Origin of the sequence: Blautia sp. AF19-1 (assembly GCF_003479155.1) — a bacterium.
Taxonomy (GTDB): Bacteria; Bacillota; Clostridia; order Lachnospirales; family Lachnospiraceae; genus Fusicatenibacter; species Fusicatenibacter saccharivorans.
The window spans coordinates 57,672-113,502 of the sequence record NZ_QUGQ01000004.1; the positions used below are offsets into that span (position 1 = coordinate 57,672).

Consider the following 55,831-nt stretch of genomic DNA (forward strand, 5'->3'; position numbering starts at 1 on the left):
CTGTCCTTTAATTCTGCCGGCCACTCACTCCAGCTGATTCCGCCGAGTGCATCCTTAATCGCCATATACAGCGCATAATCTTCCAGCCAGTAACCATTTTCCGATACAAATGCATCATATACGTCATCTGCCGCAAATCTTTCAAATGCTTTTCTGAGTACTTTGAAACGGGACTGATAAATCTTTTCGTAATCAATATACTCCGCGTTGTCGCCGAAATCGCACGCATCACACTCTTCTTCTGTCAGAAGTTCCTCTTTTACCAGGGTCTCCAAATCAATAAAATATGGATTTCCGGCAAAAGTAGAGAACGACTGGTACGGCGAATCTCCATATCCCGTCGGTCCAAGTGGAAGAATCTGCCAGTAGCTCTGGCCGGCCTCCTCCAGGCGATCCACAAATTCATACGCTTCTTTCGAAAAACATCCGATTCCATATCGGGACGGCAGCGAAGCTACCGGAAGTAAAATACCACTTGCTCTCATTTTTAAACCCTTTCTCCTTGTCGTTTTTTCTATCCATCCGACCCCACAAATACATAATTCCTGTTCACGGATACGCAGCAAATTGTAACTTATGCAACCCCTATAGCCAGCTCATTTTGTTTCGTAAAAACAGGGCTGTCGGTATCTCGTCTGTATTTCCGGAAACGGTGTCGGTAACGTTTCCGGAACTCGTTATATTTACCATACCATACTCTGCATCAAAAAACAACCCCCAACCCCCTTATCATATTTACCAAATATTGAATACTCTGTTTATTCAAAACAACGAATTTGCATTTTTATAACGATACAAGCCATACATAAAAAGACAGCATGCGGGGACGGAACCGCTTTGGGCACTTAAAAATCATGAATTTTTCAAGCCTCCCATATAGGTTCTGTCCCCGCATGCTGTCTTTTGCGTTATCTGTTTTTCACTTAAAACTCCAGAATTATCTTTGTTCCGGTTCCAAGCGTACTCTCAATTTTAATCTTTGCATCATGAAGAATCGCTCCATGCTTCACAATGGAAAGTCCAAGTCCCGTACCTCCCGTTTCACGGGAATGACTCTTATCTACACGATAGAACCGTTCAAAGATCCGCTCCTGATCTTCCTTTGCAATTCCGATTCCGGTATCTGCCACAGATACCACTGCCCGTCCGTTTCTTCCGCGGGAAACCGTCACTTCGACCTCACCGTCCCTGCGGTTGTACTTGATCGCATTGTCGCAGAGATTGTAGATCATCTCATAGAGAACCTGCCGTGCACCTTTGATCCGGCAGCTCTCTCCTCTCAGTGTCATCTTCACCTGCTGCTCCTTTGCCCGTATGGAAAGATGTCCCTCGACATCACGGCAGATCTGCATCAGATCCACTTCCTCCATCGGGATCGACTGGTCGTTCTCGTCCAGTCTGGACAGCTTGATAATATCCTCGACAAGAGAGCTTAACCTGCTCGCCTCACTGTGGATTCTTCCCGCAAATTTTGGAATATCCTCCGGTTTTACCATGTTATTTTCTATGATCTCCGCATATCCGGAAATTGACATCAGTGGTGTTTTCAGCTCATGTGACACATTGGCAGAAAACTCACGGCGCATCACCTCCGCTTTCTGTTTTTCTGTCACATCCAGCACCAGGATGACCGCACCGGATACAACATTGTCCACACGCACCGGATTAGCAAGAAGCTGATAGACTCTTCCGTTTAATTCCAGCATCCGCTCCTCGGAACTGCCCTCCAGAGCATGATCCAGCGCCTCCTTCAGCTGCTCATTGCGGCTGACTGTCACAATATTGTGATTGATGCACTCCTCTGCCGTCACATCAAACAAATTCTGTGCCGAGCGGTTGATGGAGAGTACAACCGACTGGTTTGTCACGATCAGACCATCCTTCATATATTCCGTGATGGCAAGATACTCCTCCTGATTATGGCGGAGCTCCTCCATCTGCTGCTGGATCTGCTTCTGCTGCTGATGAATTCTGCCAAGCAGCGGACTCAATTCCTCATACGCTTTGTTGTCCAGCGGATGATTCAGATCAATCTCATTGATCGGCTTTACGAGTGCCTTTGTCATATGGCTGACCATCATCAGCTCTACGACAAGAACTGCCGCAATCAGCACAGCCACAAGCCATATATTCCGCAGCATCACACCGAACACACTGTCCGTTGTCAGGGAAACACGGATGATTTTTCCATTGTCCAGGCGCAGTGCCGTATAATATGTTTTGCTCCGCAGCGTTTCGGAATAACGGGAAATATTGCTTTCCCCTGTCTTTTCTGCCTCAATCACCTCCGGCCGCCCGGAATGATTTCCCATCATCTTCGCATCCTCGACCGAATCAAACAGAACGGTTCCGTCCGTGTCAATCAGGGTGACCCGACTTGCTGTAATCTTTCCGGCCGGTTTATCCAGACTGTCATCACCCATCTTGTCCAGAAAATACCTGTAATACTCACATTCATTTCTCACCGAAACACGAAGCTGCTCCGCCGTATTGTTGTACATTGCCCAGCTCATGGTGAAAAAAGTCAGGATAATCGCAGCGATAATCAACGCTCCCGCATGTTGAAAGACTTTTTTACGCATCTTACTTTCTCAGCCTCCTATCCGGTATCCCACGCCGCGGACCGTCTCGATCAGCTCGCCGCATTCGCCCAGCTTCTGGCGGAGTGTACGCACATGAACGTCTACCGTACGGGTTTCTCCGTCAAAATCATAACCCCAGACATGGCCGAGCAGACGGTCTCTCGTAAGGACAATTCCTTTATTTTCCATTAAAAATTTCAGCAGTTCAAACTCTTTTAAGGTCAGGGTAACCTTCTCCCCTTTGGCCAGAACCTGATGCTGCTTTACCTGGATCTGCAGATCCCCGGTCTCCAGCACATCGTTTTCCTTCTCTTCTTTTCCGGCACGGCGCAGCACGGCACGTACCCTTGCGATAAATTCCATCATGCCGAACGGCTTGGTAATATAGTCATCGGCTCCGCAGTCCAGGCCCATGACCTTATCATACTCAGCGCCCTTTGCCGTTACCATAATGACCGGAATTTCTTTTGTTACTTCCGATGCCTTGAGGCGTGAAAGAATTTCAAGACCATCCTCTCCCGGAAGCATGATATCCAGGAGAATCAGATCCGGAAGCTGTTCTGCAATAGCTGCATTCAGCTCTTTTCCGCTTTCCAGGCCTCTTGCGGTAAAACCGCTCGATTCCAGTGTGTATACGATCAGTTCCCGTATATTTCTTTCATCTTCCACGCAGTAAATCATCTGTTATTCCCCTTTATGGTGACCGTTAATGGAATACACAACCCATTCCGCAATGTTTGTTGCATGGTCACCGATTCTTTCATAATATTTTGCAATCATCAGATAGTCCAGAGACTGGACATCTGTGGTAATTCCCTTTCGCATACCCTGCAGAATTTCATCCTTTACCTCGTCAAAAAGATCATCCACGATATCATCGGAATCGATAACCTCCCGTGCAAGCTTCAGATCCTGCTTAACGTATGCATCGATGCATTTTGTTACCATAGAAGCTGTTGCTTTCGCCATATCCTTCAGACGGATGCTTGCATCCGGCACATCAAGACTCGTTACTTTTACGATATCCGCAATATCTGCTGCCTGGTCTCCGATCCGCTCCATATCGGTAATCATTTTTAATGCCGCAGATACCTGACGCAGATCACGTGCTACCGGCTGCTGCTGTAAAATGATGCGGAAGCAGAGATCCTCGATCTCCCGTTCTTTCGCATCGACAACCTGGTCTTTTTTGATAATCTCTTCTGCCGCTCTCTGGTTTCCCTCCAGCAGAACCTCATACGTCCGTCCGATTGCCTGCTCGCAGAGTGCGCCAAGCTCAATCAGCTCCGTGTGCAGAATTTCCATCTGCTGCTCAAATCTTTCCCTCATATCAGCCAAACCTCCCTGTAATGTAATCCTCTGTCCGTTTATCCTTCGGCATGGAGAAGATCTGTTCGGTCTCTCCGTATTCTACTACCTCGCCTAACAGGAAAAATGCGGTTTTGTCGGAAATTCTGGCTGCCTGCTGCATATTGTGGGTTACCATGACAATAGTATAATCTTTTTTCAATTCTACCGCAAGATCTTCGATTTTGGAAGTAGAAATCGGATCCAGTGCTGAGGTTGGTTCGTCCATCAGAAGAACCTCCGGCTGTACGGCAAGAGCACGCGCAATGCAAAGACGCTGCTGTTGTCCGCCGGACATGCCAAGTGCGCTTTTCTTCAAACGGTCCTTCACCTCATCCCAGATTGCCGCCTGTCGAAGAGACTGCTCCACAATATCATCCAGCTTCGCTTTGGAACGGACACCATGGGTTCTGGGGCCATAGGCAATATTGTCGTAAATGCTCATCGGGAACGGATTTGGTTTCTGGAATACCATGCCGACCCGTTTTCGGAGTCCGTTGACATCCATTTTTCCGCCGTAGATGTTTTCTCCGTCCAACAGCATTTCACCGGTGATCCGGCAGCCCGGAACGAGATCATTCATTCTGTTGATGGATTTTAACAGGGTCGATTTACCACAGCCGGAAGGTCCGATAAAAGCCGTCACTTCATTGGCATCAATGCTCAAGTTGATATTTTTTAATGCATGAAAGTCTCCGTAATAAAGATCCATATTGGATACATCTATTTTGCTCATGTTTTTTCCTCGTCTCTCTTTTATTTCTTTGCAATTTTCTTCGCAATCATTCCGGAACAGCCGTTGATCAGAAGGACAATCAGCATCAGGATGACGCCGGTTGCATACATCTGATTCATATAGAGGCCTTCACTGGAAAGTGCATACATATGAACGGCAAGGGTACGGCCGGAATCCATAAGTCCTGCCACCTTTGCAATCGTTCCTGCTGTGAAAAGAAGCGCTGCCGTCTCTCCTACGACACGGCCTGTCGCAAGAATGACACCGGAAAGAATGCCGGGTACGGCAGATGGAAGAACAATTTTAAAAATCGTACGAAGCTTTCCGGCTCCCAGTCCAAAGCTTGCTTCCCGATAGGAATCCGGAACTGATTTTAAGGCTTCTTCTGCTGTTCGCATAATCAGCGGAAGAATCATGATGGCAAGTGTACAGGCACCGGACATCATCGAGTATCCCATTTTCAGGGTTTTCGTAAAAAACAGCATACCGAACAAACCGTAAACGATCGACGGAATACCGGAAAGGGTCTCTGCCGTAATCCGGATCAGGCCAACCAGTTTTCCGCGTTTATTGGCATATTCAACCAGATAAATCGCCGAGAAAATGCCGAGGGGCGCAGCAAGCAGCAGGGAAAGTACTGTCATCGTAACAGTGTTGATGATCGCCGGAAGCATCGTAACATTCTCTGTATTATAGGTCCATGCAAACTGCTCCAGTGTCAGGTTTTTCACACCGTGGTTCAGAATAAATCCAACCAGAAAAACCAGAATAGCAAGTGCAAGAATGGCCGCTCCACAGGTAATTCCGGTCAGTACCGAAGAAAAAACACTTTTGTGATACGTAACCTTTGTTCTTTCTTTTTCTTTTGTATTTATTTTTACAGCTTCCATTGTATTTACAGCTCCATTTCCTTTAATCACCATAATGTACCCTCCGGTTCAGCATAGACACCGATAAATTGATCAGCAGGATAAAGACAAACAGCACAACACCCGTTGCAATCAGCGCTTCCCGGTGAAGTCCGGATGCATATCCCATCTCCAGTACAATATTGGCTGTCATGGTACGAAGGCCTTCTGTGATTCCTTTTGGCATACGAGGCTGGTTTCCGGCAATCATAATCACTGCCATTGTCTCTCCGATGGCACGTCCGATGCCAAGAACGATGCCGGCCAGGATTCCGGATTTTGCCGCCGGGACAACTGCAAAGAAAACGCTCTGGGAATGCGTTGCACCAAGGCCAAGGCTTGCTTCATAGTAGGATTCTGGAACGCTTGTAATGGCGGATTCTGTTACACCGACCACGGTCGGAAGAATCATAACGGCCAGAAGAATAGATGCCGTCAGCATTGTGTTTCCGTTTTTGCCGGTCAGCTGTGCCATCAATGGGACGATCACGACCAGTCCGAAAAATCCATATACGATAGACGGAATACCGGCCATCAGGTTAATACCTGATTTGCAGATGCCGTAAAACTTTTTCGGACAGTAACGGGAAAGAAACACCGAAGTAAGAATGGCAACCGGCACACCCATCAGGATTGCAAGGCCGGTCACGCAGATACTGCCGACAATCATCGGCAGGATACCGAAAATGTTGTTTCCCGGTTTCCACACGGTACCGGTCAAAAATTTCAGCGGTCCGATTTTAAAAATAGCAGGAACGCCATTCATGAACAGGAAAATGCAGATCAGTGCAACAGCCAGTACGGAGCAGCACGCCGCAATCAGGAATACAAGTTTCATGATCGTTTCTCTTAGTTTCATAAGATAAATCCTTTCATTTCATTGTTTCGCGGAGCGTGTTTGAAAAAGACTTTCGTTTTTTTCCTTACGAACTGCTTTTTCAAGCACGTTCCGAAAGACAGCTTCTTTTTCTGAACATTTTCGGATACGGAAGTAAGAGCGATTTTCCATTGTTCGCCCTTACTTCTTTTTCCATTGCTTTATACATTCTTTATTTTACATCTGCCCAGTCGGTTGTGTCGCCAACATAGATGCTCTTTACCTGATCACTGGTCAGCCCATCGGTCGGGTTCTCTTTGTTTACGATGACAGCAATACCGTCGGTTGCGATTACGGTTGCGGTAAGCCCTGAGGATTTCTCCTCATCCTTTAAGTCACGGGATGCCATACCAATGTCACAGAGGCCATCGCTTGCGGAAGTGATACCTGTTGTGGAATCGCTCTGCTGTACTTCGATGTTAGCGTTTGAATTTACTTTTGTATAAGCCTCTTTTAATTTTTCCATCAGTGGTGTTACAGAGGAAGATCCTGCTACCACAACCTTTTCACCGCTGCAGTTTCCTTCGTAGGCTTTGGTATCTTTGATTGCAATATATCCGTCATCTGAAACAACCTGCTGTCCGTCGGTGCTTAAGATGTAGTCCATGAAATCCTGCGCATCTGCGGAAAGACCGTCTTTTGTTACAATGTTGAACGGACGGCTTACTTTATAGGAACCGTTTTCTACGTTCTCTGCGCTTGCCTCTGCTCCGTCGATTTTCAGTGCTTTGACTTCATCATTTAAGGATCCAAGGGAGATATAACCGATTGCGTGCTGGTTACCTGCCACTGTGCTCATCATAACGGAAGTATTGTTGGTGATCTGTGCATCAACGGTGGTATTATCCACTTTCTCACCTGCATCGTTTTTCTCTTCTACACCGAACAGCTCGATGAATGCACCTCTGGTACCGGAACCATCCTCACGGGAGATCACGCTGATCTGTCCGGAAAAATCTCCGCCTGCTGCGGTGCTGTCACCGTCTGTGCTGCCATCTGCCTCTGTTGCAGAAGCCTCTTTTGTAGTGTCTGCTGTGGAAGAACTGCTGCTATCGCTGCTTCCACATCCTGCAAGCATTCCTGCAGCCATCATTGCGGTTAAGGTGATTGCAATTACTTTTCTCTTCATAATATTCTTTTCTCCTCTTTTCACACGGGATTTTTGTGATTTCTATTTTGTAAAATCGCAATCCCGACGTTTTTTACATTTCGTTTTTACAGGTTTCATCATAACAACGGCGTGTAAAATGCAAAATCTCAGAGATGTTAAGTTTATGTAAAACATGAGTTTTTTCTTTTTTACATTCCATTTTTCCGGTCGTAAACCGCTCCGTCACATCTCTCGCAAGTGGCACATTTTTTCCGCGCAGTGCAATCCTGCCCAAAGGATCTTTTTCTCCGCAGGAAATTCCAACAAGATTTCCCATAGAAAAAAAGGCTCCCCGGAATACTCTTTTTTCAGAGTATTCCGGGGAGCCTTTTTCTAAAGCATATGCAAAAGCGGATATTCGCAATCCTCTTATTCCGTCACCGGCACGTCAAGCTTTTCGGACGCTTCTTTTAACAGGTCAATGATCGGCAGATGCTGCGGGCATACACTCTCACACTGACCGCACTGCACGCAGTCTTCTGCTTTTCCCGATGTTTCCAGCAGCTTTTTATAATAATTTTTCGCGCGGTCTTCTTCTCCATACAGGCGGATGGTATTCAATGCCTTGAACACATCCGGAATCGCGATTCCCATCGGACATCCGTCGCAGCAGTAACGACAGGCGGTACATGGAACCGCCGGACTCTTTTTCAGCGCTTCCTGTGCTTTGGCGATCACTGCTTTTTCTTCCTCGTTTAACGGTACAAAATTTCGGAAGGTTTTGATATTATCCTCCATCTGTTCCTCGTTTGACATACCGGAGAGCACGGTTGCAACACCCGGGAGGGAAGCCGCAAAGCGGAGTGCCCAGGACGCAATCGATGCATCCGGATGAACACGTTTCATCTCTGCTTCAATCTCTTTGCCTGCTGATGCAAGGGAACCGCCCTTTACCGGCTCCATAACAAGGAACGGCATATCGTATTTCCGAAGCACCTCATACAGACGTCCGGACTGGATCAGCGGATTGTCCCAGTCAGCATAGTTCATCTGGATCTGGACAATTTCAACCTCCGGATGCTCGGAGAGAATCTTGTCAAGCAGCTCCGGCGTTCCGTGGAAGGAGAAACCAAAGTGTTTGATCAGTCCCTCTTCTTTTTTCTTCTTGGCCCAGTTAAAACAGTCGTATTTCACATAGCCGTCATAGTTTGCGCCGTCCTCGACACTGTGCAGCAGGTAATAATCAAAGTAGCCTGCTCCGGTGCGCGCGAGCTGATCGTTGAAAATGCGGTCACGGCCTTCGATGCCCTCGTCCATCATCCACTGCGGAAGTTTGGTTGTCAGAGTAAAGCTTTCTCTCGGATGACGCTCTACCAGCGCTTTTTTCACGATGCTCTCCGATTTTCCGCCGCAGTACATATAGGCGGTGTCAAAATAGTTCATTCCGGAGGCAAGGTACGCATCGACCATTTTACAGATCTGCTCCAAATCCAGTTCTCCGTCCTTCTCCGGAAGGCGCATCATGCCAAATCCTAATTTCGGCATTTTTGTTACATCTACACTCATGTTAAAATATCCCCTTTCTTTTCCGCAGAAAACCTTCGTTTCCTCAGTATTGTTGAAAAAATTGTAGCATTAAAGTATACTTGAAAGTCAATAGTTTTTTTTATTTTTGTCAAAATTTTTCTTTGACTTTTTCCGTTTCCGGTGGTATTCTGGTAAAAAATTATGATTACAAAAGGAGTAGCACTATGATCTGGAAAAACCAGTTTCTTCACCTCACAAATGGCGATGTTTCAGCTGTTTATGGGGATAGTGCGCTCTTTTTTAAGTAAACTTCACATCTTGTATTCTTAAAATCACACAGAAAATGCACGTATCTCCCCATCAGAATTTTACTATATTTTGACAAGGAGATTTTTTTATGTCTGAGAAAAATACCAGAAAACAAATACGAACTTTATATCTTATGACCACGGTCGGCTATTTTCAGATTGCGGCGGCTTCGTGGGTTGCACTGCTCGCACTCCGTGGATTTTCGCTGCTGCAGATCGGGATGCTCGAAAGTATTTTCCATATCGTGAGCCTCTGCTTTGAACTCCCCTCCGGCGTTGTCGCCGATGTTTTCGGGCGACGGAAAACGCTGATTGCAAGTCAGGTGGCCGCCCTGATTTCCGGTACGCTGATGATTTTTTCCACCGGCTTTGCCACAACGGCGCTTGCGCTTGGATGCAGTGCGCTCAGCTATAACCTTGCATCCGGCACACGGGAGGCACTTGCGTATGACAGTCTGAAGCAGAACGGGGACGAAGGATTTTATGCCCGTTTTTCTTCTACTGAAATGATGCTGTACCGTATCACCAATTCCACCGCAACGCTCTGCGCAGGCCTTGCCCTGTGGCTGGGATACCGGCGCGCGTATGCGATTGATCTCTTCTTCGGGCTGATTGCGCTTGGCATTTCATTCCGCCTTGCGGAAGTAAAAACGGACGCAACACCAGTTCATTATCCTGTTGGACAGGAAATCGTTTCGGTTGTGCAGGAAAGCTGGCAGTTTCTTGTCCGTGAGAAAAAAGCAAGAAATATTATGCTGGTGAACGCACTCATCGGTGCCGTTTCTACGCTGGTTCTCTTCTTTTTACAGGCGAAGCTGCCACTCACCGGCATGAACAGCGCGCTGCTTGGACCTGCCCTCTTCGTGATGGGACTCGGCGCGGCACTGGGATCGCGGATGACGGCATACTTTCACAAATACCGCTACCGCGCGATTCTGCTGTTTGGCACGATCGGTGTACTTTTCGCCTTTCTTATGAGCTTTACCGGACTGCCGGCCCTTATGGTCTTCGGCGGATTTATCGGATCCTTTTCCGATGATTTTCTTGAAGTCCGGACCGATATTCTGCTCAATGACATGATCCCGTCCAGGCAGCGGGCGACGCTGATGTCGGTGAACTCGTTTGTCTTTTCTATGATTATGATCGTCCTTTCCACCGTATTTGGATGGATCATGTGATCGTCAAAAATTTACTTACATTGAAAAAAACGCTCATCAGTTTTTTGCTGATGAGCGTTTTTTTCAAAAAATGATCAAACACCGCCGCTCCCTGCCAGAGCGCCGTCCGGGGTCTGCGGGGGTGTGCTTCCCCCCTCCACATTCCCCACCACTTTTTCTTTCTTCAACCACTTCCAGACATCGCCATACACGCGGTACTTCTCTTTCTCATTCAGTATTTCATGCCGCATTCCCGGATACAGCTTTCCTCTGACATTGCGGTACCCGATCAGCCGCATATGGTCAATGGATTTTTTAAAGCGCCGCACATTCACATAACACGGATCATCCCCGCCGGACAAAAACAGCACCGGCAGCTTCCGGTTTGTGCAATGCCATCCATGGAATCCATACGTCTCCTTCAGCAGGTCATTCAGCGCAAAAAAAGCATCATCCGAAAACGTAAAGCCACAGAGTGGGTTTTCTTCATACTCCCGCACCACCTCCGGGTCCGAACAGCACCAGGCGAACCGGCTCTTCTCATCCGCAAACCGCGCCGCAAACGATCCAAACGACATCGCCTCCAGAAGATTGCTCCGATGCTCATCCCCGAGCACCGCCGCTTCTGCGTGTCCTACAGCCGCACCCAGCGGCCGCAGATAATTCTTGCTCGGTGAACCACACACAATCAACGCATCCAGCTCCCTATCATGCTCCTTCGCATACGTGCGCACAACCAGGGATCCCATACTGTGTCCCATCAGAATAAACGGCAGATCCGGGTACTCTTTTTTTGCCCATACCGTAACCTGAAACAGATCCTCCACAAGCCCTGCGCCGCCTGCGCCGTACATAAATCCGAGATCCTGCTCCGACTTCACACTCTTTCCGTGCCCGCGGTGATCATGAATCACACACACTACACCGTGTTCCGCCATAAACTCCATAAACGGCAGATACCGCTCCTTGTATTCGCTCATTCCATGGCTGAGCTGCAGAAGCGCCGTCCGCTGTACGCCCTCCTCCGGCTCCACCACAAGCCCGTCAAGCATCAGTCCATCCACCTTCGACTGAATCGTAAAACCTCTTTGCATTGCACCTTCCCCTTTCTTCCAGAACGATGCCGAACTGCCCGAAATTCTAAACCTCCGTGTCCTCCGAAATTTCCGGTGGAACCGCAAACGACAATGTAATCCGATCGTAGCACTCCTCGCACAGATCAAACTCATGCTTTTCCAGGTCCTTCCCGGAAAAGTACCCCCACGTCGTGTCGACCGAGCAGATCCCCTCCAGCAGCATTCCATTCTGTATTTTCATGCTTTTTCCGCAGCAGTTACACACCGCCGCTTCCAGCTCATTTGTGTTTTTGTTGTATTTCCGCATTTTTCTTCCTCCCGTGTATCAAAAAACGTTTCTTTCTTCGTTCCTGACACAAAACAGAAATCAGATTCTCCTGTGTCCTGTCGATTGTAACACATCTTTCCCGCCATTCCTACTGGGAATGAAAGGAAAGTCCTGTGCGTTAAATGCGTATACAATAACGATTTCTCTCTACCTCTTCGGAACCGATTCATCCGTCCGGCTCATCAGCACTGCGTCCTCCTTCGGGAGATCGTAGTACCCCTTCCGCATGCCGTCCTGTACAAAGCCGAGGCTCTCGTACAGATTCCGTGCCGGCGTATTGCCGATGCGCACATCCAGATGAATGACGCGCACCTTTCTCTCCTGCATCCGACGGAACAGCTCTTCCATCAGTGCACGGCCGATGCCGCGTCTTCTCGCTTTTTCTGCCACGCAGACATTTGTGATCTCACTTTCATCAAAGGAAATCAGGATTCCGAGATATCCTAAAATTTCACCGTCCTCCTCTGCTACAAGAAACAGTGCGTCGTCACGGATCAGAAATGTAAAAAATCCGGTTTCTGTCCACGGAATCGAAAAGTTGGCCTCCTCAATCGGCATCACCTGCTCCAGATCATCGATCTGCATTTCACGGATTGTGATCATTCGCTTTTTTCTCCGTTCTCCTGTTTTTTCACCACATCGGCATGCTTCACAGATTCCCGCTCCGCTCTTTCACGCTCCGCCTGCGATTTTCTCAGGTATTCCGGCTCGTGCTCTTCTGCCGTCTGAATCTTACCTTCTTTGTAATAAACCTCAGCCAGTGCTCCGACGGCTGCCGCTCTCTGGCGGTTGACGTGTGCCGGTGCAAAGGAAAACGGAATCGTCAGCAGTGCCTCTAATTTTTCCCGGTAAACCGCAACGCCGTCCCCGAGGAAAATCACTTCGTGGTCGAGGCAGTTCAGGCCCTCCGCCAGTGCCTCAATGCTCATCGTATCCTGTTCCCAGACCGTATCGAGACGATGATCCGTGTAGCAGTAAACTCCGGTATAGACCTGGTTTCTTCTCGCATCCATGATCGGGCAGACAAATTTGTCAGTATCCCAGATATTGTACGCGATTGCCGCCGTCGTTGGAATGGAAATCAGTGGTTTTTCAAGTGCCAGACCAAGTCCCTTGGCTGTTGCAGAACCGATGCGAAGACCGGTAAACGAGCCCGGACCTCCGGCAACTGCAATCGCATCGATCGTCGAAAGATCCAGCTCTGTCATGTTCGAGATTTCATCCAGCATCGGAAGCAGAGTCTGGGAATGTGTTTTTTTATAATTTACGGTGTATTCCGCAAGCAGTGTGTCATTTTCAACAACAGCCACCGAAGCCACCAGGCCGGAGCTGTCCAGTGCAAGTATTTTCATAATTTTTTGTTTCCTTTCCGATATTTCCTTCCTGTGCAACTCATTTTGGCAGTCTGCCGGAAACAGGAATCTTTACGATTTCCTTTTGTTTTTCCACCACATTCAGGATTTTTTTCTTTTATTCTACCGTAATTTTCCGGTAATCAAACCCTTTTTCGAGGTCTTTTTCTATCGTAATCGAAATCGCACCCTCCGGGATCAGCTCTTCAATCAGTTCTGCCCATTCGATCAGGCAGACACCCTCACCGAAAAAATAATCATCGTATCCGATTTCTTCCATTTCTTCTATATCACCGATCCGGTAAACATCGAAATGATAAAATGGCAGACGTCCTTCCGTATATTCCTGAATAATGGTAAATGTGGGACTGTTGACTGCCTCTGTGATGCCAAGTCCTTTTGCAAAGCCCTGCGTCAGAACGGTTTTTCCAACACCAAGGTCTCCGTTTAATGTATAAATCTGGCCAGGCTTCGCCGCTTTTCCCAGCTTTTCGCCAAGGGCAAGCGTCTCCGACGCAGAATTTGTTTCTATGATCATATGCTTTCTTCTCCTCTTTTTCTGCCTATCATTTTAACACAAACAAAAAGGTAATACAACCGCAGAACGAAACCGCTTTTCCTTGTGCTTTTCCTTGTGCTTTTCCTTGCTTTTTCTATCTGTTTTCGCTATACTATGTATCAGAGTTTCGCGGCCCCAAAACGTCCCACTCCTGTTTTTTCGGCCCGGAAAACGCGGTAAAACACGCTCTGCGCTTTTGTCCGCGTAAATCAAAAAGGAAAGAGATCAAAACTGTTATGCTGACTGTAATGAAATTTGGCGGAAGCTCCGTCGCAGATCTTGCGCACATCCGCAATGTAGCACAGCGCTGCATCGAAAAACAGCAGGCCGGAAGCCAGGTCGTTGTCGTTCTCTCCGCGATGGGAAAAACGACGGACGGACTGATTGCAACCGCAAAACAGATTACGGAAAAACCGTCCCGCCGCGAGATGGATATGCTTCTTGCCACCGGTGAACAGGTTTCCGTTTCCCTGATGGCCATAACCATGATTCAGATGGGCGTCAGTGCTGTTTCTTTAAATGCCTGGCAGGTACCGATGCACACGACCTCCGATTATCAGAACGCGCGCTTCAAACGGATCGACACCGAGCGCATCCGTAAAGAGCTGGATGACAACAAAATTGTCATTGTCACCGGCTTCCAGGGGATCAACAAATACGATGATATCACAACGCTCGGACGCGGCGGCTCCGATACGACTGCGGTTGCCCTCGCTGCAGAGCTGCACGCGGATGTCTGTGAAATCTACACGGATGTAGACGGCGTCTACACCGCAGATCCGCGGATTGTACCGAATGCGCGCAAGATGGAAGAGGTAACTTACGATGAAATGCTGGAGATGGCTTCGCTCGGCGCAAAAGTCCTTCACAGCAGATGCGTGGAAATCGCAAAAAAATACGGCGTGGAACTTCTGGTCTGCTCCAGTCTGAACCGGAATTCCGGAACGATGGTAAGGGAGAAAACCAAAATGGAAAAAATGTTAATCAGCGGCGTGGCTGCCGACAAAAATGTGGCAAAAATCCGTGTTGCAGGCCTTGGCAACGATCCGGAGAGTACGTTCCGCCTCTTAAATTTACTGGATCGGAACAATCTGAACATCGATGTCATGATCCAGTCACTCGGAAAGGACGGCACAAAGTCCGTTTCCTTTACCGTTGCAAAGCCGGATATGCTGCGCACGATCGATGTGCTGAACGACAATAAGGATTCGCTCGGCATCAAAAAGCTGGATTATGATGAGAACGTGGCAAAGATTTCCGTCATCGGAGCCGGTGTCCGCTCCCATTCGGGCGTGGCTGCCAAAATGTTCGGCGCGCTCGCCAATGCAGGAATCAATACCGAGATGATTACCACCTCAGAAATCCGCATCACTGCCCTGATCGACGAAGCATACGCAGATCAGGCAATGCGTGCGATCCATGAGACATTCCTGGAGTAATGATCTGAAAAAAGGGGTTTGCCCCCTTTGATACCAGATCGCTACGTGCTTTGCACTCCAGTAATCATCAAAAACATTCGTAATCCGCTCATTTTTCTTCGAAAAATGGCTACTTACGTCTTATCAAAAAATCGTAAAAAAATCAGGAGGAAAACAATTATGTCTAACCCAATCGTTACAATTACTATGGAAAACGGCGATGTGATGAAAGCAGAGCTTTACCCGGAAATCGCGCCGAACACCGTAAACAATTTCATCAGTCTGGTAAAAAAAGGCTTCTATGACGGCCTGATCTTCCACCGCGTCATCCCGGGATTCATGATCCAGGGCGGAGATCCTGCTGGCACAGGCGCCGGCGGCCCGGATTACTGCATCAAGGGTGAGTTCTCCCAGAACGGATTTGAGAACAACCTCGCACACACCCCAGGCGTTCTCTCCATGGCACGTACCATGTTCCCGGACAGCGCAGGAAGCCAGTTCTTCATCATGCACAAAGCTGCTCCGCATCTGGACGGCGCATACGCTGCTTTCGGAAAAGTAACAGAAGGCCTGGAAGTCGTAGATAAAATCGCATCTGTCAACACCGACTACAGCGACAAACCGCTGCAGCCGCAGAGAATGGCTACCGTTACCGTTGAGACCTTCGGCGTCGAGTATCCGGAACCGGAGAAATGCTAAGGATGAACGATGAACTGATGTTAGTTGAACCGTCGGAGGAATACTTCGCCGAACTCGCCGCCTACCGGAACGATTTTCTGGAAAACAGCGATTCCATGGACGGCTGCGGACCGCTTCGCCGGTTTGATGATATGAAGGCGTATCTTGAAGATACCATGCGGTATACCAGAGAGGAGACTCTGCCGGAGGGCATGGTTCTCGCAACACAGTTTCTGTGCATCCGCAAATCAGACAACCGCCTTGTCGGCATGATTCAGGTGCGCCACTACCTGAACGATTTTCTGCGCACCTTGGGCGGCCACATCGGCTACTCCGTCCGCCCGTCGGAACGCAGAAAAGGCTATGCCTCCTGGATGCTGAAAAATGTGCAGCCGTACTGCAAAAGCCTCGGCCTTTCCGAAATTCTGGTCTGCTGCCTGGATACCAACGAAGGAAGCCGCAGAACGATCCTGAAAAATGGCGGCCGGTTCGACGGCACCGCTTATCGTGCCGATGAAAACAAAACACTGGAGCGTTACTGGATCACCCTGTGATTTTTCTTCCATTTCGCATGGCTCTGAATAGTTTCACAAATTTTTCTTGACATCCATGTCATTTCACTTTATAATTTGGAACTGCAAGCGAACAATTCTGTTCTTATGCAAAATATATGCCTCTGGTAAAAAACCGACGGACAGGCAGGGGTAGTTGCCGAGCGTGGTTAAGAGCCACATTATTGATTGCGTTAAAAGCGCAAATTTTATGAGTTGATTACTTTATAATCGATGCTCTACGACGAGCACATCATCTTATGAAACGGTCAATAAGAGTACGTGACTATATATTTCTGCATAGGAAAACAGGGGGAAGCCTGGATTTTTGTCCATCCCCTGAAGTTTGCACAATACGATCATGTATAAATTTCGATTTTTAGACAGATGATGCACGTCATCTGTCTTTTTTTCGTGCTTATAGCCAAAGATGAACCCAACACCATTTTCTGAAAAAGGAGAACCAAACAATGTCCAAAGTTATGATCATCGGATGCGGCGGTGTTGCATCCGTAGCCATTCACAAATGCTGCCAGAACAGTGAAGTATTTTCTGAAATTATGATTGCAAGCCGCACCCTTTCCAAGTGCGATGCTTTAAAAGAAAAGCTGGCTCCGACCACAAAAACCATTATCACAACAGCAAAGGTGGATGCCGACTGCACAGAAGAATTAATCGCCTTAATCAAACAGTATCAGCCGGATGCCGTATTAAATCTGGCTCTTCCTTATCAGGATCTTACCATTATGGATGCCTGCCTCGCATGTAAGGTTCCTTACATCGATACTGCAAATTACGAAGCAGAAAATACGGATGATCCGGCATGGCGTGCAATCTACGAAAAGAGATGCGAAGAGCTTGGCTTTTCTGCTTACTTTGATTACTCCTGGCAGTGGGCCTATATGGACCGTTTCAAGGAAGCCGGCATCACCGGTCTTCTCGGAACCGGCTTTGACCCGGGCGTCACCAGTGTCTTTGCAGCCTATGCACAGAAACACTATTTCGATGAAATTCACACGATTGATATTCTGGACTGCAACGGCGGCGACCACGGATATCCGTTTGCAACCAACTTCAATCCGGAAATCAACCTCCGCGAGGTATCCGCTCCCGGCTCTTACTGGGAAAACGGCCACTGGGTAGAAATTCCGCCAATGTCGATCAAACGGGAATATAACTTCGATGAGGTAGGCGAGAAGGATATGTACCTTCTTCACCATGAAGAAATTGAGGCTCTTGCAAAAAATATCCCGGGCGTAAAAAGAATCCGCTTTTTCATGACCTTCGGCCAGAGCTATCTGACCCATATGAAATGTCTGGAAAATGTAGGACTTCTCTCCACCACTCCGATTACCTTCAACGGACAGCAGATCGTACCGATCCAGTTTTTAAAAGAGCTTCTCCCGGATCCTTCCACCCTTGGCCCGCGCACCGTGGGTAAAACCAACATCGGCTGTATTTTTACCGGTATCAAGGACGGAAAAGAAAGAAGCATTTACATTTACAATGTCTGTGACCACCAGGAATGCTACCGGGAAGTAGAGTCTCAGGCGATCTCCTACACCACCGGCGTTCCGGCCATGATCGGAACCATGATGGTCGTGAGCGGTCTCTGGAACAAGCCGGGTGTCTACACCACAGATGAATTCGATCCGGATCCGTATATGGAAGCACTCAACAAGTGGGGTCTTCCGTGGAAGGTCGTAGAAAATCCTGTTTTAGTAGATTAAGCCTATGTATAAGATAAACGAACTGCCAACTCCCTGTTTTGTCATTGATGAAGGCAAACTGGAAGAAAACTTAAAGATCCTGCACCAGGTAGAAGAACGCACCGGTGCAAAAATTCTGCTGGCTCAGAAATGCTTTTCCTGTTTTTCGGAATATCCGCTGATTCGAAAATATATCAGCGGAACGACTGCCAGCGGACTCTATGAGGCGCGGCTTGGCAAGGAAGAAATGGGGCTGGAGAATCATGTGTATTCTCCGGCCTACCGCCCGCAGGATATGGAAGAGCTCGCACAGATCTGCGATCACATTATTTTCAATTCAGAAAAGCAGCTCCGAACGTACCTCCCCGTACTTAAGGCTTCCGGAACCGCAAAAGCCGGACTTCGCATCAACCCGGAATGCTCCACGCAGGAAGGCCATGCGATTTATGATCCCTGTGCGCCCGGCTCCCGCATGGGCATCCGCGCCTGCGATTTTACAGACGAACTGGCCGATCTTGTGGACGGTCTTCATTTTCATACCCTCTGTGAACAGAATTCGGATGATCTGGAAACCACGCTGCGCGCCGTGGAAGAAAAATTCGGCAAGTGGCTTTTTAAAATGAACTGGCTTAACATGGGAGGCGGACATCATATCACCCGTGAGGATTACGATATCGAACGCCTGATTTCCTGTATCAACCATATGAAAGAAACGTATGGTCTTCAGATTTACCTGGAGCCCGGGGAAGCAGTTGCCTTAAACGCAGGCTACAATGTCACGGAAGTTCTCGATATTGTTGAAAATAACGGAAAAATTTTAATTCTTGACACTTCCGCTGCCTGCCATATGCCGGATGTGCTTGAGATGCCGTACCGCCCTCCGCTCAAAGGCAGCGGACTGCCCGGGGAAAAGCCTTATACCTACCGCCTTTCCTGCAATACCTGCCTGGCGGGCGACGTAATCGGCGAATATTCCTTCGATTCCCAAATCCGGATCGGTGACAGACTGTATTTTGAAGATATGGCGATTTATTCGATGGTAAAAACCAATACCTTTAACGGAATCCCACTCCCTTCCATCGCGGTGATGGACAAAGCTGGAAACTGCCGAATGATAAAGGAGTTTGGATATGAAGATTTCAAAAACCGATTGTCTTAGAACCCCAAAAGCCGATGGCTTTTACATGCCGGGCGAATTTGAGCCCCACGAAGGCACGCTGATGATCTGGCCGTGGCGTCCCGGTTCCTGGAATTACGGGGCAAAAGCGGCAAGAGCGGCATTTGCAGAAATTGCAGAAGCAATTGCCGCTTATGAGCAGGTTTATCTCTTCGTCCGGCCACAGGATAAGGCATCTGCACAGGAACTGCTTTCCTCCGACCGGATTCATCTGATCGAAGCCCAAACAGAGGATGCCTGGGCAAGAGATACCGGCGCTACGTTTGTGATTAACGATCAGGGTGGGCGAAGAGGCATTCAATGGGAATTCAACGCCTGGGGCGGCCAGTATGACGGTCTTTACTCCCACTTTGAACATGACCGTGAGGTTCCGGAACGAATCTGCAATTTTCTCGGAGATTCCTTCTATAATGCCCGCCCCTTTGTTCTGGAAGGCGGCTCCATCCATGTCGACGGGGAAGGAACTCTGCTTACGACCGAAGAATGTCTGCTGAGTCCGGGGCGCAATCCTTCTCTTACAAAAGCGGAAATTGAAGAAAAGCTGCGGCAGTATCTTTCGGTCGAGAAAATCATCTGGCTGCCTTTTGGTATTTACAACGATGAAACCAACGGCCATATCGATAATATGTGCTGCTTTGTAAAGCCAGGAGAAGTACTTCTTGCCTGGACAGATGACGAAAACGATCCTCAGTATGCCAGAAGCAGATCCGCTTTTGATCTTCTCTCCCATACCGTTGACGCGAAGGGACGAAGCTTTGTAATTCACAAGCTGCCCATTCCAAAGCATCCCATCTGTATTACAGAAGAAGATCTTCTCGGCTATAATTTTGAAGCTGGCGAAGACCAGCGGGAAGCCGGCGAACGTCTTGCCGCCAGTTATATCAATTTTTACCTTGCCAATCACTGTGTCCTTCTTCCCCGGTTCGGCGATGAAAACGACACCGTGGCTGCAGAAATTCTCGGAAAATGCTTCCCGGATCGACGAATCCTTCCGATCGATGCACGCGTCATTCTGACCGGCGGAGGCAACATTCACTGTATTACCCAGCAGATTCCGGCAAAGAAAAGAGGAAACAGATTATGCGAAATATAAAAATTGCCGCACTGCAGTTTTCGTGCTGCAGTCAGGTACAGGAAAATATAGACAAAGCAGAGACTCTGGTCCGTGAAGCCGCTTCCAACGGAGCCAATCTCATCCTTCTTCCTGAATTGTTTGAAAGACCGTATTTTTGTCAGGAAAAGCGATACGATTATTATGATTATGCCATGCCCTTGACAGAAAATCCCGCCGTCCGGCGCTTTCAGTCCGTTGCCGTAGAACTTGGAGTCGTGATTCCGGTCAGCTTTTATGAAAGGGATGTTCAGCGCCTGTTCAACTCGGTTGCCATGATTGATGCAGACGGATCCATTCTTGGCGTTTACCGCAAGACCCATATCCCGGACGACCATTTTTATCAGGAAAAATTCTATTTCACTCCCGGGGATACGGGATTCAAGGTCTTTGAAACACGTTTCGGAGCCGTCGGCGTCGGCATCTGCTGGGATCAGTGGTTTCCGGAAACAGCACGATGCATGGCCGTTCAGGGTGCTGAAATCCTGCTCTATCCTACCGCTATCGGAAGTGAGCCGATCCTGAATGTAGACAGCAGCGGGCACTGGCGACGCGTCATGCAGGGACATGCGGCTGCAAATCTTGTTCCGGTTGCTGCTGCAAATCGGATTGGTACTGAAACCGTAATGCCCTGTGAAGAAAATGGCGGCCAGTCCTCTTCTCTTACTTTCTACGGTTCTTCCTTTATTGCCGATGCAACCGGTGAACTCGTGGCATCTGCCGGAAGAGATACCGAGGAAATCCTGTATGCTTCCTTTGATCTGGATAACCTGCGCGAAGAACGTTTTTCCTGGGGCCTTTTCCGTGACCGGCGGCCGGAAACCTACCGTATCATGACGAAACAGTAAAGCCCCGTCGCTTCCTACAGCGGTACGCTGCATCACATATTCTAACTACAAAGGAGAACCGCTATGCAATATGGAGTTTTATGTCTGCTGCCGCCTGCAGCGATGCTGATTTTTGCATTAAAAACAAAAAAATCTTTCGAAGCTCTGATTTTCGGAACCCTGGTTGCCTATCTCATCATGTACAAAGCGGCTTTTATCGGACCCTGGTGTGATCTGCTGCTTTCGGAGATCAGCAACGCAGATAACCAGTATATTCTTCTTCTCTGCGGACTGTTCGGAGGCTTCATCTTCCTGCTCCGCGAGGCAAAAGGAACACTTGGTTTTTCCAACCTGTTAAGCCGTTTCTGTAAAAATGAACGGATCACCATGATGATGTCGGTATTTCTCGGAATCATTATTTTTGTCGATGATTATCTTAACATCATGACCGTTGGAACCTGTATGAAGGATGTCTGTGATAAACGAAAAGTCCCACGCCAGGCCCTTGCCTATATCATTGACTCAACCGGTGCACCTGTCTGTGCACTGATTCCCTTTTCCACCTGGGTAGTTTTTTATTCCGGTGTTTTTATTCAGGAACCGGACATTCTCAATATGGGCTTTTCCACCGGTATGAGTGTTTACTTAAAAGTGCTTCCTTATATGTTTTATCCCATGGCTGCACTTCTGGTTGTGGTTCTGTTTGCCTGCAAACTGATGCCAAAGCTCGGAAAAATGAAAGATGCCTATACCGATCTGGAAAAGAAAGAGCAGACACCGGAGCATCCCAAAATGCACAATGCCCCTTCCGTTGACATTGCCATGGCCGGAATGAGCGTTGATTACCCGCCCGAAAATACCAATGCCGGAAATATACTGGATTTTCTGATTCCCATCGGAATTCTGATCGGTGTGACAGTAGCCACACAGGATATGATGCAGGCGATTATTCTTGCTCTTGCTTCCTGTATGATTCTTTATCTTCCGCGGAAAAAAATGACCTTTACGCGGTACGTGGAACTGTTCTTTGCCGGCTTTGCAGATATTCTTCCGGTTCTCGCCATTCTTCTTGCATCCTTTATGATCAAGACTGCCTGCGGCGAAATGGGACTCTCGGAATACGTCATCAACCTGTGTGTTCCGTATATGAATGCCAAAACACTGGCAGCTATTATTTTTGTTGTCATTGCAGTTCTGACCTTTGTCACCAGCTCTTTCTGGGGAATTGAGGCCGTAGCCGTTTCCATCGTTGTTCCGCTTGCCATCGCCCTTGATGCTAATGTACTCCTGGCACTTGGTGCTGTCGTATCCGGCGGTGTTTTCGGAAGCCATGCATGCTTCTATTCCGACGCAACGGTTCTTTCCTCCGCGACCTGCGAGATTGACAATATGTCGCATGCCGTGTCGCAGTTTCCTTACGTCCTGATCAGTGCTGCTCTCGCCGTAGCGGGATTCTTAATCTGCGGAATTTTTGCTCTTTAAAGACACACAGGAAATTTCAACGAAGTTTCCTGTAAATTAAAAAAGCCTCCGACGATAGGATTTTTCTGAATTCGTCGAAGGCTTTTTGTTTTTTATTCTTTTACACTCAGCCGCACCAGCGCACGCTGCAGCTTGGCTTCGGCAATACGGTATTCTTTGTCTGTCAGACCGCCGTTTGCCAGCGCCTGCTCGGCCCTGTGTTTGGCAGCCTCGGCGCGCTCTGCATCAATATCCTCTTCCCACTCCCAGGTTGTTGCCAGGACACGGCAGACCCCGTTCATCATGGAAAGCATTCCGCCGATGCAGGCGGCATTTCTTCTCGTTCCGTCCTCCAGCACAATATGCGCCTCGCCCATACCGAGTGCAGTGCAGTAATTGCAGTGCCCCGGCAGAATTGCCAGGTCGCCGCTGATGGTTCTGCAGACAACGCGCGCTACGTCACCCTCATAGAGAAGTCCGTCCGGCGTGCCGACACGTAAAGGAAATGTACTCATACGTCATTCCTCCTTTACTGATTCAGTGCTTTTGCTTTTTCAAATACCTCGTCGATGGTTCCTGCAAACAGGAAGCAGCTCTCCGGAAGATCATCGCACTCGCCGTCAAGGATCATGCGGAATCCGCGCAGAGTTTCTTTTAACGGCACGTATTTTCCTTCCATACCGGTAAACTGTTCCGCTACCGAGAAGCTCTGAGACAGGAAACGCTGTACCTTACGGGCACGGCTGACCGTCAGCTTATCCTCCTCGGACAGCTCGTCCATACCCATGATGGCGATGATATCCTGCAGCTCTTTGTATCTCTGCAGCACCTGCTGTACGGCACGTGCTACCTCATAGTGCTCATGGCCTACGATTTCCGGTGTCAGGATACGGCTGGTAGAATCGAGCGGATCAACAGCCGGGTAAATACCCTGGCTGGAGATTTCACGGGAAAGTACCGTCGTGGCATCCAGATGGGTAAACGTTGTTGCCGGAGCCGGGTCGGTCAGGTCATCGGCCGGCACGTAAACAGCCTGTACCGATGTGATGGATCCCTTTCTTGTGGAAGTAATACGCTCCTGCAGTGCGCCCATCTCGGTTGCCAGCGTCGGCTGGTATCCTACTGCGGACGGCATACGGCCAAGCAGAGCCGAAACCTCGGAACCTGCCTGCGTAAATCGGAAAATATTATCGATGAACAGCAGCACATCCTGATTTTTCACATCACGGAAATATTCTGCCATGGTAAGGCCGGAAAGTCCGACACGCATACGCGCTCCCGGCGGCTCGTTCATCTGTCCATAGACCAGTGCTGTCTTGTCGATAACACCGCTCTCTTTCATCTCGTTGTAAAGGTCATTTCCTTCACGGGTACGCTCTCCGACACCGGTGAAAACGGAAAGTCCGCCGTGTGCCGTTGCCACGTTGTGGATCAGCTCCATGATAAGGACTGTTTTTCCAACGCCGGCACCGCCGAACAGACCGATTTTTCCGCCCTTGGCATACGGGCAGATCAGGTCAACGACCTTGATTCCGGTTTCGAGGATTTCCGTTGCCGGAACCTGTTCCTCATAGGACGGCGGATCGCGGTGGATCGGCCATTTTTCTGCTGTTTCCGGTGCCGGCTTATTGTCTACGGTCTCACCGAGCAGGTTGAACACGCGGCCTAAGCACTCCTCTCCGACCGGAACGGCGATCGGGCCGCCCGTGTCGACTGCTTTCGTTCCGCGGACAAGTCCGTCTGTGGACTTCATGGCAATGCAGCGAACCATGTTGTCGCCTGTCTGCTGCGCCACTTCCACAACCAGCTTCTCGCCGTGGTTGTCTATCTCGATGGCATTCAGAAGTGCCGGCAGCTCTCCTTCCGGAAAACGGATGTCCAGAACAGGACCCGTTACCTGCACAACCTCGCCAATGTGTTTTTCACTCATTTAACGACTTCTCCTCACTTTTCTTGTTTCCACTCTTACACGCCTTCCGCACCGCCGACAATCTCCGTGATCTCCTGCGTAATGCTTGCCTGACGGGCACGGTTGTAATACAGATTGAGCTGTTCAATCATCTCCTCTGCATTTCCCGTTGCCGCCTCCATTGCGGTACGGCGTGCCGCAAGCTCACTTGCCACACTCTCACAGATACCGCCGTAGATCAGGCCGCCTAAGTATTCCGGCACAATCGCTTCGAATACCTCGACACCGTTTGGCTCATACAGGATCAGATTCCGGATTTTTTTCGCTTCCGGATCCTCTCCGTCCTCTTTTGCAATGTCAATCAGAGGCAGGATCGGCACGGAAACCGGCATCTGCGACAGCATCGACACGAATTTTGTGTAACAAAGCTCCACATGTCCGAAGGTCCCTTTCCGGAACTCACGGCACAGTGCGCGCGCGATCTCAAAGCTGTCTGCCACAGAAAGATTTGCGATCTCGGCAAAGCTGTCCGTCAGAATGTCCAGCTTCCGGGATTTTGCATACTCCACTGCCTTTTTGCCGACCGGAACCACACAGATCTCTTTTCCTTTGGCATCTGCCTCAAAGCATCGGAACAGATTCGCGTTGTATCCGCCCGCAAGGCCGCGGTCTCCGGCAACCAGCACGTAGCAGCATTTCTCGTTTTTTGCCTTTTTTGCATAAATGGAATAAAATTCCGTGTTTCCTTTTGCAATATCCTGCAAAGTGCGGTACAGCTCCTGAAAATACGGACGGCAGGTATCAGCCCGCTCCTTCGCTTTTCGCAGCTTGGAGGACGCTACAAGTTCCATCGCCTTGGTAATCTGCATCGTGCTTTCGACACTTTTGATCCGCAGCTTTACGGCTTTCATATTTGCAGCCATAGGCTCCTCCTTCTTTCCTTATTTTGCAGGTCTTGTATTGATAAAGTTTTCGGTGTACGATTCGAGCGCACTTTTCAGCTTCTCTTCGGTATCTGCCTCGAGTTTTCCGGTTGCGGAAATCTCCTGCATCACGGCAGCACCCTCTGCATCGGTATCAAGCCAGGTATACAGTCCGTCCTCATAGGCGCGGACATCCTCAGCTGCAACCTTTGACAGAATTCCTTTCGTTACCGCATAAAGAATGGCCACCTGTTTTTCTACCGGAACCGGTGCATTCTGGTTCTGTTTTAATACTTCCACGATACGCACACCCTGCTCCAGACGCGCCTTTGTATCGGCATCCAGATCGGATCCGAACTGTGCAAAACTTGCCAGCTCGCGGTACTGGGAATAGATCAGTTTCAGAGTTCCGGCTACCTTCTTCATCGCCTTAATCTGCGCATTTCCACCGACACGGGATACGGATACGCCAGGGTTTACCGCCGGCATAACGCCCGAGTGGAACAGCTCTGTCTCAAGGAAAATCTGTCCGTCTGTGATGGAGATGACATTCGTCGGAATATAGGCGGAAATATCGCCTGCCTGGGTCTCAATGATCGGCAGGGCCGTCATGGATCCGCCGCCGTGTTCATCGTCCAGCTTTGCGGCACGCTCCAGAAGTCTGGAATGGAGATAGAAAACATCTCCCGGATAAGCCTCACGTCCCGGCGGACGGCGGATCAGCAGGGAGAGTGCACGGTATGCAACCGCGTGCTTACTTAAGTCATCATAAATGATCAGCACATCTTTTCCCTGATACATAAAGTACTCGCCCATGGCACAGCCGGAATACGGTACGATATACTGCAGCGGGCTCGCTTCGGATGCCGTCGCTGCCACGACGATGGTGTACGCCATTGCGCCGTTCTTCTCAAGATTTTCTACTAAGGACGCTACTGTCGAACGTTTCTGTCCGATGGCAACGTAGATACAGATCACATCCTTGCCTTTCTGATTCAGAATGGTATCGGTTGCGATCGTTGTCTTTCCGGTCTGACGGTCTCCGATGATCAGCTCTCGCTGACCTCTTCCGATCGGAACCATGGAATCGATCGCTTTAATACCGGTCTGCAGCGGCTGATTAACACCTTTTCTCTCACAGATGCCCGGTGCCGGGCTTTCAATCGGACGGTACTCTGCTGCCGTAATCGGGCCTGCGCCGTCGATTGGCTGGCCGAGCGCGTTGACAACGCGTCCGATCATACCTTCTCCGACCGGAACCGAAACGACCTTTCCCGTTCTTTTTACAAGCTGTCCCTCGCTGATGTTCTCGCCGGAACCGAATAAAACGACAGATACACTGTTTTCCTCGAGGTTCTGTGCCATTCCATAGCTTCCATCCTCAAACTCCAGCAGCTCGCCCGCCATGCAGTTCGAAAGACCGCTGGCTCTTGCGATTCCGTCTCCGACCATCAGAACGGTGCCTGTCTCATCCTGCCGGATCGCATTTTCATAATATTTGATCTGGCTGCGGATGACCTTGGATATTTCTTCTGGTTTCAGTTGCATGTTTTCCTCCTACACCACTGTATCGCTGATTCTTCTGGAAAGCTCGGACAAACGTCCCTTTACGGTTCCGTCAAACAGCTTTCCGTCGAGTTCTACGCGGACACCCGCCAGAACGGACGGATCGGTTTTCAGTTCCATCACGACCGTTTTTCCGCTCATTGTTTCCAGTTTTTTCTTCAGAAGCTCTTCCTGTTCCTTCGACAGGGATGCTGCGCTCGTCACAACTGCCTCAGCAATATTGTGGGCTGCGTAGTATCTGCGCTGGAATGCTTCCTGGCATCCGCCGAATTCACGGAGAAGATTTTTTTCACACAGCAGTTTGATAAAATTGACCAAATACGGTTCCGCCTGGCTGCCAAATGCCGCGTCGATCAGCCCGATCCGCTCTTTTCGCGGAATCGAAGGCTCCGATAAAAGGCGCGGATACTCCGGGTTTTCCCGGAACAGAGCTCGGATCTCCTTCATCTCGGAAAGGATTTCCTCTTCGAGATGCTCCTCTGCGGCCAGCTCATACAGGCTCCCACCGTATACTCTGGCAGTTTCTGTCATGATGCTTCACCTACATTCGATATAAATTCATCTATCAGCTTCTCATGGTCTTTTTCATTAATCTCACGTTCAATGACCTTTCCGGCAATATCCATGGCAATGCCGCCGATCTCGCCTTTGACTTCATTGACCGCTTTCTTTTTCTCCTGGGCAATCTCTTTTTCTGCCTTGTTTTTCAGGGCAGCTGCCTGTTCGGAAGCCTCTTTTACGATTTTCTCGCTCTGCAGCGTCGCTGTCTTTCTGGCGCTTTCGAGAATCTCGTTGGCCTTTGCCTTGGCCTCCTGCATATTCTGCTCATATTCCTCTTTGATGGCGTTGGCTTCTTTTTTTGCCGCCTCTGCGTCTGTGATCTCCGCATCGGCTGCCGCACGCCGTTTTTCCAGCATCTCATTGATCGGTTTGAAAAGGAACCGTTTGATCAGATACATCTGGATGAAGAGGTTGCAGATCTGTGCGATAAAAGTCCAGGGGACAATTCCTACCAGTTCCTGAACCTGCATAGTTTCTTTCCTCCTAGCAATCATTTACTCCTTGCAACTATTTCAGAAAGTTCATGAACATTCCCGGTGCTACGAAGATCAGAAGCAGGCCGGTTACGAAACCGTAAATACCTGTGGTCTCTGCGATCGCACAGCCAAGAAGCATCGTACTTGTTACATCACCTTTGCATTCCGGCTGACGTCCGATTGCCTCAAGTGCCTTTGCTACGGCGTTACCTTCACCGATACCAGGTCCGATACCTGCGATCAGGGAGCATCCTGCGCCGATTGCGCATCCTGCGAGAGCGATACCTTTTGCTAAAATCTGAAAATCCATCTTGTTTTCCTCCTGTATTTTCTTTTTGTAAACCTCATTTTTTAATCTCTTTAGCCTTCTTCTGCTGCATTCGCAATGTACATGACAGTCAGCATACAGAAAATAAAGGCCTGCATCACGCCGGAGAACCAGTCAAAATAGACCGACAGAACAGCCGGGACACCGACGTCCAGAATCGGGATCTGTGAAAGGGTTCTTCCGAGCACGCCGGGAAGCAGTCCCAGCAGCTTTCCGCTTGCCAGTGCCAGCGATCCGTAGATCAGGGCATTGATAACAACGCCGGAAAGGATGTTTCCAAAGTGACGGCACGCCATACTGATCGGCGTTGCGAGCTCCGACAAAACGTTAAACGGTGTCATAACCGCAATCGGAGTCGTGAAGCCCTTCAGATATCCGCCAAAACCGTTGGTTTTGATCTTCTGTGTGGTGATCATGATGAAAACCACAACAGCCCAGGCCGCCTCGGTAGAAAGATCTGCTGTCGGACTTCGAAGTCCGATCAGGCTGATCAGGTTCGAGACAACGCTGGTCGCGAAAAGCGCCGACACAAAAGGAATCAGATACCGGAATTTTTCTCCCATGTTGCCGATGACGAATTTATTTGCGGTCTCCACAATCATTTCTGCCACCGCCTGGCGTTTGGAGATGTTCCGTATCTTCAAATCTCTTGTGAGCCAGATGCAAAGTCCGGTAATGAGTGCCATTACAATCCAGCTTACCACCAGCGTTTCGCTGATCTGAATTTTCCCGAACAGCGGAAAATCGATCGGGATCGTAAAAAAGACTTTTGCACCGGAGATATCAACCTCCATTCTCTTTTCTCACCTCCTCTGTATGAGATAAAATAAAAAATTTGAACCTTTTGTCAAAGCGGATCTTCACAATCCGCTTCGCTGCTTGCTCATAACCGAATCGCTGCTTCGCTGTTTCGGTTTAAAAACGCCGTCCCGTCTTTGCGGCTTTCGCCAAAGATCAGGTTCAGCGCTTTATGCTGTTTTTTATGCCCTTCAGCTTGATGGCCGTTCCCGGAATTAAAAGCGGCAGGATTCCTGCGGCAAACTGGAAGCATGGAAGCACAATCGCCAGAACTGCCCAGAGCATCTGCATCAGGTTTCTCTGCGAATAGCTTGCCTGCATCCGCCGTTTTGCTCCCGCCTCGTCTGTCTCGGACACTGCTTTTTGTACTGCCATGCCCATCAGGAAAAAGTTCAGCACCGCAACGGCACCGCCTCCGATTCCCCCGAGGATCACCCGATAGTCAAATGGGATTTTTTCCGGCCAGATCAGGTGCAGGATCAGAAACCCGACCCACATCACAACCACGCCGACAACAGTATAGATGGCAACATTTTTCGTCTCCTTTTTTACGGCCGGCTGGACCTTGTCTCCGAAATTGCTCATATCGCCTTGTTTCCTTTCTAAGGGATTTTCCCCTTAAAATCAGTCTGAAATCTTTTCTCTGCCACTTAATCTCCGTCAACTGTGAAAATTTTTTCAGACATCCTCTAAATATGACGGTTGAAAGACACCCGCTTTTTCTTCTTTTTCCCGTCCGGCTCCGTCTCGATGCGTTTCTGATGCTGCAGAACGCTCTGCCCGAATTTCCAGGCCGTCATCGCACCACCTCCGATGCCGAAGAAAAATCCGATCAGATAAATCCAGGTTCCAACCGAAAAGCGGTCGCAAAGCCACCAGCAGAGTGCCAGACAAAGAAAAAGAGGCGTCACAAGAGACAGTCCGAATTGTGTCAACATTGTGAGATTGGTAATCATCCCCGTCCACTTCTTCATATCCTGTCCCTTTCTGCCGCCTCTTTTTTGTCAGACTTTCGGGTCTGTGTTCTGTCTTCCCTTTTTGTAACCGCTTAGTCAGATTGTACCATAAACGTTTTCATAAGACAAATGAATTTGTATATTTTCCAAATTATTTGTTTTTATTTACATTTTTTTCATAATAATTGGAACAATTTTCTCATTTTGTCCCATTATAGAATCGCAGCGCGCACCACGCTTCTTATTTTTTGAAAAAAACTGTGGTTTTATTCTACACATACTACTGATTTTTTACCAAAACAGTGATTTCCAAGGCTCCTTTTTCCTGCTTTTTTATTTTGAAAGTTCCTCCAGCGCAGTTCTCACTGCCTCAACTTTTTCTTCTGGAATTCTGTCTCCAAAATTCGCTGCCATTTTCTTCAACGATGCATCTTTATACTGCTCCGGGATATCCATTCCCGGCAAGTTCTGTTCCAGAATGGCCTTGGCTTCTTTATCCTGCAGCAGTACGCGGAGCGGTGTGTCCAGACTGTAATTCTTTCCCATACGCCTGGAAAGCTGATAGCTTACCTCATAGTGTCCCGGCATCAGCAGATATCTGCCGTTTTCTTCTGCTCCGAGTACCTTTGCAATCGCCTCTTTTTCACTCTCTGCCGCCAGCGGAAGTACGGCCTCTGCGGTGCAGTCGAACGGAACATCCATGGTGATGTTCACGTGCTCTTTATCGGAAAGCTCCCAGCGAATGCCGTACATTCCCGATGCAGAATCATATTTTGCCTCTGCATACCGAAGATCCCAGTTCAGCGTCGGTGCAAACTGTACGGTTTTGACACCCGGATGGGAATCCATCGTGTTAATGCCGGCGACGTGGCGGAACATCCATTCCTGAATGGAGCCGTAAGCATAATGGTTCATACTGTTCATGCTGATGCCGGAAATCGTGCCGTCTGCAAGAAGGGAATTCCATCGTTCCCAGACGGTAGTTGCACCAAGCTTAACCTCATAAAGCCAACCCGGAAATTCCTCGTTCAGCAACAGTTCGTAGGCAAGATCATTCATGCCGTTGTCGGTGAGCACATTGTTCAGCAATGGTGTTCCGACAAATCCCGTCTTCAGTTTGTGGTTACTCTGCTCAAACAGCTTCAGAAGCTGCCGTTTTGTCAGCTCTTCGTTCTTTGACAGATGGTATTTCAGCGTCAGCAGCAGCGCCGTCTGTGTTTTGATGCAGCAGCGGCCTGTTGCGCTGTAATATTCTTCCTGTACCACAGCAAACTGCTCCTCGGACAGCTTCTGATACTTCTCCTGCTCCTCGCGGTATCCCAGCACACCGGCCGCTTTTGCCACGATTCCTGCGCTGATCGCATAATACAGGTTTGCAATAAACTCCTCGTCCGTTGCACCCATGACCTGCTCCGCTCCCTGTACCGGATTGTCCAACGCAAGCCAGTCGCCGAAGTGGAAAATATACCGCCAGCCGTGGTTATCCCCATCCACTTTCGTGATGTAATCCACCCACGATTTCATGCTCACAAACTGATCTTCCAGAATACTCTTATCCCCATAAAACAGATACAGATTCCACGGAATGATGCACGCCGCATCGCCCCAGACACATGCCGCGTCTTCCACGCCGCACGACGGCACCACATGCGGAACCTTTCCACCAAGCACGCTCTGCTCTTTTGCCATGTCGTACAGGTATTTTGCATAGAATGCATACGTATCTTCGAGATACATTGCCGTCGGCGAGAACACCTGTGCATCACCCGTCCATCCCATGCGCTCATCACGCTGCGGGCAGTCGGTCGGAACATCCACAAAATTGCACTTTAAGCCCCAGCGCACATTGCTGATGAGCTGATTGACCAAATCACTTCCTGTTTTCATCCAGCCTGTCGCTGTGATGTTGCTGTAATAAGAAAGACCCGTGAAATCCTCTTTTTTCAGATCCGGAATGCCTTCGATCTTCACGTAACGGTAGCCGTAGAACGTAAAATGCGGCACAAGATCCATTTCGGTTCCATCGGAAATATAGATGTATTCGGATTTTGCACTCCGCAGATTGTCATTGTAGAAATTGCCGCGCTGCAGAATTTCTCCTGTCTGAACATGTACTTTTGTTCCTTTTGGCACGTCTACATGGAGTTTAAAGATTCCCGTGAATTCCTGTCCCATATCGAAAACCAGCTCACCTGCCGGAGTATGAATCAATTCTTTTGGCCGGAAAGTTTCATGAACCGTCACCGGAAGACTCATGCGATCGGTCAGTTCCCCTTTCGGTGCATCACAGAGGACTGCCTGCTCTGCAGGAAGATCCGGCAGCGTATCATCCCGATGCTCGCCGTCGTAGAGATTGGAGAACGAAATTTTGCTGCGTCGTATCTGCCATGTCTCATCTGTACCGATGACTTCTTCCGAGCCGTCTGTATACATAAGATGCAGCTCCGCAATCAGCTTCCAGTCATTTCCGTAAAAGCCTTTATCCTCAAACGCACTGAAACCAAACCGCGCCTTATACCAGCCGTTGCCAAGCAGTACACGGAGTGTTCCCTCGCTCGAAAACTCCTCTGTCACATCGTATGTCTGATACTGTACCCACTCATTGTAATCATTGCTGTACGGTGTCAGATATTCATTTCCGACACGCTTCTCATCAACAAACACTTCATACAGTCCAAGTCCGCATATATACAGCCGTGCTTTTGCCACTTCTTTTACCGGAATAATTTTCTTTTCAAAATAAGGATGGCGTTTTTCTTCACTGCTGCAGGAGACCCATTTGGCAGACCATGCTTCCTCCCGCTTTCCAGTTTCAAAAAACTGCACTTCGCTTACTGCTTTTTCTCCGGCATCGCTGCCTGCTTCCACCGTCCAGTAATACCGTGTTCTCGGCTCCAACTCCAGTTTCACCGGATAACAAAGGCTACTCGCTTTCGTATCCTCCCCCGAGTCAAACAGCAGATGTTCCATCGCCTCATCCGATGATACACGGATCCTTGCATAACTCTGCTGCTTTCCTTTCGCTTCTTTTATTTTCCACGAAAAGACCGTCCGTTCCATCCGAAATCCCACCGGATTTTCCAGATGGTTCACTTGTGCGTGATAAATCTTCATATTTAAATTCCTCCTCCATTTTTTTATTTCAAATATCCCCATTTTTTTCATTTTATCATAATGCATGTTTTCAAAAAAGGTTCTGTTTTGCAGGAAAAAGCATCTTTATTTGCACCCATTCCGGACAAAGCCTGTGCTTTTTTCTCCGTATCATACTCCTTTCTCCCGTCCCTGAATATCAAAAATGCCGGATTCTCTACCACAAATCCGACATTTTTGATTTCCATCCCTATCTTATCTTCAGTTCAGCAATTCATCTGCCAGCGTTCTCTTCGGCACATAGTGCACATCGTTCTCATCCCGGTAATAATTCGTATTTCCATCCTCCGGCACATCCACCAGATGAATCTCCTCCGCCGGTTTTCCAAACGCCACAATCAAAAGCGGCCGGATCTCCTCAGGCAGTCCAAGTACCTCCATTACCTCGCCCGCCTGAAAATTCCCGATCATACAGCCGCCAAGACCCTGCTCCACAGCCGCAAGCAGCATCGTCTGCGCCACAATTCCGACATCCTTCTGATACCGGTTCAGATTCTCATCAATCCCCTTATCCTGGCAGATCACAACAAAACCCGTCGGCCGTTTCCCCGGATGCGGCAAAACCATCTCCGGCAGCGCCCGCGCCCACTTCGTCAGCCCCTGCACCTTCTCCACTTCTTCCGGCTCCCACGCCAGAAAATACTTCAACGGCTGCTTATTCACACTTGAAGGACAAAGCCGCGCGCAATCCACAAACCCTTCCAACGTCTCCCGCGAAATCCTCACCGACTCATCAAAACCACGATAACTCCTGTTTTTTAATACCAGATCCTTTAACATCATTCTTCATCCTCCTGTCTTAACTTTTCTTTCTATCTCCCACTCTATCACACCTCCCACCCCCTATCAATCACCTTTTTCTCATTTTCCCTCTTGACATACTTTGATATTCAAAGTATTATATATCTAGTTTTCAAAACCACATAGTAAGGTTTTTACATTACATTTTTACCAATACCAGATCCCGTGCCCGCCGCCGTGTCGGGGATGTTCCTCCAGGATGGCGCATTTGCAGGAGGCCTGCAAACTCTTAGGCTATGGAATTTTGCGTTGCTTGAAAAAACGGCACTGTCTGAGTGCAGCGAGTTCGCCGTTTTTTCAAGCGCCCTTAGCAAAATCCCAAAGCCTTAGAGTTTCCTGGCCTCCGAAACCGCGCCATCCTGGAGGAACATCCCCGGCGCGGCGGCGGGCACGGGATCGTCCATTTATCAAAAAGGAGAATTCATATGTTACCAAATTTAAAAATAGGAAATCTCACCGCCAAATACCCCATCATCCAAGGCGGAATGGGCGTCGGCATCAGCCTCTCATCCCTCGCCGGCGCCGTCGCCAAATCCGGCGGAATCGGCGTCATCTCCGCTGCCCAGCCCGGCTGGCGCGATCCGGAATTCGCGCGTGATCCCTTAAGCGCCAATCTTCGCGCCCTCGCCTTCCACATCCGCCGCGCCAAAGAAATTTCAAACGGCGGCATCATCGGCGTCAATATCATGTGCGCCCTGACCCACTACGAGGAATACGTCCGCTGCTGTATCGAAAACGGAGCCGATCTCATCATTTCCGGGGCCGGTCTCCCGACTGATCTGCCAAAATACACAGCGGGAAGCTCCATCAAGCTCGCCCCTATCGTTTCCCCGCCCCGGACCGCCAAGGTTCTTCTGAAGCTTTGGGACAATCACTATCACCGCGTTCCTGATCTCGTTGTCATCGAAGGTCCTGCAGCCGGAGGCCATCTCGGCTACTCCGCCGAAACCGTGGAAGAAACAGCACGGCGCGGCTACGATGACGAAATCCGGGAAATTCTGCAGATTGTACATGGCTACGAAGAAAAATATGCCTGTACCATCCCCGTCGTCTTTGCCGGAGGCGTCTACACCCATGAGGATATCCTTCACTATCTGTCGCTTGGCTGCGCAGGCGTCCAGATGGCTACCCGTTTCGTTGTCACGGAAGAATGCGATGCCGATCCCCGCTACAAACAGGCATACCTGAATGCAAAAAAAGAAGATATCACGATCATGCACAGTCCGGTCGGCATGCCGGGCCGCGCAATCCGCAATCCGTTTCTGACGGAACGCGAACAGGAACGGGAAAAAATCTCACACTGCTACCAGTGCCTCAAAAAATGCGACAAAGCCTCCATTCCCTACTGTATTACCACTGCCCTGACCCGCGCTGCCGATGGCGATACCGACAACGCTCTCCTTTTCTGCGGAGAAAATGCATGGCGTCTCGATCACATGACCACCGTGCCGGAGCTGATGGCGGAACTGGCCGGGGAATACCTGCCGGACAGCAAAAAATAAAAAATTTAGTAGTGACTTTCCTTCCCAATAATGTTACAATCTTCTTTATGGTGTCAGCATAAAAAATCTTCAAGAACTGACCATAAACCCAAAATTTTTGTAACACACAAAAGGAAGGAACTCTATGAACAAACACAACAAATCCCGCAGCTCGTTTTCCGGCAAAATCGGTTACGTGCTGGCTGCAGCAGGCGCTTCCGTCGGACTTGGAAATATCTGGCGTTTTCCCTACCTCGCAGCAAAATACGGCGGAGGAATTTTCCTCCTCATTTATATCCTGCTGGCGCTCACCTTCGGCTACTCCATGATCGTTGCCGAGTCCGCCATCGGACGCATGACACGAAAAAGCCCGGTCGGCGCTTTCCAGTCGTTCGGCAAATCGAAATGGCTTTCCGCCGGGGGCTGGATCAACGCCATTATCCCGATTCTGATCGTTCCATACTACTCTGTCATCGGAGGATGGGTCATCAAATATCTGATCGAATACGTGAAGGGCAACAGTACCCTGCTCGCAGAGGACGGCTATTTTTCCGGCTTCATCTCAAACGGAGTTTCCACAGAGCTCTGTTTTGCCGTTTTCTGCCTTATTACGGTCGCCATCATCTACGCCGGTGTGCGAAACGGCATTGAACGCGTTTCCAAGGTGATGATGCCGATTCTGATCGTCCTTTCCGTTATCATTGCCGTTTATTCCGTAACAAGACCGGGCGCACTGGCAGGCGTGAAGTATTTCCTTGTTCCGAACCTCAAAAACTTTTCATGGATGTCCGTTGTTGCCGCCATGGGACAGATGTTCTACTCCCTCTCGATTGCGATGGGTATTCTGATCACCTTTGGCTCCTACATGAAAAAAGACACCTCGATTGAGGATTCCACACGCAACGTCGAAATCTTTGACACTGCCATTGCGATCATGGCAGGCCTGATGATCATTCCTGCCGTCTTTGCCTTCTCCGGCGGAAATCCGGATACCCTGCAGGCAGGACCTTCCCTGATGTTTATCACCATCCCGAAGGTATTCGCCAATATGGGCTTTGGCACTGTGATCGGTATTCTGTTTTTCCTTCTGGTGCTGTTTGCCGCACTGACCAGCTCCATTGCATTGACAGAAAGCGCCGTTTCCACCTTTGAGGATGAACTCGGCTGGGGCCGTAAAAAATCGACCGTTCTGATCGGCGTTATCATGATTACGCTCGGAACGCTCTCCTGCCTTGGCTACGGACCGTTTTCCTCCGTCACCATTCTTGGCATGCAGTTCCTGGATTTCTTCGACTTCCTGACAAACTCCGTAATGATGCCAATTGCTGCCATTGCCACCTGTCTTCTCGTTTCGAGAGTCATCGGTGTGGCAAAAATCGAGGAAGAAATCATCCATGGCGAGAGCCGCTTCCGCAGAAAGAAAATCTTTCTTGTCATGATCCAGTATCTCTGCCCGGTGTTTGCACTGATCATTCTGTTCAGTTCCGTGGCAAATGCATTCGGCTGGATCACCATGTAATGAATCTGTAAACGATGAAAAAAGATTGTTTTCGAAACACGATCACGATTTCGAAAACAATCTTTTTTTATCCAAATCTGTCACACCAGCATCAGGAATCCGTCAGCAGCAGAATATCTTCCTCCTTCAGATACAGCTCCTTTGGAATCCCCATTTCCGGGCTCCAGTCTGTTTTTGCGATCTTCCACTGCAGCCAGCTGCATTCGGCATTCTTCCGGAACGAAATGTTCCATTCAAACGGATCTTCCCAGATTTCGGATTCGTTGACCGGAAATACATTTTCCTCACCCGGCCTTTCTACTGTGGCCAGAAAATGTGCCCGGATGCCGACTGCGCGGATATCGTCTGCAATTTCCCGCTCCTTTACGCGCAGCGTTACGCCCCAGTCCACGGCCCGCAGCGTGTGCGCATCCACCCGCTCGGCCGCCGAAATGTTCTTGCAGCCCGACAAAATTGCCGCTGTGCGCGTCTTCGGATTCTGGAAAAATTCCTTCAGCGGTTCCATGACTTCCATCTTTCCCCGGTTCATACAGCTGACCGTATCGCAGAGGCGGTACACCTCATCGCGGTTGTGTGATACGAAGATGACCGGTTTTCCGGCCTCCTTCAGATGTTTGTACATCTCCTGCTCCAACTGCCATTTCAGATAGGTATCGAGCGCTGAAAACGGCTCGTCGAGCAGAATCAGCTCCGGCTCTGCTGCGAGCATCCGTGCCATCGCGACGCGCTGTTTCTGTCCGCCGGAAAGCTGTCCCGGGATCTTTTTCTCCAGCCCTTCCAGCTGAAACTGGCGGATTAACGATTCCGTCCGGCTCCGGTCCGGCCGTTTTCCCATGCCTGCCTCAATATTCTGCACAACATTCATATGCGGAAACAGGGCGTAATCCTGGAACATATAACCGACTTTCCGCTTCTGCGGCGGCAGATTGATTTTTTTCTCCGAATCAAACAGCACCTTGCCGTCAAGGACAATCCGCCCCTCATCCGGCTTTTCGATTCCGGCGATGCACTTTAAGGTCATGCTTTTTCCACAGCCCGACGCGCCGAGAATCGCAAAAATCTCCCGCTCCGCCCGGAACTGCATATGCATAAAAAATCCGTCCAGCTTTTTCGTAATATCTACTTCAAGCGCCATTCTTTATCCTCTACCACTGTTTCTGATTTTTCTTTCTCCGGTTACCCAGAAGGTTCATTGCCGTCATCGCAAGGAATCCGACGAGCAGTACGACAACAGACCAAAAACCCGCCGTTTTATAATCCCCGTCCTGAATCACCATTGCGATTTTCTGGGAAACGGTACCCGTCTTTCCCGGAATATTTCCGGCCAGCATCGACGTCGCACCGTACTCACCGAGCGCCCTTGCAAATGCCAGTACCGTACCGGAGAGCACGCCGGGACCTGCCGATGGGATGACCACTTTCCAGAAAATCTTCCACTCCGACATACCAAGCGTCCGCGCCGCATAGATCAGGTTCGTATCCACCTGCTCAAATGCCGCTCTCGTATTGCGGTACATCAGCGGAAACGCGATAATCGTTGCCGCCAGAATACAGCCAAGCCATGTCTGTACTGCCTTGATACTGAAATTCTCATACAGTGCAGCACCAAACGGACGGCGGAGGCTGAAAATCAGAAGCAGGAAAAAGCCTGCAACGGTCGGCGGCAGAATCATCGGAAGTGTCAGAAAGCCGTCAATTACGGCACGCGCGCCGGGACGCAGCTTCATCACCGCACGCGCGGCAAAAATACCAAAGAAAAAGGACAGAATCGTCGCCACAATACCGGTCTTGATCGAAATGACAAGCGGGCTCCAGTCCAGTGACTGTAAAAAATCCAGTATTTCCTGCATAACATTTCCTTTCTATCCACGGCAGCCCTGCATATCTGCATCACGCATCCTGCCCGGATTTTCTCTGATGCAAAACCACCGTCCGTAGAAACGAAATCTTTCTTTTTCGGACAGTGATTCCAAATCCCTGCTGTTTTTTGTGGGATCTTCTTTTTATTCTGCCTCTGTATCAAGGTAATAATTCCGGAAGATGGCGGCTGCCTCATCGGAAGTCAGAAACTCTACAAAGTCTTTCGCTGCTGCCTGCTCGGTCTCATCTGCCTCTTTGTTGACAACCTGTGCTGCCGGGTAGATGACATTTCCGGTCAGATCGTACGGAACGACCTGCAGAACCTTCAGACGGTCCTCCAGACCGTAGGTATCGGAATAATAAACGGTACCAACCTCGTTGGATCCCTCTGCAACTGCGGAAGTAACGGCTCCTACGTTTGCACACTCATTGATTTCCACGCCGCCGAGCGCTTCGGAAACCTGCTGGGTTGTGATGGCTGATACGTCGTCTGCTTTCTCCAGAATGCCTGCATTGACCAGTGCTTCTCTTGTGTATTTTCCAACCGGAACGGAACCGTCTGCCAGTGCGATGCTGGATGCCTTGTTCAGATCCTCCAGGCCCGTAACTTCTGTATTGCTTCCCTCATAGGTTACAACGCAGACCTGATTGTTTACGATATTGTGGCGGGTTCCCTCAACCAGAAGATTCTCTTCCTCAAGCTGATCCATCTGTTTTGCTGCTGCGGAGAAGAATACGTCGCAGGATGCACCCTCTTCGATTTGTGTCATCAGGGTTCCTGAGCTGTCATAGCTTCCAACCAGTTTGACATTCGGCTGGGTCTTATTGTACTCGCTGATCAGCGTCTCCATTACGGAGTTCAGGCTCTTTGCGGCAAATACGGTGACAGTGGTATCGTCAAATACTTCGCCGTCTGCTGTGCTCTTGGCGCTGGATGCGCTCTCTGCTTCCGAAGAAGCGCTGGATGCAGATGTGCTCTCTGCCTTGGAGCTGCTCTTACTGGAAGAATCTGTGGAATTGGAAAATCCGCATGCGGCAAGAGAAAGTGCCATAGCTGCCATCAGAAGAATGGATACGGTTTTCGTTTTCATGATAATTGACTCCTCATTTTGTATATTTACGTATGAAGCGCCGGATGTGCACCTTTTCGTTTTCCGGTTTTTGCTGACCGGATCTGAATGAGCTGTGCGGCAATGCTGATTGCAATCTCCGCCGGCGTCTCGCTTCCGATCTCAATTCCGATCGGGGCATAGACACTGTCGAGCTGTTCTCCGGTAAAACCCTGCGCTTCCAGTTTTTCGCGCACATACTTTGTCTTTCTGCGGCTTCCCACCACACCGATGTACGATGCGCCGGTGCGAAGCGCAAACGCCTCGGCATCCGCATCGCACCGGTGGCCGCGTGTCACAATCACGAGATAATCATTTTTCCGGATCGAAAGAATCTCGTCCAGTTTCGTAAAATCCACCAGCATGGTCTGCCCGGCGTCCGGGAACAATGCTTTGTCCACATATTCCTCCCGGTCATCGAGTACGATACAGCAGAAATCCAGATGATGCAGCACCGGAACGAGTTCCTGGGCCAGATGGCCGCCGCCGAACAGATAAACCTTTCCGTCGTAGCAGAATTCCTCGGCGTAATACGTTTTCCCGTCCAGTTCCAGAATCCGGCAGTGGCCCGCTTTTTCCTGTGCCGCCGGAAGCATTTCCCACGCTTCTTTTTCCAGCACGCGGATGCCGGTTCCGTCCAGCGCAAAAAAAATCCAGTAACTGCGGTACTGCTCCTGCGCCGCAAGCGCCTGCGCCAGACTTTCTGCTTCGCCGTGCGCTCCATTCATAAAATAGAAGCACACCTTCACTCTGCCGCCGCAGACCATGCCAAGCCCCTTCCCCTCTCCGGTTCCGAGATCGTATTCTCTGTATTCACTTTTCTTCTCCTGCACCAGCTCCTGCGCATGCAGAACCGCCTGATATTCCAGGTTTCCGCCGCCGATAGTTCCGAAAATCCGTCCTTCCCGGCCGACCAGCATATAGGCGCCCGTCGTGCGCGGAATGGAGCCGTCCCCTTCGGTGATAAAGGCAAGAACCGTGTCCTGTCCCTCTTCCAGCTGTGCAAGCAGTTTCCGGTAAAGTTCGTCCATGTTTCCTCTCCTTGTGTCTGATCTCTGGTCTACTTTTCCGTCACCAGTTCGATGGTGTCACCCTTTTGAATCGTGCCGCCGCGCAGCACCACCGCGAAAACGCCCTCCCGCGGCATGATGCATTCACCCATGCGTTTGAAAATCTCGCAGTGGCTGTGGCACTCCTTTCCGATCTGCGTCATCTCAAGCAGCGCATCCCCGCAGGAAAACCGCGTGCCGACCGGCAGATTCCGGAAATCATATCCTTCCACGATCAGGTTTTCCCCGAAGGCGCCGAGCGGAATATCCGCCCCCTTTGCACGGAAGGCTTCTATTTTTTCATACGACAAAAGGCTCACCTGGCGGTGCCAGTGCCCGGCGTGTGCATCGCCCTCGATGCCCCAGTCTTCCACCAGCTTCGCCGTTTCCACCTCGTGCTTTGCCGTTCCCCGTTTTTCACTGATACAGATTCCTATGATTTTTCCCATTTCTTTTGTTTCCTCTTCTTTTCGAACCGCCGTCATTTCATCCGCCGATACCGGACATCAGGTGATGCTCTGTCATATCCTTCGGCCGCTCAAAGCAGTGTTCCATCGGCTTTTTTAAGATTGCCTGTGCCATCACATCCCGCAGATCCGCCGCCGTTCCGTTCTGCAGAACCTCCCGCAGATCCACGCCGTTCTCATAGCAGAGACAGAGCTTTAAAAAGCCGCGGCTTGTCAGCCGTACGCGGTTGCAGCTTCCGCAGAACTTTCCGTGGATCGCGCTGATAAAGCCGACGGGCATCGACAGCTTTTCGTACCGCACATAAGCCGCAGGACCGTTTCCTTCTTTTTCCTGGTCCGGCGTACATGCCCCATACCACTGTTCCAGCTCTGTTTTCAGCGCCTCATTCGACGGACCCACGTACGATTTTCCGGCGCCCACCGGCATCACCTCGATGAACCGCACCGGGACTTTTTCCTGCTCTGCAAATTCAATCAGTTCCTGCGCATGCAGTTCTTTTCGATGCACCGCATTCAGCTTCACTAAAAGACCCGCCTCTTTGGCCGCGCAGATACCCTGCTTTACCTGCTCCAGCGCATCGCGTCCGGTAAGCGCCGCAAACTCTGCCGCATCCACGGTATCCAGGCTCACATTCACACTGTCACAGCCGGCCGCCTTCAGATCCCTCGCACACGATGCCAGGCGTACGCCATTCGTCGTGATCCCAACGGATGCGGTGCCCGGCACTGCTTTTATTTTCTGCACCAGCTCCACGCACTCTTTTCTTACCAGCGGTTCCCCTCCGGTAATCCGGTAATGCGTGATGCCAAGCCCAGCCGCGGCGTGCACAATCTTCAGCATCTCTTCGACGGTAAGCGGTGGATTCTGTTCCGCCTGCTCCAGTGCACAGCCCGCCGCACTCTCCGGCATACAGTACCGGCATCTCAAATTGCACGCGTCCGTGATGGAAATCCGCAGGTAATCTATCGTTCTGCCATACTGATCCTTCATCGTTTATCTGCCTTTTCCAAAACCGCAGTTCGGGAAGGTGCAGACCTTGCAGTTCAGGCAGAGACCGCCCTCGCCAAGACCGGCCAGCTCCTCCGCTGTCACCTCATCATCTGCAATGAGGCGCGGCAGGACAAGATCGAAAATCGTCCGTTTCGAATACATGACGCATCCCGGCAGGCCGACGATCGGTGTTCCGTTTTCGGCATACGCCAGAAGGAACATGGCTCCCGGCAGCACCGGCGCGCCGTAGGAAACGATGCGTGCTCCGGTATTTTTGATCGCCAGCGGCGTCTTGTCGTCCGGATCCACACTCATTCCTCCGGTGCAGAAGACAAGATCGGCACCCGCTTCCATCGCGCGGCGGCATCCGTCTGTGATCTTCGATGCATCATCATCGTAAACCTCATGAAAGATCATCTCCGCGCCGAATTCTGCCAGCTTTTCCTGGATAACCGGTGTGAAGGTGTCCTCGATCCGATGGTAATACACTTCATTTCCCGTTGTCAGAACCGCAAATTTTTTCTTGTGGAACGGCTTTAAGGTCAGGATCGGCCCGTAGGAACAGACTGCCTGTGCCGTCTCCATCTTCTCTTTTTTGATGACGAGCGGAATAATTCTCGTTCCCGCCAGTTTGTCGCCTTTTTTCACGTATGTATCACCGTGGCGCGTCGCAATCATCATCTCGCCGAGGCTGTTTACTTTTTTCAGCTTCTCGCGGTCCACTTTCAAAAGGCCGTCGCAGTCCGCGATCAGTTCAATTTTTCCTTCTTTGACATCGGACGGATGCATGTGATCGTTTTTACACATATCGTAAAGAATCTGTGCCGCCTCATTTTCATGCAGCATTGTATCGTCCTTTTCCCAGATGTAAATGTTGTCCTTTCCGACACTTAACAGCACCGGAATATCTTCTTCTGTAATGATGTGGCCTTTGCGGAATACCGCATCTTTTGTCACACCTTTGATAATCTGTGTAATATCGTGGCAGAGCACCTGGCCTACCGCGTCTTCTGTTTTCATCAGTTTCATCTGAAACGCCTCACTTTTTCTATTTGAATCTATTCCAGTTCCCCGCAGATCACTTCCAGCACGCTTCCGGCGATGCACCGCGCCTTATCAGAAATCGTGAAGCAGTTCTGCAGTTCTTCTTTCCGCGGATCGATGTCCGCAATCTTAAATCCCTTCGTCACCGGATAGCCGTCGCGGATCAGCCCGCGCAGCAGACCGGAAAGAGATGCTTCCACAGGTACCGTCCCGTTTTCTGTCTCAATCTCTGCAATCACAGCCCTGGCTTCCACAATGTCTCCGATCGAAGCCGCATTCCGCAGAATACCTTCCGCCTGTGCATGCATCACACGCTCTTTTCCGTACCCGCCGATGATGCCCGGAATGCCAGTGTTCGGAACCGCGCTTCCGCTTCGGATCACGCGTCCAAGATTATGACCGCGCTTCGTCTCAATTACAACATCCACATCTTCTCCTGCCGTAAAGCCCGGTCCGAGGGCAATCACAAGCGGCGCCATCTCTTTTGTCGTCCCGAGATTTTTCTTCGCCAGAATCGCATCGACCACGACGGCCGGGCGAAGTGCTGCAATGCTTAGTCCCGCCGGATCCACGAGCACCGGAACACCATCTTTCTTCCAGATCCGTTCCATTTCCTGTTCCAGAAGTTCTTTCCGGTTCTTTTTCTCTGCGAGATCCACGTCCATGCGCACGGCTTCCACGTCCTCTACCCTGGCGCTGCCGGCATATACCGCTTCGCTCAAAGCCACCTGCCGCCGGATCGCCGCCGGGTGCTCTGCTTCCAGAACCAACAGACGAAAGCCCGCTTTTTTCAGACGATGGATCGTACCGGTTGCAAGATCTCCTGCTCCCCGTACCACGATCAGATCTTTCTTTTTCATCTTCGCTGTCTTCCTTCTTTCGTTTCAGCAGCCGCCGTTTTCTTCCGTCTTCCGCGGCCTGCTTCGTTATTCTTGTTCGAGAATAACGCTTTTTCCATTAATAAAAATACAGGAAAGGACCCGTTTTGTCAACGTGTCCCCGTAAAAAATGTTATTTTTCTTCTGTTCCAAACCACTTCTGAAACGACGCATCGGCGCCTGCGCGGACTTCTTGTTCAAACTTCCGGTACCGCTTCAGGAATTCTTTTCCCTCCGGGGTCAGTACCGTCTGGCCGCCGTTGCTGCCGCCCCGGTTGCCCTGTACCAGCGGGATGCCGAGATCCTCCTCGGCGCGCTTTAAGATTTTCCATCCCTTCGAGTACGCCATCTGCATGCATTTGCAGCCCTTCAAAAGGGAGCCGGTTGCTTCCACATGCTCCATCAGCTCCGCCACACCGGGACCGAAGGCATGATCCGTCCGGCTGACGCGCAGCCGCATGTCGTACCGCAGCTTCTGTCGTAATGTTTCTTCTTTTTCTTCCATTTCCACCTCACACCTCTACAACAGCACACGGTACTCCGCCTCATAGGCAAGTCCCGCCGTCTGAAGTGCCGCAAGGATTTCTTTTCCCTCTTCCGGCGCTGCTTTCCAGGAAAGACCGCAGCCCGCCGTAATTTCCCGCGGAACGGGGATCATCCTTCCCGGCAGGCCGTGCGCTCTCGCATACTGCTCCATCTGCATCGCCTGCGTTGTCCCCGCAAACGTCAGAATCCAGGTTTCTTTTCGCTGTCTCATATCGTTTCTTCCTTTTTCCAGCTTCTTTTGTATCCCGGATGCCGGCTGCCGCCTCTCTCACTGCTGCATTTCTTCTTCGGCAAACTCCCGCAGAGCCTGCGCGGCAATCCGGACTTCTTCTTCCGTCAGTACATGGGAAAAGCTGAACCTCACGGCTCCCTGCTCCCGTGTCCCGAGTGCTTCGTGCATCAGCGGCGCGCAGTGTGCCCCGCTTCGGACTGCAATACCATAGTTCTCATACAGCCAGTCGCTGACATATCCCGAATCACAGGAGCCGATGTTTAATGCCGCCGTTGGTACCCGCTGCTGCAGATCGTCTGTTCCATATAAAGTAAGTCCCGGGATTCCCTGAATTTCCTCCAGAAAGAGGTGCATCAGCTCCCTCTCTCTTTTGTAAATCATTTCAATCCCCGTCTTCTCCAGATATTCCAGCGATCCCAAAAGTCCCGCAATTCCGTGGACATTTAAAGTTCCCGCTTCCAGGTGCTCCGGCATCGCCGCAGGCTGTTCTTTTTCATAGCTTCGGATTCCGCTTCCGCCCATTTTGAGCGGCCGGATCGAAAGTTCGGGACGGACGTAGATTCCGCCGGTTCCCTGCGGCCCTAATAGTCCCTTGTGGCCGGAAAAGCAGAGCACGTCGATCCCGCTTTTCTGTACATTGATCGGCAGAATCCCCGCTGTCTGCGCCGCATCGACGATCAGAAGCAGGGAATGGTGTTCCGCAATTTCGCACACCCGCGCAAGATCCGTGATATTTCCGGTCAGGTTGGAGGCATGCGTAACGACAAACGCTTTCGTGTTTTTCCGCACTGCCGCTTCCATCTGATCGTAATCGATCCTTCCAGATACATCCGCCGGAATCACGGAAAGCTCCAGTCCCTGTTTTTCCAGTGCATACAGCGGGCGCAGAACGGAATTATGCTCGCAGACTGTCGTGATCACATGATCCCCCGGCCCGAAGAGTCCGAAAATTGCCGTGTTCAGTGCCTCCGTATCGTTGCACGTAAACGCAATCCGCTCTGGACTCTCCGCATGAAACAACTCTGCCAGCCGCATTCTTGTCTCAAAGACGATGCGGCCCGCATCCAGTGTCGCATCGTGTGCACCGCGGCCTGCATTTCCACAGCCGCGCAGTGCCTGGATCATACGCTCCTCTGCTTCTTTTGGATGCCACAGCGACGTTGCCGCCGAATCGAGGTAAATCATGGCTTAATCACGCGGTCTGCGCTGCTCATGCGCTCCACGATGTCATACATGTTGGTCACACTGCCGACCTGCAGCTTTTCAGTGATGCCGTAGAAGTTCAGGCATGTTCCACAGGTCAGAATTTCAACGCCGCGCGCTGCCAGATCTTTCAGATCCTCCAGGGACTCGGAACCCTCGCAGGTCAGCTTTGCACCGCCGTTGTAGCACAGAATCGTATCCGGCAGCTCATCCTGCTGGGTCAGTGCATAAAGGAAGCTCTTCATCAGAATTTTACCCAGCTCCTCGGCTCCTTCGCCCATATGGTCTGCAGAAAGAACGACAAGTTTTGTTTTCTTTGCCGCCGGTACGAGGCATACGGTTTTCTCTTCTGTTTCAGCCGGCTCTGTTTCCGATACGGTGAACTCCACATGATACTCTTTTTCTTTCTTCTCTTTTACCAGAAAGCCATATCCTTTCTGCTGCGCCATTTTTTCCAGGTTCTGCACGGCGATTTCATTATCCACCAGAACCTCCACTTTTCCGCTTCCCGCAAGTTCTGCAATCGCATTTTTTGCCTTTACCAGCGGTACCGGGCACACATCACCCATTGCGTTTACTGTCTTTTTCTCCATCTCTGCCATTTTTCATCCTCCCTGCCTTACCATTTCCTGCTCTGTGTCACATAAATTTCGGTTCCTGCCGGCTCTGTGATTTTTCCAACGATTGCTGCCGGAATCCCCTGCTCCAGCAGTTTTCTCTGCATTTTTTCTGCATCCACGGCATCCACGGCCATCAGAAGCCCTCCCGATGTCTGCGGGTCAAACAGCACCTCCTGCATGCCGAACGGTATATCCTTAAAGGTCACATGCTGCTCCAGATGATTCCGGTTCCGCTGGCCTGCCGCAGTGATCAGAAACTCCTCCGCCGCTTCCACAGCCCCCGGGAACACCGGAATCTGATCCGCCCAGATATGGCAGGACACGCCCGACTCCATCATCTCATGCAGATGTCCTAGGAAACTAAAGCCCGTTACATCGGTACAGGCATGAATGTTATACTTCCGTGCCGTCTCCGAGGCGTACTTATTCAGCGTCATCATCGATTCCACTGCCTTTTGAAATCCACCCGGGTTTTCCTCCCCGACGCGGTGCGCCGCACAGAGAATGCCGGTTCCGAGCGGTTTCGTCAGAATGAGCAGATCACCCACGCGGCCCGTATTGTTCTGCCAGATCCGATCCGGATGCACGGTTCCCGTGACAGAAAGGCCGTATTTTACACTGTCATCCGCAATCGAATGACCGCCGGAGAGCGATCCGCCCGCCTCCTGCACCTTTTCCGCGCCGCCGCGCATGATTTCTCCGAGGACATTCAGATCCATCTGTTCCGGAAAGCAGACGATATTCAGGGCTGTCCGCACCTCTCCGCCCATCGCATAGATGTCGCTTAAGGCATTCGCCGCCGCAATTTTTCCAAACGTGTACGGATCCTCCACCACCGGCGGAAAGAAATCCAGCGTCTGGACCATCGCAAGGTCGTCCGTCAGCCGGTAGACGGATGCATCGTCTTTGCTGTCATAGCCCACCAGCAGATTCTGATCCTTTTCCCCTTTCGGCAGCTTCTCCAGAATATGTTCGAGCACGCCTGCCCCGAGCTTTGCCGTACAGCCGCCGCTCTTACAGAAAATAATTTTTTCTTCTTCCATCGTTACCTGTTCCCTCTTTTTTCAGCTTCTTCCGCACTCTCCGTCCGTTCCGCGCAGAAGTCCCAACGCATGCGGCAGGGTATCAAGTACAAATCCAAGACTCTCTTCCACCGCCTTCGGGCTTCCCGGCAGATTGATAATCAGCGTCCGATGACGGATTGCACTCACTGCCCGGCTCAGCATCGCCCGTTTTGTGATCGCCATGCTGCCCGCGCGGATCGCCTCCGCGATGCCAGGTGCCACACGGCCGGATACCGCCAGAGTTGCCTCCGGTGTCACATCCCGCATGGAAAATCCCGTGCCGCCTGTCGTGAGGACAAGATCGCACTGCTCCAGATCGGCAAGCCGGATCAGTTCCTCCTCGATCATCGCCCGCTCATCCGGCAGAAGGCGCATCGAAACGACCTCATACTGCTCCGCCGGAAGCAGCTCTTTGATCTTTGGGCCGCTCTTATCCTCGCGCTCGCCCTGATAGCCTTTGTCACTTAACGTTACAATTCCCACCCGGAAAACCGGGAAATCTTTCTTTTCTGCCATGCTTTATTTTTCCTCTTTCTGATAGATATAATGACCGCTCTTTCCGCCGTCCTTTTCCAGAATGTGGATATCACGAATCACCATGCCGCGGTCCATCGCCTTGCACATATCGTAGATCGTGAGCAGCGCTGTGGAAACACCAGTCAGCGCCTCCATCTCCACGCCGGTCTTTCCGACACATGATGTGGTGCACACGGCCGTAATAGAATTTGTATTCTCGTCCGTGGTAAATGTCACTTCGCAGTTCGTCAGCGGCACAATGTGGCACAGCGGAATCAACTCCGCATTCTTCTTCGCCCCCATGATGCCTGCCAGCCGTGCAACGCCGAGCACATCGCCTTTTTTCGCCGTATGGTCCCGCACGGCTGCAAATACCTCCGGGCTTACCTGTATAGTTCCCGTCGCCGATGCTGCCCGGTACGTGTCCGGCTTCTCATGGACATCGACCATGACGGCGCTGCCGTCTTTCTTAAAATGGGTAAATTCCGCCATCTGTCTCCTCCGTTCTATTTCCGTTTTATTCTCCAGGTTCCCACTCTTCTTCCGCTTCACGCACGGGAAACTCTGCTCTCCCATACCAGGGATTCGTGTTCTCACCGCTTTGTCTTCTGTTTCCTGTCGCGCACGTAACCAGAACATGCTCGATCCCCTGCCTGCGCAGCAGCTCCACAAGTTTCTCTGCGGCCGCCCGGTGTTCTTTTTTCTCATACTGGTGCAGTACCGCATAAAACGTTCTGCCTTTCAAATCCTTCTGCTGTCCCTGTTCCGATGCGATCAGCCGTGCCAGATCTTCTTCCGTGATATGGTGTTCCATCGTACAGCCAAGCAGTTCCGCCGCCCGTTCTGCCCGAAAGCAGCCCTTGCCAAGCGGCTGTCCCAGTGCCGAAAGACCTGTCACACCAATCACAAGATCTGAAGAGGAAAGCAGCGCCGGTTCATGTTCCGCCGGTGCCTTGCACGGCAGGTGTCTCGCGCCGTCCGCCTCGATCAGCGTCAGATCGGCCTTTTTGCGTGCCGCTTCAAATAGTTCCGTTTCCGGCATGGAAAGCTTTTCCGGATCCCGGCAGGCACTCCCGATAATCGCTGCGCGGCCTGTGCGAAATTTTCTTTCGACCGCTTCCAGACTCTGGTCATGCCATTCCTTCGGCGGACGGTAAATGTGCGTCGAAGTTGTCACCAGTACCTTCTGATCGTTTTTTACGCAAAAGCCTGCCATCTCGTACAGCAGCGTCGTTTTTCCGCCGCCGCCGATGATAGAAACTACATGGTTCTTTTCCTTTAAAAAGGGGAACGCCGTTCCCATTCCTACCGGCTCCAGCTTCTGTTTTTCTGTTTTCTGCCAGATTCGAAGCATCTCCTCTGCCCCCTTCTGCCGTCTTTCTTTCTCACTCTACCATACTCATTTTGGGCTGTCAAATTTTACTCGCGCCGTAAAAACTTGAAAAAAGAACTGCCCCGATCGGGCATCCCCATCAGAGCAGTTCTTCTATTCTTATTGAACGTGTACGGTAAGCACCGCTGCATTTGATCTGTTTCCATCGCTGTCCGTCACATGATACGTCAGCGTGTAATCTCCCGGCACTGCAGTATCCACATCGCCGTCGATCTCAATCTGGTTAAAGAGTGACTCCTGGCTGTCTGCATCATCGGTCATCTCTTTGATATAGCTGGTTTTGTCCAGATCGTTTCCGGCTTCCACTGTTACTTCATACGTATTCAGGTACAGTTTTGGGCTTTCCGCCGGCAGTGCTTCGATTTCCATCTGCGCATCTGTCTCATTTTTTGTGCCCTCTGTGTCATTCTGCTGCGGCTCCTCTGCTGCCGGTGCAGACTCATCTGCCGCCCCACTGTTATCCGTTTCCTGCGTAGCCTCATTTTCCGCCGGGGTATCTTCCGCTGCAGCTTTATAATTCACGCGGCGTGTTGCTTTTGATACATTATTGTGACTGTCCTTTGCCGCATAGACAACCGATGCACTGGTATGATCATCGTTCGGGAAAATGTTTTCAATCATCAGCGAATCTGTCACATCTCCGTCTTTCTCATCCGTTGCAGTAACGCCTTCCAGCAAAGACGCTGTATCACTGCCTTCCTCATACGTTACATCCCCATCAGCTGGAAGCTCGATTTCCGGGCCTTTTCGGTCGTCCGTCACTACGACAGCTGCTGTACCGGCTCCTAGCGCCACGCACAGGACAATCAAACCTGCAACAATCCCTTTTTTCATGGCAGTTAATCGTCCTCCTCCTGGCCGTAATCTCCATATTTGTACTGACCGTATTTTCCGTATTTACCATACGCCTGTTTCTGCATATCCACCTTGTTCAGGACAACGCCAAGCAGCGGGCAGTTACTTCTCTCGAGCTGGCTCTTTACTTCCTGTGCAAAACGATAGCTGATCACACCGGACTCAATGACCATGATTGAACCATCACAGATTTCTGCAACGATTGCACTGTCGATAACGCTTCCAAGCGGAGGAGTATCCACAATCACATAATCGTAAACTTTACGAAGTGCATTTAAAAGACTTCGGAAGTTCTTTCCCCCCAGAAGCTCTGCCGGATTCGGCGGAAACGGGCCGGAATAAATCATGTAAAAGTTCTTTACATTGGTAGAACAGATGACATCCTCCAGAGTTGCCTGACCGGACAGGAAGTGTGCCAGTCCGCGAACAGATTTCTGTGTTTTCGTTCTTCCAAGAAGAACCGATTTCCGAAGATCGGCATCGATCAAAATCACTCTTTTTCCGCTCTCTGCAAGAGAAATGCCGAGCTGCATAGAAACACTGCTCTTTCCCTCATTTGGTGTACAGCTTGTAACCGCGATTACTTTCTTATCTTCTCCGCAGAACTGAAGGTTGGTCCGAAGAGATTTGTAGGCTTCCACAATCTGATAGCCTGATTTTTCCTGTTTTACTACTACCTGATTCACGTTCCGTATCCTCCCTTATTTCTTTCTTCCACGGCCGTTTTTGTTTTTCTTCTTGCTCTTTTTCTGTCCTTCTGCAAGAGGAATTATGCCGAGTGTACTGACACCCAGATAACGTTCTACATCTTCGGAGGTCTGGATGGTGTCATTTGTCAGATAAACAATAATGATGATGACAATCGCGATAAATGCACCTGCTATTGCACCGATCAGCCCGTTTTTCTTAATACTTGGGCTTACCGGCTCATCTGGAATATTCGCCTCATCTACCACATTTACAGCTTCTGTGTTCATAACGTTCTGAATATGATCTGATGCTGCTACACGGATTGCATCCGCCATCTGGCTTGCTACATACGGATCTTCGTCTTTTACTGTAATCGAAAGGATACGCGTATCGTTCTGTGTAGTAACAGTAATTTTGTTCAAAAACTCCTCATAGGTAAGATCCAGATTTAACTGTGCAATAACGGTTTCAACAACCTGACGGCTCTGAATCAGCTCCGCATAGTCTTTGGTTAAAAGAGAACTTGCCTGCAGATCTCCACTTGTTACAGTACTGCTGCTGTCCTGTTTTGACAGTACATACATTTTTGTCGTCGATTCATACTGCGGCTTCATAAATACTTTGCTGACCAGTACCATCAGAAGGCCAAGTGCCAATGCAGCTAAAATCACATAGCCAATTTTGCTCCAGAGCACACGAAGCAGTTCCAGTAAATCGATTTCAATTTCATCCTGATTCTGTTGATTCGTTTCCATCTTCTTCTCCTGACTTTTTTTAGATTTCTCCGGCATCCCTTAAGATTTCCATCGGATTATCGTGGAAAATCCTTTCGGCATATGCCTCTCCCATTTTTTTTGAAACATAGGCAGCGCCTGCTCCTATGTTGGGAATACGTGTTTTTGTGTTGTGGGAATCGCTGCCGACAAAACCGAGCAGATCTTCCTTCATCAGTTTTCTGCAGTAGCGTTTTGCCCCCCACGTATACTTTCCAAGTATACTTTCCACATTCACCTGCAGTCTTGCGCCCATATCCACCAGATCGCTGGAAAATCCGACGCTCTTTACCGTTGCCTGATAGCGCTCCACATGCGCGATAATCGGTTCGTAACCGCAGGACAGTACATTGTAGACTCTCTCACGGATATGCTGTGCGGAATCTCCCTCGGAAAATTCCAACAGAACATAGGATGAACCGGCCATGGTCACATATTTCCGTTTTTCCAGGATATCCTGAAGATCCATGTTCGAGTGAAGTTCACACCCGAGATAAAGCGACATATCCGGATATTCCTTTTTTGCCGCTTCCTGCAGTTTCAGAAACTGCTCATGTACCTTTTTTGCCGGTGTTTCAAACATCCGCCGCCGATAATGCGGTGTGATGATAATCTTCCTGACCCCGTCCTCGTGCTGCATTTTCAGCATCGCCAGCGACTCTTCCAGGTCAGCTGCACCGTCGTCTACCCCCGGGACCATATGGCAGTGTACATCAAATAATTCCTTCATACCTTATCCCTCTTTTTGTGTTCTTTCTTCAAGTCACGCATACTTAGACATTCTACTTTAGTATACATCCTTTTGTGATCTCTGGCAATACAAAAAACATACTCTGTATTTATTTTTTAACATTTTTGTCAAACTTGCCTAAAATGAGGGATAAAAAAGAGACCTCCATTTTCATGTCGGCCTCTCCCGTTATTTTCTGCAGATGAAAACCCCTGCCTCTTTTGTGATCGCAATTCCGCCGTGTTTCTGAATTTTCTTTTCCAGAAATTCTTTGAATTCCCGCTGTCTCGGATACAGATACTCATTCTGATTTCCATGGCAGGAAAGGATATAGTCCAGAAGCGGCTCCGGCCGGTCGACCCAGAGACTGTCCTCGTAGATTCTTTTCTCTACGCTGCCAAAATAAGGCTTTAACTGCTTTTCTCCGTGATCCAGACCAAAAATAGTATACAGCGCCACCTCCGAAAGATTGATCTGCGGATCAAACTCCTGTACCAGATCGGTAATCTCTTTCATATGGCCTTTTCCATACGTACTGCAGTAGAACACGCCGTCATCTGAAAGCACACGGCTGATTTCCTGCAGACCGCGGGACAGATTCTGGACATAGAACAAAACATGATTTGCAATAATCCGGTCGTATTCCGCATCCGGAAACGGAAGCTTCTGGCAGTCCAGTGTCCGGAAATCAAAACAGGATGCCTTTTCTTCTCCCAGATTTTCCGCCGCATCCCGGATCATGCCGTCTGACAGGTCAGACAGACAGATATACTTTCCTTTCAGCACGGATGGCTCCGCTTTTTTCCAGAGCTGTCCGTTTCCGCAGCCAATCTCCAGAATCCGGCGCGCACCGTCAAAATCCATCTGTTCCAGAAGCCACGGGAACCATCCCTTTTTATTTTGGGAATACTGCTCGTGCAGCGAAATACGGATATTCAGGTTTTCCCCGTTTTTGTACTGCTCCACCAGCATCTTTTCCATATCGGTCAGATGAATCAGGTTCAGAATGCCGGTCCAGTCGATCTGGTTCGTCTCCTCCAGAATCTGTGTCGTATTCTGCAGCGCCTTTTCCATCTGCTCCAGATTTTCCATCTTCTTGTGCACAAGTCCGATCTGCATTTTCAATGATTTCAGAATATCCGCACTCGTATCGTGAATCGTCATATTTCCGATCTCATTCAGGGAAAATCCGAGATATTTCAGCGATAAAATTTTCTGCAGCTTCAGAAAATCCTCATCCGAATACATCCGATAACCGGACTCGTTGATAAAGCTTGGCTTCAGCAGCCCTTTTTTGTCGTAATAGCGAATTGTCCGAATGGTCACATGGGCCATCCGGGCAAATTCACCAGTGGTATAATATTGATCCATATCCACCACTCCTTCGCAAAAGCCGCTTTTTTGCGGCCTTTGCATTTCACTTTTCTCTCTTACAGACGGTCTTTGTACATCTCAGCAAAGTAGTTCTGATACTCACCGCTGATGATGTGTTTCCACCAGTCTTCATTGTCCAGATACCACTGGATTGTCTGTGCAATTCCGGTATCGAAATTGTATTTTGGTTTCCATCCAAGTTCAGTCTCGATCTTGGTCGGATCGATTGCATATCTTCTGTCATGGCCCGGGCGGTCTTTTACGTATTTGATCAGAGATTCCGGTTTGTCCAGAGCTTTCAGGATGGTCTGTACTACCTGAAGGTTTGTTCTCTCGTTGTGTCCGCCAATGTTGTAAACCTCGCCTACTTTACCTTTATGGATAATCAGGTCGATTGCTTCACAATGGTCGGATACGTGCAGCCAGTCTCTGACATTCTCACCGTTTCCGTATACCGGAAGCTCTTCGTCTGCCAGTGCGCGGCTGATCATAAGCGGAATCAGCTTTTCCGGGAAGTGATACGGGCCGTAGTTGTTGGAGCATCTGGAAACGGTAACCGGGGTACCGAAGGTTCTGTGGTAAGCCAGTACAAACAGGTCTGCGCTTGCTTTGGATGCAGAGTACGGGCTGGAGGTGTGGATCGGGGTATTCTCTGTAAAGAACAGGTCCGGGCGATCCAGCGGAAGGTCTCCGTAAACTTCATCGGTAGATACCTGATGATATCTCTTTACGCCGAATTTTCTGGAAGCATCCAGCAGTACACGGGTTCCCATTACGTTGGTCTGAACAAAGATGCCAGGATCCTCGATGGAACGGTCTACATGGCTCTCTGCTGCGAAGTTGACAACAACGTCAAATTTCTCTTTTTCAAACAGATCCATGATGAAAGCTTCGTCTGCGATATCACCTTTTACAAATTTGTAGTTCGGTTTGTCCTCAACCGGTTTCAGAGTCTCCAGGTTTCCCGCATAGGTCAGCAGGTCCAGGTTTACGATCTGATAATCCGGGTATTTGTTTACCATGTGATGTACGAAGTTTCCGCCGATAAATCCGGCTCCGCCTGTTACTAATACTTTCATGCTTTTTCTCCTTTTTGGTGTGTTTATCGTCTCAGTTTTATGTCAATTCAACTTGTTGTACCCTCACTATAATGGGTGACGTTGCGTCATGGTCAAGAGGAGAATGAA

The 55,831-nt window shown here is 49.9% G+C and carries 61 protein-coding genes (1 of these 61 running past the window's edge); 11 read left to right on the forward strand and 50 right to left on the reverse strand.

Translation table 11 applies throughout. The features are described 5' to 3' along the window. The 10 genes from malQ to DWX26_RS03470 form a co-directional block, all read right to left on the reverse strand. Positions 1 to 485: the 5' end (the start) of a 4-alpha-glucanotransferase gene (gene malQ / locus DWX26_RS03425; RefSeq protein ID WP_118600865.1), read on the reverse strand. It extends 997 nt beyond the left edge of the window; only the first 485 of its 1,482 coding nucleotides appear in the window; its start codon is at positions 483 to 485; the stop codon falls past the left edge of the window. A gap of 438 nt (positions 486 to 923) precedes the next feature. Next, positions 924 to 2,582, reverse strand: a complete 1,659-nt coding sequence (locus DWX26_RS03430) for an ATP-binding protein (RefSeq protein WP_117802079.1) — start codon at positions 2,580 to 2,582, stop codon at positions 924 to 926. A gap of 9 nt (positions 2,583 to 2,591) precedes the next feature. After that, entirely contained in the window at positions 2,592 to 3,263 is a 672-nt protein-coding gene (locus tag DWX26_RS03435) for a winged helix-turn-helix domain-containing protein (protein WP_022462258.1), read from the reverse strand. Positions 3,264 to 3,266: 3 nt separating this feature from the next. After that, positions 3,267 to 3,911, reverse strand: coding sequence for a phosphate signaling complex protein PhoU (gene phoU, locus DWX26_RS03440; protein WP_117804708.1), 645 nt, complete (start codon positions 3,909 to 3,911; stop codon positions 3,267 to 3,269). Between the two features lies 1 nt (position 3,912). After that, complete coding sequence (gene pstB / locus DWX26_RS03445) at positions 3,913 to 4,665, reverse strand: phosphate ABC transporter ATP-binding protein PstB (RefSeq protein ID WP_022462256.1); 753 nt, start codon at positions 4,663 to 4,665, stop codon at positions 3,913 to 3,915. A gap of 20 nt (positions 4,666 to 4,685) precedes the next feature. Then, positions 4,686 to 5,588 (reverse strand): phosphate ABC transporter permease PstA, encoded by a 903-nt coding sequence (gene pstA / locus DWX26_RS03450; protein WP_330422978.1) that lies wholly within the window; start codon positions 5,586 to 5,588, stop codon positions 4,686 to 4,688. Then, entirely contained in the window at positions 5,578 to 6,432 is an 855-nt protein-coding gene (gene pstC / locus DWX26_RS03455) for a phosphate ABC transporter permease subunit PstC (protein WP_022462254.1), read from the reverse strand. The genes pstA and pstC overlap by 11 nt, the downstream gene beginning before the upstream one ends. A gap of 190 nt (positions 6,433 to 6,622) precedes the next feature. Continuing rightward, positions 6,623 to 7,579 (reverse strand): substrate-binding domain-containing protein, encoded by a 957-nt coding sequence (locus DWX26_RS03460; RefSeq protein ID WP_118600866.1) that lies wholly within the window; start codon positions 7,577 to 7,579, stop codon positions 6,623 to 6,625. A 73-nt stretch (positions 7,580 to 7,652) separates the two neighbouring features. Further along, positions 7,653 to 7,877: a hypothetical protein gene (locus DWX26_RS16835; RefSeq protein WP_118666584.1), complete on the reverse strand. Its 225-nt coding sequence runs from the start codon at positions 7,875 to 7,877 to the stop codon at positions 7,653 to 7,655. Between the two features lie 92 nt (positions 7,878 to 7,969). Next, positions 7,970 to 9,106: an aldo/keto reductase gene (locus tag DWX26_RS03470; RefSeq protein ID WP_238061242.1), complete on the reverse strand. Its 1,137-nt coding sequence runs from the start codon at positions 9,104 to 9,106 to the stop codon at positions 7,970 to 7,972. A gap of 358 nt (positions 9,107 to 9,464) precedes the next feature. On the opposite strand from DWX26_RS03470, the gene DWX26_RS03475 reads away from it, so the two are divergent. Further along, positions 9,465 to 10,553, forward strand: a complete 1,089-nt coding sequence (locus tag DWX26_RS03475; RefSeq protein ID WP_117509346.1) for an MFS transporter — start codon at positions 9,465 to 9,467, stop codon at positions 10,551 to 10,553. 74 nt (positions 10,554 to 10,627) lie between these two features. Here DWX26_RS03475 and DWX26_RS03480 read toward each other — a convergent pair whose 3' ends face one another. From DWX26_RS03480 to tsaE, 5 genes are all read right to left on the reverse strand, one after another. Further along, entirely contained in the window at positions 10,628 to 11,626 is a 999-nt protein-coding gene (locus DWX26_RS03480) for an alpha/beta fold hydrolase (protein ID WP_118595005.1), read from the reverse strand. 46 nt (positions 11,627 to 11,672) lie between these two features. Beyond that, positions 11,673 to 11,915 carry a hypothetical protein gene (locus DWX26_RS03485; protein WP_022462249.1) on the reverse strand — a complete coding sequence of 81 codons (243 nt, stop codon included), beginning with the start codon at positions 11,913 to 11,915 and terminating at the stop codon, positions 11,673 to 11,675. 168 nt (positions 11,916 to 12,083) lie between these two features. Next, positions 12,084 to 12,539: a ribosomal protein S18-alanine N-acetyltransferase gene (rimI, locus tag DWX26_RS03490; protein WP_179973062.1), complete on the reverse strand. Its 456-nt coding sequence runs from the start codon at positions 12,537 to 12,539 to the stop codon at positions 12,084 to 12,086. Next, positions 12,536 to 13,288 (reverse strand): tRNA (adenosine(37)-N6)-threonylcarbamoyltransferase complex dimerization subunit type 1 TsaB, encoded by a 753-nt coding sequence (gene tsaB, locus DWX26_RS03495; protein ID WP_117509348.1) that lies wholly within the window; start codon positions 13,286 to 13,288, stop codon positions 12,536 to 12,538. Before tsaB ends, rimI begins: the two co-directional genes overlap by 4 nt. 118 nt (positions 13,289 to 13,406) lie before the next feature. Continuing rightward, positions 13,407 to 13,826, reverse strand: a complete 420-nt coding sequence (gene tsaE / locus DWX26_RS03500) for a tRNA (adenosine(37)-N6)-threonylcarbamoyltransferase complex ATPase subunit type 1 TsaE (RefSeq protein WP_022462246.1) — start codon at positions 13,824 to 13,826, stop codon at positions 13,407 to 13,409. A gap of 257 nt (positions 13,827 to 14,083) precedes the next feature. Between tsaE and DWX26_RS03505 the strand changes: the two genes are divergently transcribed. The 8 genes from DWX26_RS03505 (at position 14,084) to DWX26_RS03540 (ending at position 22,800) form a co-directional block, all read left to right on the forward strand. Further along, complete coding sequence (locus DWX26_RS03505) at positions 14,084 to 15,286, forward strand: aspartate kinase (protein WP_117813770.1); 1,203 nt, start codon at positions 14,084 to 14,086, stop codon at positions 15,284 to 15,286. A 159-nt stretch (positions 15,287 to 15,445) separates the two neighbouring features. After that, complete coding sequence (locus tag DWX26_RS03510; protein WP_055227969.1) at positions 15,446 to 15,964, forward strand: peptidylprolyl isomerase; 519 nt, start codon at positions 15,446 to 15,448, stop codon at positions 15,962 to 15,964. A gap of 2 nt (positions 15,965 to 15,966) precedes the next feature. Next, the gene (locus DWX26_RS03515) at positions 15,967 to 16,497 is read left to right on the forward strand and encodes a GNAT family N-acetyltransferase (RefSeq protein ID WP_070103697.1); all 531 of its coding nucleotides are present in this window, start codon (positions 15,967 to 15,969) and stop codon (positions 16,495 to 16,497) included. 467 nt (positions 16,498 to 16,964) lie between these two features. Next, positions 16,965 to 18,224 carry a saccharopine dehydrogenase family protein gene (locus DWX26_RS03520; protein ID WP_055266396.1) on the forward strand — a complete coding sequence of 420 codons (1,260 nt, stop codon included), beginning with the start codon at positions 16,965 to 16,967 and terminating at the stop codon, positions 18,222 to 18,224. Between the two features lie 4 nt (positions 18,225 to 18,228). Beyond that, positions 18,229 to 19,362: a carboxynorspermidine decarboxylase gene (gene nspC, locus DWX26_RS03525; RefSeq protein WP_055266398.1), complete on the forward strand. Its 1,134-nt coding sequence runs from the start codon at positions 18,229 to 18,231 to the stop codon at positions 19,360 to 19,362. Next, positions 19,334 to 20,473: an agmatine deiminase gene (gene aguA, locus DWX26_RS03530; RefSeq protein ID WP_118600867.1), complete on the forward strand. Its 1,140-nt coding sequence runs from the start codon at positions 19,334 to 19,336 to the stop codon at positions 20,471 to 20,473. Before nspC ends, aguA begins: the two co-directional genes overlap by 29 nt. Next, on the forward strand, positions 20,461 to 21,339 hold the full coding sequence (gene aguB, locus DWX26_RS03535; protein WP_118600868.1) for an N-carbamoylputrescine amidase: 879 nt from the start codon (positions 20,461 to 20,463) through the stop codon (positions 21,337 to 21,339). The genes aguA and aguB overlap by 13 nt, the downstream gene beginning before the upstream one ends. Before the next feature lie 63 nt (positions 21,340 to 21,402). Beyond that, positions 21,403 to 22,800: a Na+/H+ antiporter NhaC family protein gene (locus tag DWX26_RS03540; RefSeq protein WP_118600869.1), complete on the forward strand. Its 1,398-nt coding sequence runs from the start codon at positions 21,403 to 21,405 to the stop codon at positions 22,798 to 22,800. A gap of 92 nt (positions 22,801 to 22,892) precedes the next feature. Here the strand turns inward: DWX26_RS03540 and atpC are convergent, their stop codons facing one another. From atpC to DWX26_RS03605, 13 genes are all read right to left on the reverse strand, one after another. Then, positions 22,893 to 23,294, reverse strand: a complete 402-nt coding sequence (gene atpC, locus DWX26_RS03545; RefSeq protein ID WP_022462237.1) for an ATP synthase F1 subunit epsilon — start codon at positions 23,292 to 23,294, stop codon at positions 22,893 to 22,895. Positions 23,295 to 23,308: 14 nt separating this feature from the next. Continuing rightward, the gene (atpD, locus tag DWX26_RS03550; RefSeq protein WP_022462236.1) at positions 23,309 to 24,709 is read right to left on the reverse strand and encodes a F0F1 ATP synthase subunit beta; all 1,401 of its coding nucleotides are present in this window, start codon (positions 24,707 to 24,709) and stop codon (positions 23,309 to 23,311) included. A gap of 35 nt (positions 24,710 to 24,744) precedes the next feature. Next, positions 24,745 to 25,611, reverse strand: coding sequence for an ATP synthase F1 subunit gamma (gene atpG / locus DWX26_RS03555; RefSeq protein WP_118600870.1), 867 nt, complete (start codon positions 25,609 to 25,611; stop codon positions 24,745 to 24,747). A gap of 18 nt (positions 25,612 to 25,629) precedes the next feature. Beyond that, positions 25,630 to 27,159 (reverse strand): F0F1 ATP synthase subunit alpha, encoded by a 1,530-nt coding sequence (gene atpA / locus DWX26_RS03560; protein ID WP_055220549.1) that lies wholly within the window; start codon positions 27,157 to 27,159, stop codon positions 25,630 to 25,632. 9 nt (positions 27,160 to 27,168) lie between these two features. After that, complete coding sequence (gene atpH / locus DWX26_RS03565; protein ID WP_055227961.1) at positions 27,169 to 27,708, reverse strand: ATP synthase F1 subunit delta; 540 nt, start codon at positions 27,706 to 27,708, stop codon at positions 27,169 to 27,171. Further along, positions 27,705 to 28,208 carry a F0F1 ATP synthase subunit B gene (gene atpF / locus DWX26_RS03570; RefSeq protein ID WP_022462448.1) on the reverse strand — a complete coding sequence of 168 codons (504 nt, stop codon included), beginning with the start codon at positions 28,206 to 28,208 and terminating at the stop codon, positions 27,705 to 27,707. The genes atpH and atpF overlap by 4 nt, the downstream gene beginning before the upstream one ends. 37 nt (positions 28,209 to 28,245) lie before the next feature. Then, positions 28,246 to 28,524 carry an ATP synthase F0 subunit C gene (atpE, locus tag DWX26_RS03575; protein ID WP_022462449.1) on the reverse strand — a complete coding sequence of 93 codons (279 nt, stop codon included), beginning with the start codon at positions 28,522 to 28,524 and terminating at the stop codon, positions 28,246 to 28,248. Positions 28,525 to 28,574: 50 nt separating this feature from the next. Next, complete coding sequence (locus DWX26_RS03580; RefSeq protein WP_022462450.1) at positions 28,575 to 29,336, reverse strand: F0F1 ATP synthase subunit A; 762 nt, start codon at positions 29,334 to 29,336, stop codon at positions 28,575 to 28,577. Between the two features lie 166 nt (positions 29,337 to 29,502). Then, entirely contained in the window at positions 29,503 to 29,925 is a 423-nt protein-coding gene (locus DWX26_RS03585) for a hypothetical protein (RefSeq protein WP_117509356.1), read from the reverse strand. A gap of 104 nt (positions 29,926 to 30,029) precedes the next feature. Next, positions 30,030 to 30,314, reverse strand: a complete 285-nt coding sequence (locus DWX26_RS03590; RefSeq protein WP_118600871.1) for an AtpZ/AtpI family protein — start codon at positions 30,312 to 30,314, stop codon at positions 30,030 to 30,032. Between the two features lie 315 nt (positions 30,315 to 30,629). Beyond that, a complete protein-coding gene (locus tag DWX26_RS03595) occupies positions 30,630 to 33,410 on the reverse strand; it encodes an alpha-L-rhamnosidase (protein WP_118600872.1) in 2,781 nt (926 codons plus the stop codon). A gap of 47 nt (positions 33,411 to 33,457) precedes the next feature. Then, positions 33,458 to 33,637 (reverse strand): hypothetical protein, encoded by a 180-nt coding sequence (locus DWX26_RS03600; protein ID WP_118600873.1) that lies wholly within the window; start codon positions 33,635 to 33,637, stop codon positions 33,458 to 33,460. Between the two features lie 13 nt (positions 33,638 to 33,650). Beyond that, entirely contained in the window at positions 33,651 to 34,232 is a 582-nt protein-coding gene (locus tag DWX26_RS03605; protein WP_243030503.1) for a nitroreductase family protein, read from the reverse strand. 443 nt (positions 34,233 to 34,675) lie between these two features. Here DWX26_RS03605 and DWX26_RS03610 point away from each other — a divergent pair, with 443 nt between their 5' ends. Together DWX26_RS03610 and DWX26_RS03615 are read left to right on the forward strand one after the other, a co-directional pair. Further along, positions 34,676 to 35,752 (forward strand): NAD(P)H-dependent flavin oxidoreductase, encoded by a 1,077-nt coding sequence (locus DWX26_RS03610; protein WP_118600874.1) that lies wholly within the window; start codon positions 34,676 to 34,678, stop codon positions 35,750 to 35,752. 124 nt (positions 35,753 to 35,876) lie between these two features. Further along, a complete protein-coding gene (locus DWX26_RS03615; protein WP_118600875.1) occupies positions 35,877 to 37,250 on the forward strand; it encodes a sodium-dependent transporter in 1,374 nt (457 codons plus the stop codon). Between the two features lie 91 nt (positions 37,251 to 37,341). Here the strand turns inward: DWX26_RS03615 and DWX26_RS03620 are convergent, their stop codons facing one another. The 22 genes from DWX26_RS03620 to rfbB form a co-directional block, all read right to left on the reverse strand. Next, positions 37,342 to 38,385 carry a sulfate/molybdate ABC transporter ATP-binding protein gene (locus DWX26_RS03620; protein ID WP_118600876.1) on the reverse strand — a complete coding sequence of 348 codons (1,044 nt, stop codon included), beginning with the start codon at positions 38,383 to 38,385 and terminating at the stop codon, positions 37,342 to 37,344. Between the two features lie 10 nt (positions 38,386 to 38,395). Next, positions 38,396 to 39,100: a molybdate ABC transporter permease subunit gene (modB, locus tag DWX26_RS03625; protein WP_117804724.1), complete on the reverse strand. Its 705-nt coding sequence runs from the start codon at positions 39,098 to 39,100 to the stop codon at positions 38,396 to 38,398. 153 nt (positions 39,101 to 39,253) lie between these two features. Then, on the reverse strand, positions 39,254 to 40,201 hold the full coding sequence (modA, locus tag DWX26_RS03630; protein WP_118600877.1) for a molybdate ABC transporter substrate-binding protein: 948 nt from the start codon (positions 40,199 to 40,201) through the stop codon (positions 39,254 to 39,256). Between the two features lie 26 nt (positions 40,202 to 40,227). Beyond that, positions 40,228 to 41,250 carry an XdhC family protein gene (locus DWX26_RS03635; protein WP_055266414.1) on the reverse strand — a complete coding sequence of 341 codons (1,023 nt, stop codon included), beginning with the start codon at positions 41,248 to 41,250 and terminating at the stop codon, positions 40,228 to 40,230. 29 nt (positions 41,251 to 41,279) lie between these two features. Further along, positions 41,280 to 41,717 (reverse strand): MOSC domain-containing protein, encoded by a 438-nt coding sequence (locus DWX26_RS03640; RefSeq protein WP_022462461.1) that lies wholly within the window; start codon positions 41,715 to 41,717, stop codon positions 41,280 to 41,282. A gap of 37 nt (positions 41,718 to 41,754) precedes the next feature. Further along, entirely contained in the window at positions 41,755 to 42,726 is a 972-nt protein-coding gene (moaA, locus tag DWX26_RS03645; RefSeq protein ID WP_117509363.1) for a GTP 3',8-cyclase MoaA, read from the reverse strand. 3 nt (positions 42,727 to 42,729) lie between these two features. Further along, positions 42,730 to 43,755, reverse strand: a complete 1,026-nt coding sequence (locus tag DWX26_RS03650; RefSeq protein WP_055227949.1) for a molybdopterin-binding protein — start codon at positions 43,753 to 43,755, stop codon at positions 42,730 to 42,732. Positions 43,756 to 43,784: 29 nt separating this feature from the next. Next, positions 43,785 to 44,630 (reverse strand): selenium-dependent molybdenum cofactor biosynthesis protein YqeB, encoded by an 846-nt coding sequence (yqeB, locus tag DWX26_RS03655; protein WP_022462464.1) that lies wholly within the window; start codon positions 44,628 to 44,630, stop codon positions 43,785 to 43,787. Between the two features lie 151 nt (positions 44,631 to 44,781). After that, the gene (locus DWX26_RS03660) at positions 44,782 to 45,153 is read right to left on the reverse strand and encodes a winged helix-turn-helix domain-containing protein (protein WP_055227948.1); all 372 of its coding nucleotides are present in this window, start codon (positions 45,151 to 45,153) and stop codon (positions 44,782 to 44,784) included. Between the two features lie 15 nt (positions 45,154 to 45,168). Beyond that, complete coding sequence (locus tag DWX26_RS03665) at positions 45,169 to 45,405, reverse strand: DUF3343 domain-containing protein (RefSeq protein WP_022462466.1); 237 nt, start codon at positions 45,403 to 45,405, stop codon at positions 45,169 to 45,171. Between the two features lie 57 nt (positions 45,406 to 45,462). Continuing rightward, a complete protein-coding gene (locus DWX26_RS03670) occupies positions 45,463 to 46,611 on the reverse strand; it encodes an aminotransferase class V-fold PLP-dependent enzyme (protein ID WP_118600878.1) in 1,149 nt (382 codons plus the stop codon). After that, positions 46,608 to 47,222, reverse strand: a complete 615-nt coding sequence (gene yedF / locus DWX26_RS03675) for a sulfurtransferase-like selenium metabolism protein YedF (protein ID WP_082424948.1) — start codon at positions 47,220 to 47,222, stop codon at positions 46,608 to 46,610. Before yedF ends, DWX26_RS03670 begins: the two co-directional genes overlap by 4 nt. A 26-nt stretch (positions 47,223 to 47,248) precedes the next feature. Further along, positions 47,249 to 48,292, reverse strand: coding sequence for a selenide, water dikinase SelD (selD, locus tag DWX26_RS03680; RefSeq protein ID WP_118600879.1), 1,044 nt, complete (start codon positions 48,290 to 48,292; stop codon positions 47,249 to 47,251). A 21-nt stretch (positions 48,293 to 48,313) separates the two neighbouring features. Further along, the gene (locus DWX26_RS03685; protein WP_022462470.1) at positions 48,314 to 48,829 is read right to left on the reverse strand and encodes a MogA/MoaB family molybdenum cofactor biosynthesis protein; all 516 of its coding nucleotides are present in this window, start codon (positions 48,827 to 48,829) and stop codon (positions 48,314 to 48,316) included. A 3-nt stretch (positions 48,830 to 48,832) separates the two neighbouring features. Continuing rightward, positions 48,833 to 49,321, reverse strand: a complete 489-nt coding sequence (gene moaC, locus DWX26_RS03690) for a cyclic pyranopterin monophosphate synthase MoaC (RefSeq protein WP_022462471.1) — start codon at positions 49,319 to 49,321, stop codon at positions 48,833 to 48,835. A gap of 25 nt (positions 49,322 to 49,346) precedes the next feature. Continuing rightward, complete coding sequence (gene yqeC / locus DWX26_RS03695) at positions 49,347 to 50,183, reverse strand: selenium cofactor biosynthesis protein YqeC (protein WP_118600880.1); 837 nt, start codon at positions 50,181 to 50,183, stop codon at positions 49,347 to 49,349. A gap of 138 nt (positions 50,184 to 50,321) precedes the next feature. Beyond that, positions 50,322 to 51,056 (reverse strand): immunoglobulin-like domain-containing protein, encoded by a 735-nt coding sequence (locus tag DWX26_RS03700; protein WP_055227944.1) that lies wholly within the window; start codon positions 51,054 to 51,056, stop codon positions 50,322 to 50,324. A gap of 5 nt (positions 51,057 to 51,061) precedes the next feature. Beyond that, positions 51,062 to 51,763: a polysaccharide biosynthesis tyrosine autokinase gene (locus DWX26_RS03705; protein WP_055227943.1), complete on the reverse strand. Its 702-nt coding sequence runs from the start codon at positions 51,761 to 51,763 to the stop codon at positions 51,062 to 51,064. A gap of 15 nt (positions 51,764 to 51,778) precedes the next feature. Then, a complete protein-coding gene (locus DWX26_RS03710) occupies positions 51,779 to 52,522 on the reverse strand; it encodes a YveK family protein (protein WP_055228010.1) in 744 nt (247 codons plus the stop codon). Between the two features lie 19 nt (positions 52,523 to 52,541). Beyond that, positions 52,542 to 53,270 (reverse strand): CpsB/CapC family capsule biosynthesis tyrosine phosphatase, encoded by a 729-nt coding sequence (locus DWX26_RS03715; RefSeq protein ID WP_055227942.1) that lies wholly within the window; start codon positions 53,268 to 53,270, stop codon positions 52,542 to 52,544. Positions 53,271 to 53,459: 189 nt separating this feature from the next. Further along, positions 53,460 to 54,641, reverse strand: coding sequence for a MerR family transcriptional regulator (locus DWX26_RS03720; protein WP_117802055.1), 1,182 nt, complete (start codon positions 54,639 to 54,641; stop codon positions 53,460 to 53,462). 59 nt (positions 54,642 to 54,700) lie between these two features. Next, positions 54,701 to 55,723 carry a dTDP-glucose 4,6-dehydratase gene (rfbB, locus tag DWX26_RS03725; RefSeq protein WP_022461570.1) on the reverse strand — a complete coding sequence of 341 codons (1,023 nt, stop codon included), beginning with the start codon at positions 55,721 to 55,723 and terminating at the stop codon, positions 54,701 to 54,703. Positions 55,724 to 55,831: the final 108 nt, after the last annotated feature.

What these genes read in the sequence shown, in the direction of transcription:
- atpC (WP_022462237.1), bottom strand. Translation starts at nt 23,294, where the DNA reads ATGAGTACATTTCCTTTACGTGTCGGCACGCCGGACGGACTTCTCTAT.
- nspC (WP_055266398.1), top strand. Translation starts at nt 18,229, where the DNA reads ATGTATAAGATAAACGAACTGCCAACTCCCTGTTTTGTCATTGATGAA.
- pstB (WP_022462256.1), bottom strand. Translation starts at nt 4,665, where the DNA reads ATGAGCAAAATAGATGTATCCAATATGGATCTTTATTACGGAGACTTT.
- DWX26_RS03670 (WP_118600878.1), bottom strand. Translation starts at nt 46,611, where the DNA reads ATGATTTACCTCGATTCGGCGGCAACGTCGCTGTGGCATCCAAAAGAA.
- DWX26_RS03460 (WP_118600866.1), bottom strand. Translation starts at nt 7,579, where the DNA reads ATGAAGAGAAAAGTAATTGCAATCACCTTAACCGCAATGATGGCTGCA.
- DWX26_RS03520 (WP_055266396.1), top strand. Translation starts at nt 16,965, where the DNA reads ATGTCCAAAGTTATGATCATCGGATGCGGCGGTGTTGCATCCGTAGCC.
- atpH (WP_055227961.1), bottom strand. Translation starts at nt 27,708, where the DNA reads ATGACAGAAACTGCCAGAGTATACGGTGGGAGCCTGTATGAGCTGGCC.
- aguA (WP_118600867.1), top strand. Translation starts at nt 19,334, where the DNA reads ATGAAGATTTCAAAAACCGATTGTCTTAGAACCCCAAAAGCCGATGGC.
- atpD (WP_022462236.1), bottom strand. Translation starts at nt 24,709, where the DNA reads ATGAGTGAAAAACACATTGGCGAGGTTGTGCAGGTAACGGGTCCTGTT.
- atpG (WP_118600870.1), bottom strand. Translation starts at nt 25,611, where the DNA reads ATGGCTGCAAATATGAAAGCCGTAAAGCTGCGGATCAAAAGTGTCGAA.
- DWX26_RS03610 (WP_118600874.1), top strand. Translation starts at nt 34,676, where the DNA reads ATGTTACCAAATTTAAAAATAGGAAATCTCACCGCCAAATACCCCATC.
- DWX26_RS03475 (WP_117509346.1), top strand. Translation starts at nt 9,465, where the DNA reads ATGTCTGAGAAAAATACCAGAAAACAAATACGAACTTTATATCTTATG.
- DWX26_RS16835 (WP_118666584.1), bottom strand. Translation starts at nt 7,877, where the DNA reads ATGGGAAATCTTGTTGGAATTTCCTGCGGAGAAAAAGATCCTTTGGGC.
- modB (WP_117804724.1), bottom strand. Translation starts at nt 39,100, where the DNA reads ATGCAGGAAATACTGGATTTTTTACAGTCACTGGACTGGAGCCCGCTT.
- selD (WP_118600879.1), bottom strand. Translation starts at nt 48,292, where the DNA reads ATGGAAGAAGAAAAAATTATTTTCTGTAAGAGCGGCGGCTGTACGGCA.
- DWX26_RS03715 (WP_055227942.1), bottom strand. Translation starts at nt 53,270, where the DNA reads ATGAAGGAATTATTTGATGTACACTGCCATATGGTCCCGGGGGTAGAC.
- atpA (WP_055220549.1), bottom strand. Translation starts at nt 27,159, where the DNA reads ATGCAACTGAAACCAGAAGAAATATCCAAGGTCATCCGCAGCCAGATC.
- phoU (WP_117804708.1), bottom strand. Translation starts at nt 3,911, where the DNA reads ATGAGGGAAAGATTTGAGCAGCAGATGGAAATTCTGCACACGGAGCTG.
- moaC (WP_022462471.1), bottom strand. Translation starts at nt 49,321, where the DNA reads ATGGCGGAATTTACCCATTTTAAGAAAGACGGCAGCGCCGTCATGGTC.
- DWX26_RS03430 (WP_117802079.1), bottom strand. Translation starts at nt 2,582, where the DNA reads ATGCGTAAAAAAGTCTTTCAACATGCGGGAGCGTTGATTATCGCTGCG.
- DWX26_RS03640 (WP_022462461.1), bottom strand. Translation starts at nt 41,717, where the DNA reads ATGGGAAAAATCATAGGAATCTGTATCAGTGAAAAACGGGGAACGGCA.
- DWX26_RS03710 (WP_055228010.1), bottom strand. Translation starts at nt 52,522, where the DNA reads ATGGAAACGAATCAACAGAATCAGGATGAAATTGAAATCGATTTACTG.
- DWX26_RS03485 (WP_022462249.1), bottom strand. Translation starts at nt 11,915, where the DNA reads ATGCGGAAATACAACAAAAACACAAATGAGCTGGAAGCGGCGGTGTGT.
- DWX26_RS03580 (WP_022462450.1), bottom strand. Translation starts at nt 29,336, where the DNA reads ATGGAGGTTGATATCTCCGGTGCAAAAGTCTTTTTTACGATCCCGATC.
- atpF (WP_022462448.1), bottom strand. Translation starts at nt 28,208, where the DNA reads ATGCAGGTTCAGGAACTGGTAGGAATTGTCCCCTGGACTTTTATCGCA.
- DWX26_RS03700 (WP_055227944.1), bottom strand. Translation starts at nt 51,056, where the DNA reads ATGAAAAAAGGGATTGTTGCAGGTTTGATTGTCCTGTGCGTGGCGCTA.
- pstC (WP_022462254.1), bottom strand. Translation starts at nt 6,432, where the DNA reads ATGAAACTAAGAGAAACGATCATGAAACTTGTATTCCTGATTGCGGCG.
- tsaE (WP_022462246.1), bottom strand. Translation starts at nt 13,826, where the DNA reads ATGATCATAGAAACAAATTCTGCGTCGGAGACGCTTGCCCTTGGCGAA.
- DWX26_RS03510 (WP_055227969.1), top strand. Translation starts at nt 15,446, where the DNA reads ATGTCTAACCCAATCGTTACAATTACTATGGAAAACGGCGATGTGATG.
- DWX26_RS03515 (WP_070103697.1), top strand. Translation starts at nt 15,967, where the DNA reads ATGAACGATGAACTGATGTTAGTTGAACCGTCGGAGGAATACTTCGCC.
- yqeB (WP_022462464.1), bottom strand. Translation starts at nt 44,630, where the DNA reads ATGAAAAAGAAAGATCTGATCGTGGTACGGGGAGCAGGAGATCTTGCA.
- DWX26_RS03540 (WP_118600869.1), top strand. Translation starts at nt 21,403, where the DNA reads ATGCAATATGGAGTTTTATGTCTGCTGCCGCCTGCAGCGATGCTGATT.
- tsaB (WP_117509348.1), bottom strand. Translation starts at nt 13,288, where the DNA reads ATGAAAATACTTGCACTGGACAGCTCCGGCCTGGTGGCTTCGGTGGCT.
- DWX26_RS03470 (WP_238061242.1), bottom strand. Translation starts at nt 9,106, where the DNA reads ATGAGTGTAGATGTAACAAAAATGCCGAAATTAGGATTTGGCATGATG.
- DWX26_RS03605 (WP_243030503.1), bottom strand. Translation starts at nt 34,232, where the DNA reads ATGATGTTAAAGGATCTGGTATTAAAAAACAGGAGTTATCGTGGTTTT.
- DWX26_RS03585 (WP_117509356.1), bottom strand. Translation starts at nt 29,925, where the DNA reads ATGAGCAATTTCGGAGACAAGGTCCAGCCGGCCGTAAAAAAGGAGACG.
- DWX26_RS03720 (WP_117802055.1), bottom strand. Translation starts at nt 54,641, where the DNA reads ATGGATCAATATTATACCACTGGTGAATTTGCCCGGATGGCCCATGTG.
- yedF (WP_082424948.1), bottom strand. Translation starts at nt 47,222, where the DNA reads ATGGAGAAAAAGACAGTAAACGCAATGGGTGATGTGTGCCCGGTACCG.
- DWX26_RS03615 (WP_118600875.1), top strand. Translation starts at nt 35,877, where the DNA reads ATGAACAAACACAACAAATCCCGCAGCTCGTTTTCCGGCAAAATCGGT.
- DWX26_RS03635 (WP_055266414.1), bottom strand. Translation starts at nt 41,250, where the DNA reads ATGGACGAACTTTACCGGAAACTGCTTGCACAGCTGGAAGAGGGACAG.
- rfbB (WP_022461570.1), bottom strand. Translation starts at nt 55,723, where the DNA reads ATGAAAGTATTAGTAACAGGCGGAGCCGGATTTATCGGCGGAAACTTC.
- DWX26_RS03435 (WP_022462258.1), bottom strand. Translation starts at nt 3,263, where the DNA reads ATGATTTACTGCGTGGAAGATGAAAGAAATATACGGGAACTGATCGTA.
- DWX26_RS03620 (WP_118600876.1), bottom strand. Translation starts at nt 38,385, where the DNA reads ATGGCGCTTGAAGTAGATATTACGAAAAAGCTGGACGGATTTTTTATG.
- DWX26_RS03480 (WP_118595005.1), bottom strand. Translation starts at nt 11,626, where the DNA reads ATGCAAAGAGGTTTTACGATTCAGTCGAAGGTGGATGGACTGATGCTT.
- DWX26_RS03650 (WP_055227949.1), bottom strand. Translation starts at nt 43,755, where the DNA reads ATGAAACTGATGAAAACAGAAGACGCGGTAGGCCAGGTGCTCTGCCAC.
- DWX26_RS03665 (WP_022462466.1), bottom strand. Translation starts at nt 45,405, where the DNA reads ATGAGACAGCGAAAAGAAACCTGGATTCTGACGTTTGCGGGGACAACG.
- yqeC (WP_118600880.1), bottom strand. Translation starts at nt 50,183, where the DNA reads ATGCTTCGAATCTGGCAGAAAACAGAAAAACAGAAGCTGGAGCCGGTA.
- pstA (WP_330422978.1), bottom strand. Translation starts at nt 5,588, where the DNA reads ATGGTGATTAAAGGAAATGGAGCTGTAAATACAATGGAAGCTGTAAAA.
- DWX26_RS03600 (WP_118600873.1), bottom strand. Translation starts at nt 33,637, where the DNA reads ATGGAAATCAAAAATGTCGGATTTGTGGTAGAGAATCCGGCATTTTTG.
- DWX26_RS03660 (WP_055227948.1), bottom strand. Translation starts at nt 45,153, where the DNA reads ATGGAAGAAAAAGAAGAAACATTACGACAGAAGCTGCGGTACGACATG.
- DWX26_RS03590 (WP_118600871.1), bottom strand. Translation starts at nt 30,314, where the DNA reads ATGAAGAAGTGGACGGGGATGATTACCAATCTCACAATGTTGACACAA.
- DWX26_RS03505 (WP_117813770.1), top strand. Translation starts at nt 14,084, where the DNA reads ATGCTGACTGTAATGAAATTTGGCGGAAGCTCCGTCGCAGATCTTGCG.
- moaA (WP_117509363.1), bottom strand. Translation starts at nt 42,726, where the DNA reads ATGAAGGATCAGTATGGCAGAACGATAGATTACCTGCGGATTTCCATC.
- atpE (WP_022462449.1), bottom strand. Translation starts at nt 28,524, where the DNA reads ATGGATTTTCAGATTTTAGCAAAAGGTATCGCTCTCGCAGGATGCGCA.
- aguB (WP_118600868.1), top strand. Translation starts at nt 20,461, where the DNA reads ATGCGAAATATAAAAATTGCCGCACTGCAGTTTTCGTGCTGCAGTCAG.
- DWX26_RS03595 (WP_118600872.1), bottom strand. Translation starts at nt 33,410, where the DNA reads ATGAAGATTTATCACGCACAAGTGAACCATCTGGAAAATCCGGTGGGA.
- modA (WP_118600877.1), bottom strand. Translation starts at nt 40,201, where the DNA reads ATGAAAACGAAAACCGTATCCATTCTTCTGATGGCAGCTATGGCACTT.
- rimI (WP_179973062.1), bottom strand. Translation starts at nt 12,539, where the DNA reads ATGATCACAATCCGTGAAATGCAGATCGATGATCTGGAGCAGGTGATG.
- DWX26_RS03685 (WP_022462470.1), bottom strand. Translation starts at nt 48,829, where the DNA reads ATGGCAGAAAAGAAAGATTTCCCGGTTTTCCGGGTGGGAATTGTAACG.